This is a genomic window from Cupriavidus sp. SS-3 (assembly GCF_035818815.1).
Classification (GTDB): domain Bacteria; phylum Pseudomonadota; class Gammaproteobacteria; order Burkholderiales; family Burkholderiaceae; genus Cupriavidus; species Cupriavidus taiwanensis_C.
Genome location: NZ_JAYLVT010000005.1, coordinates 168899 through 224662 on the forward strand (window position 1 = coordinate 168899; position 55764 = coordinate 224662).

54 protein-coding genes and 1 tRNA gene (2 of these 55 only partly in view) are annotated in these 55764 nt (G+C 68.1%); 28 read left to right on the plus strand and 27 right to left on the minus strand.

Translation table 11 applies throughout. The features are described 5' to 3' along the window. Nucleotides 1-991, plus strand: partial view of an ABC transporter permease gene (locus tag U9J39_RS10370; protein WP_115708093.1) — the 3' portion only. It extends 167 nt beyond the left edge of the window; 991 of the gene's 1158 nt are visible here — the last part of the coding sequence; its start codon lies off the left edge, out of view; it ends in the stop codon at nt 989-991. Nucleotides 992-1002: 11 nt separating this feature from the next. Further along, nucleotides 1003-2487 (plus strand): efflux transporter outer membrane subunit, encoded by a 1485-nt coding sequence (locus tag U9J39_RS10375; protein ID WP_326347009.1) that lies wholly within the window; start codon nt 1003-1005, stop codon nt 2485-2487. 20 nt (nt 2488-2507) lie between these two features. Here U9J39_RS10375 and U9J39_RS10380 read toward each other — a convergent pair whose 3' ends face one another. Genes U9J39_RS10380 through U9J39_RS10405 form a run of 6 tightly spaced genes read right to left on the minus strand, consistent with a single transcriptional unit; the run spans nt 2508 to nt 9019 of the window. Then, on the minus strand, nt 2508-5777 hold the full coding sequence (locus U9J39_RS10380) for a pilus assembly protein (protein WP_116312125.1): 3270 nt from the start codon (nt 5775-5777) through the stop codon (nt 2508-2510). A gap of 42 nt (nt 5778-5819) precedes the next feature. After that, nucleotides 5820-6374: a pilus assembly PilX family protein gene (locus U9J39_RS10385; protein ID WP_115679334.1), complete on the minus strand. Its 555-nt coding sequence runs from the start codon at nt 6372-6374 to the stop codon at nt 5820-5822. Between the two features lie 32 nt (nt 6375-6406). After that, nucleotides 6407-7477, minus strand: coding sequence for a PilW family protein (locus U9J39_RS10390; protein ID WP_326347010.1), 1071 nt, complete (start codon nt 7475-7477; stop codon nt 6407-6409). Then, nucleotides 7474-8109 carry a type IV pilus modification protein PilV gene (gene pilV / locus U9J39_RS10395; protein ID WP_172581720.1) on the minus strand — a complete coding sequence of 212 codons (636 nt, stop codon included), beginning with the start codon at nt 8107-8109 and terminating at the stop codon, nt 7474-7476. Before pilV ends, U9J39_RS10390 begins: the two co-directional genes overlap by 4 nt. After that, nucleotides 8106-8600 carry a GspH/FimT family pseudopilin gene (locus U9J39_RS10400; protein ID WP_115708088.1) on the minus strand — a complete coding sequence of 165 codons (495 nt, stop codon included), beginning with the start codon at nt 8598-8600 and terminating at the stop codon, nt 8106-8108. Before U9J39_RS10400 ends, pilV begins: the two co-directional genes overlap by 4 nt. A 2-nt stretch (nt 8601-8602) precedes the next feature. Then, complete coding sequence (locus U9J39_RS10405; RefSeq protein WP_240073696.1) at nt 8603-9019, minus strand: type IV pilin protein; 417 nt, start codon at nt 9017-9019, stop codon at nt 8603-8605. Nucleotides 9020-9460: 441 nt separating this feature from the next. Here U9J39_RS10405 and U9J39_RS10410 point away from each other — a divergent pair, with 441 nt between their 5' ends. Next, a complete protein-coding gene (locus tag U9J39_RS10410; protein WP_115708086.1) occupies nt 9461-10354 on the plus strand; it encodes a MurR/RpiR family transcriptional regulator in 894 nt (297 codons plus the stop codon). 33 nt (nt 10355-10387) lie between these two features. On the opposite strand, the gene U9J39_RS10415 is transcribed toward U9J39_RS10410, so the two are convergent. The 3 genes from U9J39_RS10415 to U9J39_RS10425 form a co-directional block, all read right to left on the minus strand. Beyond that, nucleotides 10388-10747: a hypothetical protein gene (locus tag U9J39_RS10415; RefSeq protein ID WP_326347011.1), complete on the minus strand. Its 360-nt coding sequence runs from the start codon at nt 10745-10747 to the stop codon at nt 10388-10390. Nucleotides 10748-10959: 212 nt separating this feature from the next. Next, a complete protein-coding gene (locus U9J39_RS10420; protein WP_116312122.1) occupies nt 10960-11469 on the minus strand; it encodes an ion channel in 510 nt (169 codons plus the stop codon). Nucleotides 11470-11685: 216 nt separating this feature from the next. Then, nucleotides 11686-12690 (minus strand): collagen-like protein, encoded by a 1005-nt coding sequence (locus U9J39_RS10425; protein ID WP_326347012.1) that lies wholly within the window; start codon nt 12688-12690, stop codon nt 11686-11688. A 463-nt stretch (nt 12691-13153) separates the two neighbouring features. On the opposite strand from U9J39_RS10425, the gene U9J39_RS10430 reads away from it, so the two are divergent. Further along, nucleotides 13154-13384, plus strand: coding sequence for a hypothetical protein (locus tag U9J39_RS10430; protein ID WP_231942155.1), 231 nt, complete (start codon nt 13154-13156; stop codon nt 13382-13384). Nucleotides 13385-13449: 65 nt separating this feature from the next. On the opposite strand, the gene U9J39_RS10435 is transcribed toward U9J39_RS10430, so the two are convergent. After that, nucleotides 13450-13788, minus strand: coding sequence for an RcnB family protein (locus U9J39_RS10435; protein WP_115708081.1), 339 nt, complete (start codon nt 13786-13788; stop codon nt 13450-13452). Nucleotides 13789-14183: 395 nt separating this feature from the next. Here U9J39_RS10435 and U9J39_RS10440 point away from each other — a divergent pair, with 395 nt between their 5' ends. Beyond that, entirely contained in the window at nt 14184-15356 is a 1173-nt protein-coding gene (locus U9J39_RS10440; protein WP_115708079.1) for a GGDEF domain-containing protein, read from the plus strand. A gap of 35 nt (nt 15357-15391) precedes the next feature. Here U9J39_RS10440 and U9J39_RS10445 read toward each other — a convergent pair whose 3' ends face one another. The 5 genes from U9J39_RS10445 to U9J39_RS10465 all read right to left on the minus strand — a co-directional run bounded on the left by U9J39_RS10445 (nt 15392) and on the right by U9J39_RS10465 (nt 20676). Beyond that, a complete protein-coding gene (locus U9J39_RS10445) occupies nt 15392-16327 on the minus strand; it encodes a BMP family ABC transporter substrate-binding protein (RefSeq protein ID WP_326347013.1) in 936 nt (311 codons plus the stop codon). Further along, entirely contained in the window at nt 16324-17295 is a 972-nt protein-coding gene (locus tag U9J39_RS10450) for a Bug family tripartite tricarboxylate transporter substrate binding protein (RefSeq protein WP_326347014.1), read from the minus strand. Before U9J39_RS10450 ends, U9J39_RS10445 begins: the two co-directional genes overlap by 4 nt. 36 nt (nt 17296-17331) lie before the next feature. Then, a complete protein-coding gene (locus tag U9J39_RS10455; protein WP_198035960.1) occupies nt 17332-18378 on the minus strand; it encodes a porin in 1047 nt (348 codons plus the stop codon). A 276-nt stretch (nt 18379-18654) separates the two neighbouring features. After that, nucleotides 18655-19197: a single-stranded DNA-binding protein gene (locus U9J39_RS10460; RefSeq protein ID WP_115708073.1), complete on the minus strand. Its 543-nt coding sequence runs from the start codon at nt 19195-19197 to the stop codon at nt 18655-18657. A gap of 216 nt (nt 19198-19413) precedes the next feature. Next, a complete protein-coding gene (locus tag U9J39_RS10465) occupies nt 19414-20676 on the minus strand; it encodes an MFS transporter (protein WP_115708071.1) in 1263 nt (420 codons plus the stop codon). A gap of 226 nt (nt 20677-20902) precedes the next feature. Here U9J39_RS10465 and uvrA point away from each other — a divergent pair, with 226 nt between their 5' ends. Next, complete coding sequence (uvrA, locus tag U9J39_RS10470; RefSeq protein WP_116312118.1) at nt 20903-23767, plus strand: excinuclease ABC subunit UvrA; 2865 nt, start codon at nt 20903-20905, stop codon at nt 23765-23767. A gap of 27 nt (nt 23768-23794) precedes the next feature. Here the strand turns inward: uvrA and U9J39_RS10475 are convergent, their stop codons facing one another. Then, on the minus strand, nt 23795-24388 hold the full coding sequence (locus tag U9J39_RS10475) for a histidine phosphatase family protein (RefSeq protein WP_115708067.1): 594 nt from the start codon (nt 24386-24388) through the stop codon (nt 23795-23797). A gap of 115 nt (nt 24389-24503) precedes the next feature. Here U9J39_RS10475 and U9J39_RS10480 point away from each other — a divergent pair, with 115 nt between their 5' ends. Continuing rightward, complete coding sequence (locus U9J39_RS10480; RefSeq protein ID WP_115708065.1) at nt 24504-24989, plus strand: adenosine-specific kinase; 486 nt, start codon at nt 24504-24506, stop codon at nt 24987-24989. A 9-nt stretch (nt 24990-24998) separates the two neighbouring features. On the opposite strand, the gene U9J39_RS10485 is transcribed toward U9J39_RS10480, so the two are convergent. From U9J39_RS10485 to U9J39_RS10495, 3 genes are all read right to left on the minus strand, one after another. Next, complete coding sequence (locus U9J39_RS10485; protein WP_115708063.1) at nt 24999-26678, minus strand: Na/Pi cotransporter family protein; 1680 nt, start codon at nt 26676-26678, stop codon at nt 24999-25001. Nucleotides 26679-26883: 205 nt separating this feature from the next. Then, a complete protein-coding gene (locus U9J39_RS10490; RefSeq protein WP_115679315.1) occupies nt 26884-27495 on the minus strand; it encodes a LysE family translocator in 612 nt (203 codons plus the stop codon). 40 nt (nt 27496-27535) lie between these two features. After that, nucleotides 27536-28108 carry an adenine phosphoribosyltransferase gene (locus U9J39_RS10495; protein ID WP_111518227.1) on the minus strand — a complete coding sequence of 191 codons (573 nt, stop codon included), beginning with the start codon at nt 28106-28108 and terminating at the stop codon, nt 27536-27538. 205 nt (nt 28109-28313) lie between these two features. Between U9J39_RS10495 and U9J39_RS10500 the strand changes: the two genes are divergently transcribed. Further along, complete coding sequence (locus tag U9J39_RS10500) at nt 28314-28892, plus strand: DJ-1/PfpI family protein (protein WP_115708061.1); 579 nt, start codon at nt 28314-28316, stop codon at nt 28890-28892. Between the two features lie 103 nt (nt 28893-28995). Further along, complete coding sequence (locus U9J39_RS10505; protein ID WP_062802030.1) at nt 28996-29370, plus strand: ribbon-helix-helix domain-containing protein; 375 nt, start codon at nt 28996-28998, stop codon at nt 29368-29370. Between the two features lie 27 nt (nt 29371-29397). On the opposite strand, the gene U9J39_RS10510 is transcribed toward U9J39_RS10505, so the two are convergent. Continuing rightward, nucleotides 29398-31377: a cation:proton antiporter domain-containing protein gene (locus tag U9J39_RS10510; protein ID WP_326347015.1), complete on the minus strand. Its 1980-nt coding sequence runs from the start codon at nt 31375-31377 to the stop codon at nt 29398-29400. 142 nt (nt 31378-31519) lie between these two features. On the opposite strand from U9J39_RS10510, the gene U9J39_RS10515 reads away from it, so the two are divergent. From U9J39_RS10515 to U9J39_RS10565, 11 genes are all read left to right on the plus strand, one after another. Further along, nucleotides 31520-32503, plus strand: a complete 984-nt coding sequence (locus tag U9J39_RS10515; protein WP_115681373.1) for a KpsF/GutQ family sugar-phosphate isomerase — start codon at nt 31520-31522, stop codon at nt 32501-32503. Nucleotides 32504-32549: 46 nt separating this feature from the next. Continuing rightward, on the plus strand, nt 32550-33179 hold the full coding sequence (gene lptC, locus U9J39_RS10520; RefSeq protein ID WP_115679311.1) for an LPS export ABC transporter periplasmic protein LptC: 630 nt from the start codon (nt 32550-32552) through the stop codon (nt 33177-33179). Between the two features lie 120 nt (nt 33180-33299). Then, complete coding sequence (gene lptA, locus U9J39_RS10525) at nt 33300-33944, plus strand: lipopolysaccharide transport periplasmic protein LptA (RefSeq protein ID WP_115708055.1); 645 nt, start codon at nt 33300-33302, stop codon at nt 33942-33944. A gap of 8 nt (nt 33945-33952) precedes the next feature. Beyond that, nucleotides 33953-34753 (plus strand): LPS export ABC transporter ATP-binding protein, encoded by an 801-nt coding sequence (gene lptB / locus U9J39_RS10530; protein WP_115708053.1) that lies wholly within the window; start codon nt 33953-33955, stop codon nt 34751-34753. A gap of 122 nt (nt 34754-34875) precedes the next feature. Then, entirely contained in the window at nt 34876-36354 is a 1479-nt protein-coding gene (locus U9J39_RS10535) for an RNA polymerase factor sigma-54 (protein WP_326347016.1), read from the plus strand. A gap of 48 nt (nt 36355-36402) precedes the next feature. Beyond that, complete coding sequence (gene hpf / locus U9J39_RS10540) at nt 36403-36753, plus strand: ribosome hibernation-promoting factor, HPF/YfiA family (RefSeq protein ID WP_010814386.1); 351 nt, start codon at nt 36403-36405, stop codon at nt 36751-36753. A gap of 346 nt (nt 36754-37099) precedes the next feature. Continuing rightward, on the plus strand, nt 37100-37555 hold the full coding sequence (locus U9J39_RS10545) for a PTS sugar transporter subunit IIA (protein WP_018008706.1): 456 nt from the start codon (nt 37100-37102) through the stop codon (nt 37553-37555). A gap of 82 nt (nt 37556-37637) precedes the next feature. Beyond that, entirely contained in the window at nt 37638-38609 is a 972-nt protein-coding gene (hprK, locus tag U9J39_RS10550; RefSeq protein ID WP_012351664.1) for an HPr(Ser) kinase/phosphatase, read from the plus strand. Between the two features lie 171 nt (nt 38610-38780). Next, nucleotides 38781-39173, plus strand: a complete 393-nt coding sequence (locus tag U9J39_RS10555; protein WP_111518213.1) for a PsiF family protein — start codon at nt 38781-38783, stop codon at nt 39171-39173. A gap of 115 nt (nt 39174-39288) precedes the next feature. Further along, nucleotides 39289-40167: an RNase adapter RapZ gene (rapZ, locus tag U9J39_RS10560; RefSeq protein ID WP_115679306.1), complete on the plus strand. Its 879-nt coding sequence runs from the start codon at nt 39289-39291 to the stop codon at nt 40165-40167. 92 nt (nt 40168-40259) lie between these two features. Further along, a complete protein-coding gene (locus U9J39_RS10565; protein WP_116294213.1) occupies nt 40260-40919 on the plus strand; it encodes an LON peptidase substrate-binding domain-containing protein in 660 nt (219 codons plus the stop codon). Nucleotides 40920-40949: 30 nt separating this feature from the next. On the opposite strand, the gene mutY is transcribed toward U9J39_RS10565, so the two are convergent. The 3 genes from mutY to mutM form a co-directional block, all read right to left on the minus strand. Further along, nucleotides 40950-42125 carry an A/G-specific adenine glycosylase gene (gene mutY / locus U9J39_RS10570; protein ID WP_326347017.1) on the minus strand — a complete coding sequence of 392 codons (1176 nt, stop codon included), beginning with the start codon at nt 42123-42125 and terminating at the stop codon, nt 40950-40952. 107 nt (nt 42126-42232) lie between these two features. After that, a complete protein-coding gene (locus tag U9J39_RS10575; RefSeq protein ID WP_326347018.1) occupies nt 42233-44185 on the minus strand; it encodes a dynamin family protein in 1953 nt (650 codons plus the stop codon). A 259-nt stretch (nt 44186-44444) separates the two neighbouring features. Then, nucleotides 44445-45335, minus strand: a complete 891-nt coding sequence (mutM, locus tag U9J39_RS10580) for a bifunctional DNA-formamidopyrimidine glycosylase/DNA-(apurinic or apyrimidinic site) lyase (RefSeq protein ID WP_116312111.1) — start codon at nt 45333-45335, stop codon at nt 44445-44447. Nucleotides 45336-45488: 153 nt separating this feature from the next. On the opposite strand from mutM, the gene U9J39_RS10585 reads away from it, so the two are divergent. From U9J39_RS10585 to U9J39_RS10620, 8 genes are all read left to right on the plus strand, one after another. Next, nucleotides 45489-47432: a tetratricopeptide repeat protein gene (locus tag U9J39_RS10585; protein ID WP_116312110.1), complete on the plus strand. Its 1944-nt coding sequence runs from the start codon at nt 45489-45491 to the stop codon at nt 47430-47432. Nucleotides 47433-47521: 89 nt separating this feature from the next. Beyond that, a complete protein-coding gene (lolB, locus tag U9J39_RS10590; protein WP_326347019.1) occupies nt 47522-48133 on the plus strand; it encodes a lipoprotein insertase outer membrane protein LolB in 612 nt (203 codons plus the stop codon). A gap of 19 nt (nt 48134-48152) precedes the next feature. Then, nucleotides 48153-49031 (plus strand): 4-(cytidine 5'-diphospho)-2-C-methyl-D-erythritol kinase, encoded by an 879-nt coding sequence (ispE, locus tag U9J39_RS10595; protein WP_115708039.1) that lies wholly within the window; start codon nt 48153-48155, stop codon nt 49029-49031. Nucleotides 49032-49090: 59 nt separating this feature from the next. Further along, nucleotides 49091-49167: transfer RNA gene (locus tag U9J39_RS10600), tRNA-Gln, on the plus strand. A 96-nt stretch (nt 49168-49263) separates the two neighbouring features. Further along, complete coding sequence (locus tag U9J39_RS10605) at nt 49264-50217, plus strand: ribose-phosphate pyrophosphokinase (RefSeq protein WP_115663107.1); 954 nt, start codon at nt 49264-49266, stop codon at nt 50215-50217. A gap of 133 nt (nt 50218-50350) precedes the next feature. Continuing rightward, the gene (locus U9J39_RS10610) at nt 50351-50968 is read left to right on the plus strand and encodes a 50S ribosomal protein L25/general stress protein Ctc (RefSeq protein ID WP_012351653.1); all 618 of its coding nucleotides are present in this window, start codon (nt 50351-50353) and stop codon (nt 50966-50968) included. 148 nt (nt 50969-51116) lie between these two features. Continuing rightward, complete coding sequence (gene pth / locus U9J39_RS10615) at nt 51117-51713, plus strand: aminoacyl-tRNA hydrolase (protein WP_115711530.1); 597 nt, start codon at nt 51117-51119, stop codon at nt 51711-51713. 205 nt (nt 51714-51918) lie between these two features. After that, complete coding sequence (locus U9J39_RS10620) at nt 51919-53778, plus strand: PhoX family protein (protein ID WP_115708037.1); 1860 nt, start codon at nt 51919-51921, stop codon at nt 53776-53778. 130 nt (nt 53779-53908) lie between these two features. Here the strand turns inward: U9J39_RS10620 and U9J39_RS10625 are convergent, their stop codons facing one another. The 4 genes from U9J39_RS10625 to U9J39_RS10640 form a co-directional block, all read right to left on the minus strand. Beyond that, nucleotides 53909-54169 carry a YfhL family 4Fe-4S dicluster ferredoxin gene (locus U9J39_RS10625; RefSeq protein ID WP_012351650.1) on the minus strand — a complete coding sequence of 87 codons (261 nt, stop codon included), beginning with the start codon at nt 54167-54169 and terminating at the stop codon, nt 53909-53911. A gap of 67 nt (nt 54170-54236) precedes the next feature. Beyond that, a complete protein-coding gene (gene coaD, locus U9J39_RS10630; protein ID WP_012351649.1) occupies nt 54237-54722 on the minus strand; it encodes a pantetheine-phosphate adenylyltransferase in 486 nt (161 codons plus the stop codon). Nucleotides 54723-54967: 245 nt separating this feature from the next. Continuing rightward, the gene (rsmD, locus tag U9J39_RS10635) at nt 54968-55615 is read right to left on the minus strand and encodes a 16S rRNA (guanine(966)-N(2))-methyltransferase RsmD (protein WP_172581717.1); all 648 of its coding nucleotides are present in this window, start codon (nt 55613-55615) and stop codon (nt 54968-54970) included. A 73-nt stretch (nt 55616-55688) separates the two neighbouring features. Continuing rightward, nucleotides 55689-55764, minus strand: partial view of a M16 family metallopeptidase gene (locus tag U9J39_RS10640; RefSeq protein ID WP_115708033.1) — the 3' portion only. 1307 nt of this gene lie beyond the right edge of the window; only the last 76 of its 1383 coding nucleotides appear in the window; the start codon falls outside the window, past its right edge; it ends in the stop codon at nt 55689-55691.

The following is a 55764-nucleotide window of genomic DNA, read 5'->3' on the forward strand; positions in this document are numbered from 1 at the left end:
TCCGCGCCAGCTGCCGACCGCGGTGATCGCCGCCGACCAGAGCGAGTTCACGCGCTCGTTCATCGCCAGCATGGAACAGTCGACCTACTTCAAGCTGGTCGGCACGCTGCCCGACGAGCGCGCCGGGCGCGAAGCGCTGATGAAAGGCGAGGTGCAGTTCGTGCTGACCATCCCGCCCGACTTCACGCACCGGCTGCTGCGCGGCGAACGGCCCGCGCTGCTGGTCGAGGCCGACGCCACGGACCCGTCCGCCACTGGCCAGGCTATCGCCGCGCTGCCGCAGCTGCCCTACAGCGTGGCCACGCATGACCTGAAGGGCTCGCTGGCGCCGCTGGCTGGCGGCAGGCCGCCTTTCGAGGTGCAGGTGCAGCGGCTCTACAACCCGGAAGGCATCACCCAGTACAACATTGTCCCTGGCCTGATGGGCGTGATCCTGACGATGACGATGGTGATGATGACCGGCCTGGCAATGACGCGCGAACGCGAGCGCGGCACCATGGAGAACCTGCTGGCCACGCCGGTGCGGCCGCTCGAGGTGATGACCGGCAAGATCGTGCCGTACATCTTCATCGGGCTGATCCAGTCGACCATCGTGCTGCTGGCCGCGCGCTGGATCTTCAGCGTGCCCTTTGTCGGCTCGGTGCTGGCGGTGTACCTGGCGGCGCTGCTGTTCATCGCGGCCAACCTGACCGTCGGCATCACGCTGTCGTCGCTGGCGCAGAACCAGCTGCAGGCGATGCAGCTGACCTTCTTCTACTTCCTGCCCAACATCCTGCTGTCCGGCTTCATGTTCCCGTTTGCCGGCATGCCGGGCTGGGCGCAGGCGATCGGCAACATCCTGCCGATGACCTATTTCCACCGCATGGTGCGCGGCATCCTGCTCAAGGGCAACGGCTGGTTCGAGCTGTGGCCCAATCTGTGGCCGATGGCGCTGTTTATCGTGGTGGTGATGGCGATCGCGGTGCGCTTCTACCGGCGCACGCTCGATTGAAGGAGCTGGCCATGCAACGCCTCACATCCCTGTTCGCCGCCGCGCTGCTGTGCGGCTGCGCGGTCGGGCCCGATTTCCGCGTGCCCGCGCCGCCGCACGACGCCGGCTACGTGCCGGGTCCGCAGCCGGTTGCGACCGTCGCGGCGGACGGTGCCGACGCACCCGGCCAGGCCCACGCGCAGACGCTGGCGGCCGGCGCCGACGTCCCGGCGCAGTGGTGGACGCTGTTCCGCAGCCCGGCGCTGGATGCCACCATCCGCGGCGCGCTGGTGGCCAGCCCGACGCTGGCGCAGGCCCGCGCGCGGCTGCTGGAAGCGCAGGAGAACCTGGCCGCGCGCACCGGCGCGACGCGCTGGCCGGCCATCGACGCGAAGCTGGACACCTCGCGCCAGCAGGTCGATTTCCAGTCGCTGGGCATCACCGGCATCCCCAGCCCCGGCCCGTTCACGCTGTACGGCGCGACGGTGCAGGTTTCGTACGCGCTGGATCTGTTCGGCGGCCAGCGGCGCGAGCTGGAAGGCCTGCAGGCCGTGGTGGACTACCAGCGCTACGAGCTCGAGGCCGCGCGCCTGGCGCTGGCCGCCAACGTCGCCACCGCCGCCATCCGCGAAGCCGGCCTGCGCGCGCAGCTGGCCGACACCGCCGCGATGGTGGCGGCGCAGCAGCGCCAGCTCGGCATCACCGAGGCGCGCCTGCGCGCGGGCGGCGTCGCGCGCGTCGAGGTGCAGCGCCGGCGCGCGGAGCTGGCGCAAACCCAGGCGCTGGTGCCGGCGCTGCAGCGCCAGCTCGATGCCACCCGGCACCAGCTCGCGGTCTACACCGGCCAGACCCCGGCCGCGGCCGCGCTGCCGGAATTCCATCTCGATGCCATGCACCTGCCCGACACGCTGCCGGTAAGCCTCCCCGCGACGCTGGCGCGCCGCCGGCCCGATATCCGCGCGGCCGAGGCGCTGCTGCACCAGGCCTCGGCCAATATCGGCGTGGCCACCGCCAACCTCTATCCGCAGGTCACGCTGAGCGCCAGCGGCGGCACGCAGGCCACCGCGGCGCGCGACCTGTTCAGCAGCCTCAACGTCTGGAGCCTGGCCGCGGGCCTGGTGCAGCCGGTATTCCGCGGCGGCGAGCTGCAGGCGCGCAAGCGCGCGGCGGAAGCGGCGTATGAGCAGTCGCTGGCCGCATACCGGCAAGCGGTGCTGCAGGGCCTGCAGAATGTCGCCGACGCGCTGCGCGCGCTCGAGGCCGACGCCGCCGCGCTGCGCGAACGCGCCGACAGCGCGCGTCAGGCGCGCGATACGCTGGCGGTGGTGTCGGAGCAGTACCGGCTCGGCGGCGTCAGCCAGCTGGTGCTGCTGGATGCCGAGCGGCAGTCGCGCCAGGCCGCGCTGGACCTGGCGCAGGCGCGCGCCGACCGGCTGGCGGATTCGGCGGCGCTGCTGCAGGCGCTGGGGGGTGGGTGGTGGCAGGAAGACGCCGCGCTGGCGGCGGCGCCGCGCTAGCGGCGCTCGAATCAACGGACTCAGGTCTTGTCGCTCTGCGTGTACCAGTAGGTGCGCTTGCGCTTGCCGGCACTGGCGGGCTTCACTTCCTGGCCGCCCAGCGAAGACTTGTCGTCGCCGCCGGTGCCGCCCGCCTTGCCGCCACCGATCAGCACCGGCACCAGCCGGGTCGAGCCATCGGTCTGCGTGACCGATACCATGCCGAATACCGGAGACGGCGGCAGCCCGCCATTGTCGAAGGTGACATAGCGCGGCCCGTTGTTCATGCCCAGCCCGGTCAGGAACGACACCGCGTAGCCGCGCGCCACGCCCAGGTCGGGGTAACAGGCCCCCGGCTCGACCTTGGAAGGCGTGTTGGTGCCGAAGTAGGTGTAGCCCGCCACCGTCAGCGGCGCATTGACCGCCTTCTCGCCGGGGGCGAGCGACAGGTAGAAGCCGCTCGCCACCGCGCTATCGCGGTAGGCCACGCTGGTCGCATCGACCAGATCGGCCTCCCTGATCGCCGCCCACGTCGACGGCGGCTTGCCGTCGACGTTCGGGTCCTTGATCATGTAGAAGCGGTTGCGCACGTTCTGCGCCGCGCCGGGGGTCTGGCTCAGCGAATGGAGTGGCTTTTCGCGGTCGCCCGAGGCGATCATCACGGCGTCGTACTTGCCGGTGGCAACCACATCGGGCGGATAGAGGAACTTGCGCGCGTCGTTGGTGTTCACCGCGCCACCCAGCTGGGCCAGCTTGCCAATGCTCCATGTCGACGGCACGTCGGTTTCCAGCGCGCCGAAGTCGATGCGCCAGACATTGCCGCCCACGTCGCCGACGTAGGCCTTGTCGGCATAGCCGTCGCCGTTGCGGTCGACCACCGCAACGTCCGAAGGGATCGCGCGGCTGTCGATGGTGACGCAGGTACCGGTGGTGATGCCGGCGCAGCTGCCCAGCGCAGCCCAGACCACATCGCCGGTCGCGGCATTGAGCACGATCACGCCGCGGCCCTGCTTGTTGGTCGCGGTGGCATCGCCTTCGAACGCCGGGTCTGCGTCTTCGCCGTCGGGGTCGTAGCCGGCGCCCATGATCAGCACCGGCGTGGCGTAGCCGCGCACGCGCATCACGCGCGGCTGCGACCAGGTCTGGCCCAGTTCCGGGATATCGGCACTGGTCTTGCTCCACAGGTACTTCGGCTGCGCCGGATCGCTGACGTCGAGCGCATACACCAGGCGGCCGCCGCGCCGCGCGGTCAGGTAGATGGTCACCTGCGGCGCGGCCGGGTTGCTCAGGTTCTGGTAGACCGTGGTGGTGCCGTCGAAGAAATAGTCGCGCGGCTTGAACTGGACCTCGGCGGTGTCCTGCGGGCTGCCCGTCAGCCGCACCTCTGGCGCGTTGTTGTAGAGGCGCGCCAGCTTGCCGTAGAACTCGGGCGCGACAAAGCCCCACAGCTCGCCGCCGGCGCGCACCTGGCCGGCGGTGGTGGAAATCGCGCCGGTGCGGTTGCCGTTGACGGCATGGAACACGCCGTCATTGGCGCCGTAGAACACCACCACGCCGGTGCTGCCGCCGTAGTCGACCACCACCGGGCGCGAATGCAGCACGTCGCCGTGGATCGAGCCGCGCACCGTGACGTTGCCGCCGGGGCCGGGCTCGGACTCCTTCTTCGGATCGGTGCCGGTCAGCGCGGCAAAAACGTCCTTGCCGCGCACCCATTCGATCATATTTGCCACGTCCGCCGCGGTGGTCTTCAGCAGCGACGGACCGTCGCCCTCGGTCAGCGCCCTGTTGGCGGTATTGAAGTTGGTCAGCGCCGTGTCCTTGCTGCACTTGGCATTGGCGCAGGTCAGCAGCCGGCGCCCGCTCTGGCTGGTGAGGTAGTCGGCGCGCAGCATTTCGCCGGCGCCGCCCTTCTCGACAATCTCGCCGTCGGGCGCATCCTTGGCGTTGCGCAGTTGCGCCGAGGCATTCTTCCAGAAGCCGTCGGCGGGCCAGTCCGTGACGATACTGGAACTGCCAACCTGCTTTGGCGGATCCTCGGTCCAGTAACTGCGCGCATTGGGCGAGATAAAGCCGGTGCTGGCATTGCTGATCGCGTTCTTTGACGTCTGCTCGGTGCCGCCCGGCGTGCCGGCGTCGAGCAACACCAGGTTGCCATTGGTGTCGTAACCCAGCTTGTATTGCTTGAGGTTGCCGACCCAGCGCGGACGTGCCTTGCCATCGGGGCGGAACATGCCGATGTAGACCTGGTTCAGGTACGAGCCCTGCCCGTTCACGCTGACCGGCAGGCTGACCGAGGCGAACACGTTGTTGACCGCCTGCATCTCGTTGAAGATGTCCTTCAGCGCCTTGGCCAGCGCATCGTCGTCGCCGGCCCGCACCGTGAAGTTGCCACCGCCGCCCTTGCTGGCCATGCTGTTGACGAACTCCAGGTAGTCCAGGCTCTGCTTGCTGCCGTCCGTGACGCCAATGGTGTAGGTGATGATGTTCTGGCGCGTCGCCGTGGCCGAACCCGCGTTGTTGGCGGCGTTCAGGTCCATGCCGTTGAGAAAGCGTGCCCATTCATCGCCCCAGTTGTCGATGTTGTTGGCTCTGGACAGCGGGATCGGTGTCAGCTGCGCGGCGGTGGCGCCCGCCTCCCGGAGCTTGTTGTAGGCATCCTGCCCGGTGTCCTGGGGCTTGCCGTTATTGAGCGCGTTGGCGATGTAGATGATGAAGTTCTTCTGGCACGGATTGCTGATCGGCGACTGGTAGGTGGTGCCGGACAGGCCCGTCTTGCCGGAAAAGAACGCCCACGCTTCCTGCATGGCGCCGCCGACCTGCGAGTTGTTGGAACTGTCCTTGGTGCGGTCGATGCTCTTGATGAACGCCAGCATCTGCTCGCCGCCCGTCTGGTCGAGCAGCACCAGACCGGACGGCGCGGTCGGCGGCGTGACGTTCGGGAAGCGGAACTGGGCGCCGGAGTTATTGCTGCCGCCGAACATCATCACGCCAAGGTTGATCTTGCCGACGGTATTAGGGTCACGGATCAGGTCCGACACTGCCTTGTACAGCGCGCACTGCTCGGCGCCGACGTTGTTGTTCAGGTTGTTCGGACCTACCACGCCCGGGGTTTCGCAATCGACCTGCGCATTGGCGTTCCACGCCGAGGCGTTGTCCAGGATCAGCAGCACGTTCGGGCGCGCGCCGGCGTTGCTCTGCAGGCCGGTGAACAGGTCGATGTCTTCGGCCAGCGCCGCAGGCGCGGCGGCCAGCCCGAGCAGGGCCGTGGCACAGGCTGCATAGGCGCGAAGCCGGCGGGCGGGCATGGACATGCTGGTTTTTCCTTTTAAAGATTTGCGGCGCGCCCGTGGCAATCAGGGGCAGGTGGAGCCATACAGCGTGCGCACGGCCACGCCCTGGTGCACCGTCGCGACCGTGCCGGTGTTGGCGTCATTGACGGTGGCGGCGACATCCCACTGCGTATCGTTGCAAAGCGAGCTGACCACGTTGGCGCCGCCCGGGCCCACCACGAGATTGCCGTTGCCGGTACTGCTGCCGAGCGTGCATTCGGCATCCTCGGGATGCTTCTCCGGATCGATCACCTTGGCTACCGGCTTGCTGGTCACGCAGGTCGGCACGGCCACCTGCGCCACGTAATCCGCGGTGCCGTCGCCGGTCACGTCGACTGGCACGTCCACCGCCACCGGCGCCTTGGTGAAGTCGTCGCTGATCACCTGCTCGATCGCCTGCTGCGCCACGTCGCGTGCCTCGGCGCTGTGCTGCTGGTTGGATGCCACTTTGACGTTGATCAGGCCGGAATTGACCATGGCCACCGCGATCATCAGGAACATCACCATGAACACCAGCGTCACCACCAGCGTGACCCCGGATTGACTGCGGCGCAGCGCGCCGCCGGTTGACTTGGTCATGGTTCTCATCGCAGTGTGGTGCCGGTATGGCGTCATTGCTCTCGCAGGCCGGCCACGTTGACCAGCCGCGCCACCTGGGCGTAGACGTGGCGCTTGTAGCCGTCGTTGAACGGACCCGAGGCCACCGCGCGGCCGATTTCGTAGGTGCGTTTGTCGATATGGCCGCCGGAAGGCTTCAGCGTGCGCGCCAGCAAGTGCACGCGCACGGTGGTGACATTGGCCAGATTGTTGATCACCACGCCCCAGTCATAACCCGGCACCGCGGTGCACACGGCGCTGTTGTTGGCGCGCGGATCGGTCACATAGCAGTCAGCCGAGCCGTTACTGTCCTGGTCCACCCCGTACTGCACATGCATGTCCTGCACGCCCTGCGCCACCGAGCGCGACTGGAACGCGCCGTTGACCAGCTCGGCCATCTTCAGCGTGGGAATGCCGTCGCCGCCGTTGCTGCAACGGTCGCAGCCGGCCAGGTAGAAGATGCGCACCATGGCCCGGCGCAATTCGGCCGGCTGTGCCGCATCGCAGGCCTTGGTGCGCAGCGCGAAGGCCGCCGCGCCGCTGGCGTCGAAGACGAAGTTCTGCGCGTCCTGCGAACACGCCGAGACCTGCAGGTAAGCCGACCCCGGCGCCGGCGCCGCTACCGGCGTGGTCGACACGCGGCGCACCACCAGCACCTCCGAGGTCGCTGCCAGATCCGGCAGGCACGGAGCCACCACGCCGGGCGCATAGCCGGTCAGTGCCAAAGGCACGGTTTCGGCGGTGAACGAGAAGCCCAAAGCAGCCGGGTCGGTCGCGCACAGCGCCGGCTCCGCGGCCTTGTTGCCGCGCGCAATGTTGCCCACACCGAAGAACCCCGCCAGCTCCACCTCGCGCCGGATCTGCTCCAGCGCATAGCGCCCGTTCTCCACCTGTTCAGCCGATTTGGCGAACTCGGTGCGCGACAGGCTGTTGGCGTAATACAGGCTGGCCAGCGCGGTCAGCAGCACCAGGCCGATGGTGATGCCGATCATCAGCTCGACCAGCGAGATGCCGCGCTGGCGGCGCAGGCGCGCGGCGCGGGCCCGGGCGCGGGATGAAGGCACGGAAAAATGCGGCGCGGTCATGACACGGTCCCGAGGGTGCCGATGCGGATCTGCGTGCTGACCGCGCGGCGATAGGCATCGTTGCCGTACTGGTCCTTGCCGCAGCCAAGCGCCGGCGCGGCCGTGGTGGCCAGGCCCTGCCACGCCACGGTGATGCGGTAGACCTGGTCGACCGCGTCGACGGTCTCGATGCAACCGCGCGCGCCGATCATTGCGCCCACCGCTTGCGCGGGATCGACAGCGCTGGCGCCCGGGCGCATCTCGGCGCTGCCGAGCAAGGCCGCGTTCCAGGCCTGCAGGTCGGCGTTGGCGGTGGCGTTCTGCGCGGCACTGCCCTGTGTGCATGCGGCGGGCGGCGCGGCCGCGCTGCCCAGCTGCATGCCGGCGGCGCCGTTGGCATAGCACGCTGCCACCTGGCGGTTGGCGTTAAGGCGCGCGGCCATGTCCTGCAGCAGCGCCAGCGCCTGCACGCGCTGGTAGGACTCCATCTCGGTCTGGCCCGAGCGCGCCACCAGTCCGGCGGTGCCCAGCAGCGCGACCAGCAGGATCACCACCGCCACCAGCACTTCGATCAGCAGGAAGCCGGCCTGCGCGCGGCGCGCCGGCAGGCGCCGCCGCGACATGGCGATGCACGACATGGCGATGCGCGTCATGTGCAGGCTCCGTTGGTGGAGGCGATGCGGCCGGTCTCGCTGACCTGCACGCACACGCGCGTGGTGGCCGAGGTATCGCCGCCGGGCGCGAACTCGAACGTCATCGCCGCGCCGGTCAGCCGGCCGTCGTTGCCAAGCACCAGGCCGCCGGCCGCACTGGGCGTGATGGTCAGCCCGCCATAGGGCCCGAACGAACGTACCGTCTCGGCGCCCGCGCTCACCGTCCACCCTGCCGTCCAGGCGGCGCCGGCCGGTGCCAGCGAGACCGTGGCATTGCGCTTGACCGCTTCGCTGCGCGCCAGCACCAGCGCCGACGCCAGGTCGAGCGAGGCGCTGCGCACGCGCTGGCTGGCGATCAGCGCGGCAAAGGAAGGAGCGGCCGCGACCGCCAGGATCGCCAGCACCGACAACGCGCACAGCAGTTCGATCAGCGTAAAGCCGCGGCGTGCGCGCCGCCGGCGATCATTGGCGCGGGAAAGATTGGGCCGCATGGTCAGTTCCAGCAGTCGGTGCCTGCGCCCGACGCGGACTTGGCGCCGGCGCTGGTCAGCGTCAGCGTGCCGCAATCGGTGTCGCCGAGCTGGCTGCCCCTGGGCGTGGCCACGATGCGGTAGCCCGGCGGCAGCGCCGCGTTCGGTGTCACCGTGACGTCGTAGCGCGTGGCCAGCCCGGCGGGCACCGACATGCCGAGCGCCCCGAGGTTGGCGGCATAGGCGCGGTTGTCGACCAGGAAGCGCTCCTGTGCGCTGGAGACCTCCAGCATGAAGGACTCGATCGCGGCGCGGTTGGAGCGCACCACGTAACGGCTGTAGTTGGGAATGGCGACGGCGGCAAGAATGGCGATGACCGCCACGGTGATCATCACTTCGATCAGCGTGAAGCCATGCGGCGGCCTGCCCCGGCATGGCATGCCGGCAGCCCCCTGAGTCCCGCCAGCTCGGATGCCTGCGTAGGATCCGACCCCCGGGATGCCCCTGAATATGACCCGAAACGGCGGGTTGACCCTCCCACCGAGTCGCACTGCCGGGCTTCTATGTCCCATGCTCGCGCTCCGCTACTCATTATGTTCCGGACGACCGAATTCCGGAGGTTATGGCGCGGAGTGTAAGTCACGATCCGTTAAGCGGGTAAGGAAAATACGATGTGGACGACCCGGCGTTGTAGCGAAGTGACAGTGACGTGGCCGCGTGTCATCAGGGGTAAAGATTCCGGCCGGCGCGGACGTTAATCCGCCGGCCACCGCGCCGACGCGGTGCGCAGGCGGCCGCACCTGTGCAACAATCGTTACATCCTTGAAGCCGGAGCACCCATGTCGTCCGATCCCCCCGCCTCTTCCCGGCCCGGGACACCAATGCCCACATCGCCACCAGCGCCGCCCCACGACCTGGAGGCATTGCTGGACTTGCTGCGCCGCGGCTTTCCCAACCTCAGCACGCAATTCCAGGGCGGTGCCCGCTACCTGCTCGACCATCCGCAGGACGTGCCGGTGCTGTCGATGCGCAAGATCGCGGCCAGCGCCGGAGTGCAGCCCGCCACCCTGGTGCGGCTGTCGCAGCATCTGGGCTTCGAGGGCTGGCAGGCCATGCGCGAGCTGTTTGTCGATGCACTGCGCGGCGGCACCCAGCCGTATGCGCGGCGCGCGCGCAAGGTGGTGCGCGAAAGCAGTGCCAGCCGCATGCTGGGCGAGATGCTCGAGGCACAGCACCACAACCTGGACCGGATCGCCACCAGCAACGAGAAGACGCTGCCGCAAGCCGCCGAGCTGCTGTCGCACGCGGCCTGCGTGCATGTGGCTGGCTTCCGCTCATGCTTCCCGATCGCGTTCACCTTCCACTATGTCTACCGGCTGTTCCGCAGCACCGTGCACCTGATCCGCGCCGATGCCGGCACGCTGGAGATGGAGCTGCGCGGGCTGGCGCCCAAGGACGCGGTGGTGGTGGTCAGCTTCGCCCCCTATTCGCAGGAGAGCATCCGCGTGGCCGAGGCCGCGCGCGAGTGCGGCTGCAAGGTGATCGCGCTGACCGACAGCACGGTCGCGCCGATCGCGCTGGCCGCGGACTGCACGCTGCTGTTCTCGGTCGAAAGCCCGTCGTTCTTTCCGTCGATCACGGCCGGCGTGGCCGTGGTCGAGGCGCTGGTCGAACAACTGCTGGCGCGCAAGGGCAAGGGCGCCATCCGCGCGCTGGAGCAGGCCGAGGGCGAGCTGCATCGCACCGGGGCGTATGTGACGCCCGGGCATGGCTGAGCCCGCGGCCCGTTCGAAAGCGCGGCCGGGCGCTTACTGCGTGCACTTCTCCCGGTACGCCTGCTGCAGCGATTTCTTCGGCCGGTCCCGTTCCAGCTCCGGCACCATGCGGCCCTGGGCGGTTTCGATGGCCGGCTCGGTGGCGCGGTACTCGCGCTTGGGCGCCTGCGCAATCTGCTCGGCCAGCGCGCGGCACTCGTCCGACTGGATGCTGGCCGGTGTCGCCGACGGGTCGGGACGGTAGGGGGTGGTGCCTTGCTGCACCGCTTCATTGATGGCGGCGGCGGCACCGCCCTGGTCCTGCCTCTGCGCATGCGCGCCGCATGCCACCGCCAGGGACCCAAGGGCGACAAGGGCGGCAATGCGGTTCAGGATTCGCTGGCGTGCTGGCATGATGCGATGTCTCCTCTGGCTCGACGGTATCTGGCAAATACCGCGAGCTTAATCGTTCCCGCGCTGCCTGGCACTACCGGCATTTGCGGCACTTGCGACATTGCCAGCCTGCGGGCCCTCGCCGGCTTCGGCGCGCTGCGCCGCCTCACGCCAGTCCTGGCGCTGGCGCCGCATCTGTCCCAGCGCCATGGGCGGAACGATGCCGCCAGGTACTAGCCGCGGCGATGCTGGCCGCCCTCGTCGCCCTCCTCGCGCTCCAGTTCCCAGTCGCGGCGCATCATGACGTAGGTGAACGAGGTGGACCAGCCGATCAGGATCAGCCCGACCAGCGGCTCGATACTGGCGATCAGGCGGCTGGCGCCCACCGGCACGATATCGCCCAGGCTCTGGGTGGTGAAGGTTTCCAGCGCGAAGTAGGCGTAGAGCAGCGCGTCCGGCTGCGCGCGTGCGGCCTCGACCCCGGGCACCGCCACGCCGGCCAGCCCGCCCAGCCCCAGCACGCGGTCGGCAAACCAGAAGCCAGCGGCGAACACCAGCGCCTCGAGGCAATGGACCAGGATGATGCAGACGATCAGCACGCCGATATTCATGCGCCCGCTCCAGCGCCGCGGATGCATCGCCGACAACAGGCGCAGCGCCTCGTAATGGATGCCGACCACCGTCACGGTCAGCACGGCGGCGCACAGCAGGGCCAGCGAATAATGTTCGGCGGAGGTTTCCATGCGCGGGGGCGCTCCCGTATGACGTCAGTGCAATCGGGATGGTACGGATCGGGACGGGCAAAAAAATGACGCCTTCCAAAAATAACACCGGAAGGCGTGGGGGAAAACCAGGACGCGCTACGTGGCCCGCGCGCGTGGCGCGCCGGCGGCCCTGGCAGAGGGTCAGGAGACGGCCTGGCGGCCGCTGTTTTGCAGGGCGCGACGCGGCGCCGTGGTTCAGTTACCGGACTTGCACGACAGGTTCACGTACAGCCCGCCGCCCCAGTTGAAGCTGTTGTTGCCGCTGACCTGGACCTGGACCACGTCGTTGGCGGCCACCGGTGTGGTCGCCGGTGTCGAGCAGGTGCGCTCGCTGTTGTCGAGCACGCATTGCGACGCGTCGGTGATGGGCAGCACGTCGACGTGGTCCAGCGCCGTGCCACTGGCGACACGGTGCGCCGTGACGGTGTACGCCGCCTTGGCGGGTACCTGGCCCGCCAGGATCGCGGTCAGGGTAAAGCCGCCCTCGCAGGCCACCGGCATCACCGCGCCGAAGTACGGGTCGCTGCTCTGCAGCGTCAGCCCGGTACCGGTCATGACATAGGTGCCGACGCCGCCCGGCGGCGCCGTGACGGCGAAGTTGGCGGTGTAGACGGTAGCGCCCGTGCCGGGCTCGCCGGGGTCGCCCTTGTCTCCCTTCTCGCCTTGCTCGCCTTGCTCGCCTTTCTCTCCGGCCGGACCGGGCGCACCGTCGGCACCTGCAGGGCCCGCGGGTCCGACCGGGCCGGTCAGGCCGACCACCGAGATCCCCGCCGGCCACCCGTCCGCGGTCTTCGGCCCGAACAGCGTGCTGGTGGTGGTATTCAGGTAGAAGCTGCCCACCGCGCCGTCCGCCGCGGTCGGATCGGCCGCGCCATGCAGCAGCGTGGCGCCTGGCGCCCCGGCCACGCCTTGCGGGCCGATCAGCGACACGCCGGCGGGCCACTCGCCGCCGGCCTTCGGGCCGTACAGCGTCGAGCTCGAGACATTGAGGTAGAAATCGCCATCGCTGCCCATGTCCGCGGTGGGCGCATTGGTGCCGGACAGCATGGTCTTGCCGTCGGCGCCGGCGGGACCTGGCACGCTGGCGGCCGGGCCGGCCCCGGCGCTGGTGGAATCGCCACCGCCGCCGCCGCAACCGGCGAGCAGGATGGCAAGGCAGGCGAGCGGAAGCGCCGCGCGTTTCAGGTCGATCTGTTGCATGGTGGAAGCCCCCCGTATTCATGGATTGAAGCCCCGGTGCGATGCCGGGTAGCTCCAATCTAGAAAGGGAGGCGACTGCGATAAATCGTGCATTGGCATGGGCTGTTTCAACCCTGAAGCGCCAGCCGATACACAAAAAATGCCGTGGCCTTTGCCATGCCCGGCACTTGAGTCAGCCGGCAAGAAGGCCCGTAAAAATGCGGGACGAGACCCTCGGAATGGCCCTGCCGGGCCCCGGCGCCGGCTTCGCCCAAATGGTTGAATATCGGATGAATTGCGCATGGCCTGGCCGGTAACAGGCCGTCGCGGCAGCGTTCAAATGAGAAACAAAAGCGCGCGATTTACCCCTTCGAGAGGGTATGTTCCGCGGCGCCGGCCAGACTGCCGCCAATGGCAGTGCCATGCACTATGCTGAATACTCCAACCGTTCTGCGTGGAGGCTAGCGTGCGCAAGTTCCTTCCCATGGTCACGGCAATCGTGCTGTGCGGCGCCACCGGCATGGCATTCGCCCATAACTGTCCCAACGAGATGAAGGCCATCGACGCCAAGCTGTCGACCAACCCGAAGCTCTCGACCGAGGACGCCGCCAAGGTCTCCAAGCTGCGCGCCGACGGCGAGGCCTATCACAAGGCCGGCAAGCACGATGAATCGATGAAGTCGCTGCTCGAGGCGAAAAAGATCCTGGGCATCTGACAGCCGATGTGGCCACAAAAAAAACCGCCACGCGTCAGGCGTGGCGGTTTTTCAATTTTCTGGCCTCAGGAGCCTGACCCGACCTGCTGGATCACGCCGTTGGGCGCCACCAGGTAATACTCGGCGCCGATCCCGACCCAGCGCGTACCCTTGCGCGGCGCGGGCAGGTTGTACTGCTTGTAGTCGTCGATCACATACTGGCGGTCCCGGAACTCGGTGGGCAACCGGTCGCCCTTCTTCCACTGCTGCACCTGCATATAGGGCGAGCTTTGCGCCGCCGGCGCGGACGCGGCCATGGGTTCGGTCATCGGCCTGGACCTGGCACCGCCCTGCGCCATCGCGAACGGCGCCGCCAGCACGCTTGCCGCCAGCAACAACACTGGCATCGCTTTCTTGGTCTTCATCGTGATCTCCTTGCGTACGGGAAAACCGAACTGCCGGAGGATCCGACAGCATCTACAGATTAGTCACAAATGCCGCCAAGCGGGCATCCAGCGGCCGTGACGCCACGGGCAGGCACGGGCGCGCGTGTTCACAATTGTTTGCCGGTCAGGCCCCCATTCGGGGGGGCGCCTCAGGCGCCACCCGTGTCTAGAATGCTCGCACAGAAACAATTTGTTACCAGCAGTTGCCGCCCAGTTCATTGCCGCGGGCCGCACTGCGGGCCCCGCCGACGGCGCCACACCGCGCCCGCGCGGGCGCATGCCGCTATCCATGTTCCCTGGCTTGCGCGCTTTGACGCGCTGCGCACGCGGGCTTCATTCCCTGCCAGAGAACTCACCAAGACAGGGGACGCTCCGTGTTGCACGATGCCGGTCTATTCCTGGCACTGGTCAATCCCGCCATTGCCTTGCTGCTCGCCCTCTGCTTCCTGTTTGCATGGCACCACGAGCGCACGCGGCCCCACCTGCTGCAGGTGGGCGCCTGCTATCTGCTGGCCGCCGCGGCCATCGGCCTGCAGATCCTGTGGCCGCCGCGCGCGGGCGGCGGGACCGCCACCGTCGCCAGCGCGCTCTACCTGGGCAGCGCCGTGCTGCTGCTGCGCGGCATGCTGGCCCGCATCGGCGCACGCCCCGATCGCTGCGCGGCGGTGGCGCTGCCGCTCGCGCTGTTCGGCATGGTGGCGTGGTTCGACCTGGTGTACCCGAACCTGGTCGCGCGCATCTACATCCTCAATGTCGGCGTCGCGGTGATCCTGCTGCCCGGGGTCGCGCCGCTGGCACGGCTGCGCACCGGCCGCACCGTGGACCGGGTGCTGTTCTGGATGTACCTGGTGTTCGCGCTCCAGTTCCTGCCGCGCACGCTGCTGGCGCTGGCGCCGGCCGCCGCGCACGATGCCGCCGTGCTGCCGCCCACCGCCTACTGGCTATGGCTGCAGGCCACGCTGGCGTTGCTGCTGCTGGCGCTCGGGCTGGCGCTGCTGGCCGCGACCGCGCAGGACGTGATCGACGACCTGCGCCATGAACGCGATACCGATCCGCTGACCCAGCTGCACACGCGCCGCAGCCTCGAGACCCTGGCCGCGCGCCAGATCCCGCCGCGCCCGGGCGAGGCGCTGAGCGTGCTGCTGTGCGACCTGGACTTCTTCAAGTTCATCAACGACAACTACGGCCACGGCGCCGGCGATGCGGTGCTGGCGCAGGTCGGCCGCATCATCGGCGCGGGCATCCGCCGCCGCGATATCGCCGCGCGCCTGGGCGGCGAGGAATTCGTCGTGCTGTTGCCCGACACCCCGCACCAAGCGGCGCTGCAGCTGGCCGAGCGGCTGCGGGAGACGCTGGAGCAGACCAGCATGGAGGCCCTGCCCGGCATGCGCAACGTGACTGCCAGCTTCGGCGTGGCCACGCTGCGGCCGGGCGAAGACCTGGAAGCGCTGCTGATGCGCGCGGACAACGTGCTGTACGCGGCCAAGAACAACGGGCGGAACTGCGTCGAGTGGGAACGGGAGGCCGGTTTGCCGGCGCTGGCGTGAAGGCTGCAGGTGGTGGCCTCCCGTCAATGCGATGACTACGCGACCGCAGGTATGCCGCCGGTCTCGAACTCGGGGCCGGCATAGTCTTCGTCCACCGCCACGCCGCCATCGAGCAGCCGCTGGCTCCAGTGGTCGAGCGCCACGCGCGCGGCCTGGCTGACATCGCGGCGCAGCGCCAGCCGCACTGCGGCCGGCGTCTCGAGTCCGAACGCGCGCGCCGTCCCCCATGCGACCCGGTCGCGCGCAAAATCCGCGATCGCGTGCTCGACGCACAAGCCGCTATCGGCCACGGCCGAGGCCAGGAACACCTCAGGATGCCGGCGCGTCCAGTCCAGCACGTTGCCGATCTGGCGGATGCCGCAGGCACGGCAGGCGGCGATGGCGCCGTCGCGGCCGCCGTCGATCATCGCAAAGACGATATCGGCACCCGCCCGGGCCTGCGCGGTGACGGCGCGGCCGGCGAGTTCGGGGTCATGCTGGTTGCCGCAGAAGGTGGTCAGCGCCGTCGCGCCTGGCATGGCGCTGCGCACGCCATGGAGGAACGCCGCGCGGCCCTTCAGGCCGGGACGCACTTTCTCGCCGGACAGGTGCGCCACCACCCCGGTGCGCGAATCGGTCGCGGCCAGCACGCCGGCAAGGAACGCGGACTGTTCCTGCAGCACGGTATAGCTGGCGGTGTTGGCGCCCAGCACGCTGCCCTGCGTGACCACGAAGCGGCGCAGCGGATGGCGCGCGGCGGCCACGGCGACCGGATAGTCGCCCTGGCCGCCGTGGGCCACGACCAGGTCCGGTTCGCTTTCGCACAATGCCAGCACGGCCGCGGCGCGCGCCTCGGGGTCCGGGTCGGCAATCCATGCCACGGCCACATCATGGCCGGCATCCCGCGCGCGCACGGCGCCGGCATGTCCGGCCTCGTTGAAGCTGCCGCGGCCCTCGGGCCCGAACAGCACCACCTGGATGCGCGCGCTCATGACAGCGTCGCCCCGGTGGCCGCAACCACCGGCCCCCATGACTGCACCTGCTGCCGCACGTAGGCGGCGAATGCGTCGGGCCGGCGCTCGGCCAGCACGAAGCCCTGGGCCTCCAGGTGGCCGCGCACGGCCGGTTGTTGCAGGATGCCCTGCAGTGACTGATGCAAGCGTTGCACGATGTCCTCGGGAAGATGGGCCGGCGCCGAGACGCCGACAAAGTTTTCGGCCACCAGGCCGGGATAGCCGGCTTGCCCCACGGTGGGCAGCCGCGGCGCCTGCGGCACCCGCCGGGCCGAGGTCACGGCCAGCAGGCGCAGGTCGCCGGATTGCAGGAACGGCAGGTTCTGCGGCAACGCGTCCACCGCGAACGGGATCTGCCCGCCAAGCAGGTCGGTGCGCATGGGCCCCGCGCCCTTGTAGGGCACGTGGGTCAGCTTCAGCCCTGCCTGCTGCGCGAACAGTTCACCGACGATATGCGCCACGGACGCAGCGCCGCCGCTGCCGAACGGCACCGGATCGCGCTGCGCGCGAATCCACGCCGCCAGTTCCGCCAGGCTGCGCGCGGGCACCGACGGATGCACCGCGAACACCATTGGCACCGCGCCGATGTAATGCACATGGGTAAAGCTGTGCACCGGGTCGTAGCTGGGCCGCCGGAGCAGGAACGGCGAGATGCTCAGCGCCGCCGAGTTCGACATCAGCAGCGTGTAGCCATCGTTCGGCGCCGCGGCGACGGCCGCGGCGCCGATGGTGGATCCCGCTCCCGGGCGGTTGTCGGTCACGAACGGCTGTCCCAGCCGCTCCTGCAGCAGCGGCGCCAGCAGGCGCGCGACGATGTCGCTGGACCCGCCGGGCGGGAACGTCACCACCAGCCGCACCGGATGCCGCGGCCATGCCGCGCTGCGCTCCGCGTGCGCCGGCATCGCGGCCAGCGCGGGGAGCGCGGGCAGTGCCAGCAGGCGTGCCATGCATTGTCTTCTGGAAACCACGATGCGCTCTCCGTCTTACAAGCGATGGCGCAGGCCGACACCGCCGCCGAACTTGTTGCCGCGCACGCCCATGAAGGCGGGCAAGGCATAGGCCCCGCTGATGCGATTGAAGTCGGCTTCGGCGTAGACGCTGGTGCGCCGGGACAGCGCGTACTCGGCCACACCGGTCAGCATCAGCCGATGGCCGCTGGCCGCGGTCTGCCGGTCATAGCCCGCCGCCAGCGAGAGCGCCAGCGCGGGCGTCGCCTGCAGCGTGGCGCCGCCGGTCAGCACATGATTGCGGGTCGGGCTGAGGCGGTAGCGATGGTCCAGGTAGCCGAGCGCCAGCTTGACGCGGCCGAGCTGGCTGCTGCCGCCGATACCCCAGATCGTGCGGGCCTCCGCGGTCGGCAGCGCATCGGTGCGCTGCAGCAGCGCCCCGACGTCGATCCGCGCCGTCGTCCAGGCCAGCGCCAGGCCCCGGCTGCTGCCCGCCGTCGCATCACCGGGCAGTTCGCCGAAGGTGTAGTGCGCGGCCGCCGACAACGCGCCCAGCCTGCCCGCGTACTTGACCATGTTGTCCTGCCGCGGACCGGTGTAGCCATTCAGGATGGCCACCGCATCCAGGTTGGGATGGCCATAGGGCTGAAAGCGGAATGTTGCATCGTAGGCCGTGGTGAACTGGCGGCCGAAGGTCAGCTTGCCCCACGTCTGGTGCTCGACGCCCAGGTACGACTGCCGGCCGAACAGGCGGCCCGCGCCCTGCGTGCCGACTTGTCCGTAGTTGGAGGTCGCCGTCCCCTGCAGCGAGGTGCCGGTGGCGAGATCAAAGCCGCTTTCCAGCGTGAACAGCGCCGCCCATCCCCCGCCCAGCGCCTCGGTGCCGCGCATGCCCCAGCGCGAGCCGCTGAAGTATCCCTCGCCCAGTTCGGCCAGGTGCTCGTCCCCGCGGTTGTTGTCCGAGTAGCGCACCATGGTGTCGATCAGTCCATAGACCGAAACCGACGGCGCCGGCTGTGCGCGCACCGTACCGCTGGCCCCGCCAGCCATGCCCGCCACCAAGCCGGCCATTGCCACGGGCATGGCGTAGCCGCGTCCTGCATTCCACACCCTCACGGGCACCTCCATTTTGCATACAAAATAAGAACGCAAAATATAGGGCTTGACCGGTGGCGCGCATACGAATGTGTGCGCATGAGGTCATGCGGTTTGTGCGGGTTCAGCGCAGCGGGAAGGACCTGAATAAGCTGGCCGAGCGCGGCACGCCTGCATGCATTCGGCCCCAAAAAGCAGAACCCCCGCAGCGCGGGGGTTCGATGGCAATGCTGGCGCGCTTGTGTCGCGCTTGTGTCGGGATACTCAGAACGGAATATCGTCGTCCATATCCTCGAAGCCGTTCGAGGCCGGTTGCTGCGGACGGCGCGCCGCGCCGCCCTGCTGGCCACCGCCGCCCTGGGCACCACGGCCGCCGCCATAGCCGCCGCCCGACGATTCGCGGCTATAACCGCCACCGCCGCCGCCGCCACCGCCGTAGCCGCCTTCATCGCCGCCACCGCCGCCACCGCCCTGGCGCGAACCCAGCATCTGCATCTGGTCGGCAACGATCTCGGTGGAGTACTTGTCCTGGCCGGACTGGTCCTGCCACTTGCGGGTGCGGATGCGGCCTTCGATATAGACCGACGAGCCCTTGCGCAGGTACTGGGCGGCAATCTCGGCCAGCTTGCCGAACATCGCCACGCGGTGCCATTCGGTGGCTTCCTTCATCTCGCCGGACTGCTTGTCCTTGTAGCGGTCGGTGGTCGCCAGGCGCAGGTTGGTGACGGCGTCGCCGCTGGGCATGTAGCGCGTTTCGGGGTCTGCGCCGAGGTTGCCGACGAGAATGACTTTGTTGACCGATGCCATGTAAATGTTCTCCAAAAGCCACGCGCGGTGTTGAAAAGCGTGGCAATACGATGACGGTGCAAGCGGGTTGTAGTTTGACGCGATCGTGCCGCGACGTAAACGAACACGCGACGTAAACGAACATCGCGCCCCCGCCAGAATGCCGGGTGGCGCGATGATGCTAGGCCTCTTTCCGGCCCAAATGCTTTACGAAATGATGCGAAACCAGGCGCCGGATCAGGCCGCGGCGGCCGGTGCGGCTTCCTGCCCGCGCGCCGGCGGCGCCTTCATGCTCCAGGCGATTATAAGCCACAGCAACAGCACCGCCGCGCAGCCCACGAACACGGCACTGCGGCCCTCGTGCTTGAGCAGCCAGCCGCCGGCGGCACCGCCCAGGAACAGGCCCAGGGCCTGCGTGGTGTTGTAGACGCCGAGCGCCGCGCCGCGCGCGGCCGCGGCGTAGCGCGACACCAGCGACGGCTGCATTGCCTCCAGCACATTGAAGGCGACGAAGAACAGCAGCAAGACCCCGACGATCGCCCACAGCCCGTGCACCGCGGCAAACAGCAGCTGCACCGCGGTCATCAGCGCGACCGCGCCCAGCAGCACCGGGCGCACGCGGCCGTAGCGCTCGGCCGCCATCATCGGCCCCAGCATCAGCACGAATGACACCAGCACGACGGGCAGGTAGACCTTCCAGTGCTGGTCCAGCGGCATGCCGGCATCGGCCAGCATCGCCGGCACCACCATGAACATCGCCACCTGCGACGCGTGCAGCGCCAGCACGCCGACATTGAGCCGAGCCAGGTCGCCGTTGAGCAGCACCTTTCGGAAAGGCAGCCGCACCGGGTGCGGCGGCGGCGGGGTCGGCACCAGGAACACGGTCACGCCGATGGCGACCAGCCCCAGCACCGACATCAGCCCGAAGATGCCGGACATGCCGATGCTGTGCAGCAGCGGCGAGGCAATCACCAGCGACAGCGCGAAGGTCAGCCCGATGCTGCCGCCCACCATCGCCATGGCCTTGGTGCGATGGCGCTCGCGGGTCAGGTCGGCGATGCAGGCGGTGATGGCGGCGGAGATCGCGCCCATGCCCTGCAGCGCGCGCCCGGCGATGATGCCGGAGAGCGTGTCGGAAAACGCGGCGACCAGGCCGCCGGCGATAAACAGCAGCAGGCCGCCCACCATCACCGGCTTGCGCCCGACGCGGTCGGACAGCCAGCCCAGCGGGATGTGCAGGAAGGCCTGCATCAGGCCGTAGATGCCCATCGCCAGGCCCACGCGCTGGGCGTCCTGCCCGTCGGGCAGCGTCCGGGCGTATTCGGCAAAGACCGGCAGGATCAGGAACAGGCCCAGCATGCGCAGCGCGAAGATGCTGGCCAGCGATACCGCGGCGCGCAGTTCGGCGCGCGTCATGCGTTCGCGCGCGGGAGCCTGGGATGCGTCGGCGGCACCCGTTTCCGGGGAAGTTTCCGTGGAAGAAGAAGGGATCGACGGCATTGCGATCGTGGGATCGTGTGGGATTCGGGGTCGGGCTGGTTGCCGTTGGGCGGCAATGGTCGGGTCCGCTGGTGGCCGGACAACCCCGGAAACCGAAGTTGGGTATATTAACAGGTTTGCTCCTTCGCGCTTCCCGGGTCACCTGGCCATGCCGGCTGGCCCCGAGAGGTGCGCCCGGGCGCGCATTCCGGCCGGGGCGGCCCGCCTGGCGACGACTTTTCGGCATATGGAAGAAATCAAGATCCGTGGGGCGCGTACCCACAACCTGAAGAACATCAATCTCGACCTGCCGCGCAACCGGCTGATCGTGATTACGGGGCTGTCCGGCTCGGGCAAGTCCTCGCTCGCCTTCGACACGCTCTATGCCGAGGGCCAGCGCCGCTACGTGGAATCGCTCTCCGCCTACGCGCGCCAGTTCCTGCAGCTGATGGAGAAGCCCGATGTCGACCTGATCGAAGGGCTGTCGCCGGCGATCTCGATCGAGCAGAAGGCCACCAGCCACAACCCGCGCTCGACCGTCGGCACCGTCACCGAGATCCATGACTACCTGCGCCTGCTGTACGCGCGCGCCGGCACCCCTTACTGCCCCGACCACAACCTGCCGCTGCAGGCGCAAAGCGTGTCGCAGATGGTCGATGCGGCGCTGGCGCTGCCGGAAGACACCAAGCTGATGATCCTGGCGCCGGTGGTGGTGGACCGCAAGGGCGAGCACTCGGACCTGTTCGACAGCATGCAGGCGCAGGGCTTCGTGCGCTTTCGCATCCGCTCGGGCGGCGGCACCGCGCACGAGGCGCAGGCCAGGGTTTATGAAGTCGACCAGCTGCCCAAGCTGAAGAAGACCGAGAAGCACAGCATCGACGTGGTGGTCGACCGCGTGAAGGTCCGCGCCGACATCAAGCAGCGCCTGGCCGAATCGTTCGAGACCGCGCTGCGGCTGGCCGACGGCCGCGCGCTGGCGCTGGAGATGGACAGCGGCAAGGAGCACACCTTCAGCTCGCGCTTTGCCTGCCCGATCTGCTCGTATTCGCTGCAGGAGCTGGAGCCGCGGCTGTTCTCGTTCAACAACCCGATGGGCGCGTGCCCGAGCTGCGACGGTCTGGGGCAGATCACGTTCTTCGACCCGAAGCGGGTGGTGGCCTTTCCCAACCTGTCGCTGGCGTCGGGTGCGATCAAGGGCTGGGACCGCCGCAACCAGTTCTACTTCCAGATGCTGCAGAGCCTGGCGGCGTACTACGACTTCGATACCGACACCGCGTTCGAGGACCTGCCCGAAACGGTGCAGCAGGTGGTGCTGCACGGCTCGGGCGAGCAGGAGATCCCGTTCACCTATATCAACGAGCGCGGCCGCGCCACGGTGCGCGAGCATGTGTTCGAAGGGATCATTCCCAACCTGGAACGCCGCTACCGCGAGACCGATTCCGTCGCCGTGCGCGAGGAACTGGCCAAGTACCAGAACAACCAGCCCTGCCCGGCCTGCCACGGCACCCGGCTGCGCACCGAGGCGCGCCACGTCAAGCTGGGCGAGAACGAGCAGGCGCGCGCGATCTTCGAGATCAACGGCTGGCCGCTGCGCGATGCGCTGACCTATTTCCTGACGCTGGACATGCACGGCGCCAAGCGCGAGATCGCCGACAAGATCGTCAAGGAGATCACCGCGCGGCTGAACTTCCTTAATAACGTGGGGCTGGACTACCTGTCGCTGGAGCGCAGCGCCGATACGCTGTCTGGCGGCGAGGCGCAGCGCATCCGGCTGGCGTCGCAGATCGGCTCGGGCCTGACCGGCGTGATGTACGTGCTGGACGAGCCCTCGATCGGCCTGCACCAGCGCGACAACGACCGCCTGATCGGCACGCTCAAGCACCTGCGCGACATCGGCAACTCGGTGCTGGTGGTCGAGCATGACGAGGACATGATCCGCGCCTGCGACTACGTGGTCGATATCGGTCCCGGCGCCGGCGTGCACGGCGGCATGATCGTGGCCGAGGGCACGCCGCGGCAGATCGAGGCGTCGCCGGCCTCGCTGACCGGGCAATACCTGTCCGGCCAGCGGCGCATCGAAGTGCCGAAGCAGCGCACCGCGCCCGACGACGAGCGGCTGCTGCGCATCGTCAACGCCAGCGGCAACAACCTGCGCAACGTCACCGCCGAAGTGCCGGTTGGCCTGCTGACCTGCATCACCGGCGTGTCCGGCTCGGGCAAGTCGACGCTGATCAACGACACCCTGTACCACGCGGTGGCGCGCCACTTGTACGGCTCGACGCCGGAGCCGGCGCAGCACGACCGCATCGAGGGGCTGGAGCATTTCGACAAGGTCATCAACGTCGACCAGAGCCCGATCGGCCGCACGCCGCGTTCCAACCCGGCTACCTACACCGGCCTGTTCACGCCCATCCGCGAGCTGTTCGCCGGCGTGCCCTCGGCCAAGGAGCGCGGCTACGATCCGGGCCGCTTCTCGTTCAACGTCAAGGGCGGGCGCTGCGAGTCCTGCCAGGGCGACGGCGTGCTCAAGGTCGAGATGCACTTCCTGCCCGACGTGTACGTGCCCTGCGACGTCTGCCACGGCAAGCGCTACAACCGCGAAACGCTGGAGGTGCTGTACAAGGGCAAGAACATCTCCGAGGTGCTCGACCTGACCGTCGAGCAGGCGCACGAATTCTTCAGCGCGGTGCCGGTGGTGCGGCGCAAGCTGCAGACGCTGCTGGACGTGGGCCTGGGCTACATCCGGCTGGGACAGTCGGCGACCACGCTGTCCGGCGGCGAGGCGCAGCGCGTGAAACTGTCGCTGGAGCTGTCCAAGCGCGACACCGGGCGCACGCTCTATATCCTGGACGAGCCCACCACCGGTCTGCACTTCCATGACATCGAGCTGCTGCTCAAGGTCATCCACAAGCTGCGCGACCAGGGCAATACCGTCGTCATCATCGAGCACAACCTCGACGTCATCAAGACCGCCGACTGGCTGATCGACATGGGGCCCGAAGGCGGCGCCGGCGGCGGCCAGGTGATCGCGCGCGGCACGCCGGAGGTGGTGGCGAAGAGCAAGGCGAGCTTTACGGGGAAGTATCTGGCGCCGCTGCTCAAGCGCGCGTGACACGCGGACTGTCCGCCGGACCGCGGCTCAATCCAGCCCGCCAGCCGGCAACACCCGCGTGCGCCGCGCCGCGCCGCCCTGCGGCAACTCGATCACCACGCCGCCACCGCTGTCGGCACCGTGCCCGCTCAGCGCGGTGATCACCACCTGGTGCGTGACCATCAGGTAAGGCCCGCCGCGCGGGTCGAGACCGTCGATCAGCCGCGACAGCTGCGCGACCTGCGCGTCGCGGCGCTGCGCATCGGCGCCGAAGAATGAATTGAGCAGCGGCTGCACCTGCACCGGTCCCAGCCCGATCAGCCGCGCCGTGTCCTGGCAACGGCACCAGGCGCTGCTCCACACCTGCGTCGGCCGGAACCCGGCTGCCTTCCAGCTCGCGCCCAGCCGCGCCGCCTGCTCGCGGCCGCGCGCGTCGAGGTTGCGCTGGGTGGCGCAATCCGCCAGCCGGAAGCCGGGCGGATCGCCGACGCCCGGCGCGCTGGCATGGCGCAATACCACCACGACATTCGGGTGCCGCAGTTCGGTCAGCGCGACCTCGCGCTGTGATGCCGGAGCGACCTGTGCGGCGGCAAGCGTCGGGACGATGGCAAGCACCGCAAGCCATCTGCAAATTGCGGGCATGGGCGGCTCCGGTGGTGGGCCAACCCCTTCGGTATAGCAGGCGCCGGCTTGCTTTCGCTACCTCGCGCCCTACCATGGAGCGGACGGCGACACGCATCGCCACAGGAGCCACGCCATGGAACTGACGGTCGTACCGGTCACCAAGCCGGAAGCCACCAACTTTATCTTCGGCCAGTCGCATTTCATCAAGACCGTGGAAGACCTGCACGAAGCGCTGGTCGGCGCGGTGCCCGGCATCCGCTTCGGGCTGGCCTTCTGCGAGGCCTCGGGCAAGCGGCTGGTGCGCTGGTCGGGCACTGACGAGCACCTGATCGACATGGCCTGCGAGAACGCGCGCGCCATCGGCGCGGGGCACAGCTTCCTGATTTTCCTGGGCGACGGCTTCTTCCCGGTGAACGTGCTGGGCGCGGTGCGCGCGGTGCCGGAGGTATGCCGGATCTACTGCGCGAGCGCGAACCCGACGCAGGTGATCGTCGCGCAGACCGATGCCGGGCGCGGCGTGGTGGGGGTGATCGACGGCGCCTCGCCGCTGGGGATCGAGACCGAGGCGGATGTGGCCGAGCGCAAGGCGCTGCTGCGCAAGTTCGGCTACAAGCTGTAGCCGTGCCGCTCAGTGCTGCGCCGCCTGCACGCTCGTGACCGGCGCCACATCGTCTTCCTTCATCCGGCTGCGGTTGAGCACGCCAGCCTGCTCCAGCACCGGATAGGCGGTCGCGCAGAACAGCGAATTCAGCCGCTTCAGCTCGCTGATCACGTCCAGGTGCAGCGAGCTGGTCTCGATGCTTTCCGCGGTCTGCACCGCCACGCGCTGCAGATGGGTGCGTGCGTACTTGCGCTCAAGTTCGCGGAAGTTGGCCTTCTCCGCCATCAGCGCCTGCGCGCTCTTGAGGTCGCCGTTGAGAAAGACCGACAAACCCAGCCGCAGGTTGGCGACCAGGCGCGCGTGCATCTCGGCGATCTCCTGCATGCCGGCCTCGGAGAACATCAGGTTGTGGGCGATCTTCTTGTCCTTGGTATCGAGCAGGATGCGCTCGATGATATCGCCGGCATGCTCCAGGTTGATCGTCAGCGAGATGATCTCGGTCCAGCGCTGGCCGTCGCGCTCGTCCAGCGCTTCCAGGCTGATGCGGGTCAGGTAGAGCTTGATCGCGGTGTAGAGGTCGTCGACCTCGTTGTCGATGCGGCAGGTGGCCGTGGCCAGCTTGGCGTCGTTGGTGCGCATGACGCGCAGCATGTTGTCGAGCATCTGCTCGACGCGGTCACCGATGCGCAGCACTTCGCGCGCGGCATTGGACAGCGCCAGCGTGGGCGTCGATAGTGCGGCGGTATCGAGATGGCGCGGCGTGACCTGGCTGTCGCCGGTATTGCGCCCGGGCAGCACCTTTTCGCACAGGCGCGCCAGCGGCGCGGTGGCGCCGAGCAGCAGGACCGCCAGCGCAACGTTGAACAGCAGGTGGAAATTGACGATCAGCCGTTGCGGCTCATGGTCGACCAGCGCCAGCAGTTCCTCGGCCTGGCCCAGCAGCGGCAGCGCGATCAGGCAGCCCAGCAGGCGCGACAGCAGGTTGCCCAGCGTCACGCGCTTGCCCGGCTGGTTGTTGCCCGAGGTAGTCAGCAGCGCCGACACGCCCGAGCCCAGGTTGGCACCCAGCACCAGCGCCAGCGCCACGTGGATCGACACCACCCCGGCGGAGGCCAGCGCGCCGCAGAACAGCACCACGGCCAGGCTGGAATAGCACAGGATGGTCAGGAACGCGCCGACCAGCATGTCGAGGCCCGCATCGCCGGTCAGCGAGGCGAACAGCACCTTGACGCCGGCGGCCTGCACCACCGGCCGGGTCGCGATCGAGATCAGCTCCAGCGCCAGCGTGATCAGGCCCAGGCCGATCAGCACGCGGCCGACGTGGCCGGGCTTGCTGCCCTTCCAGGTCAGGTGGCAGATCACGCCGACGAAGATCAGCAGCGGCGACAGCCACGACAGGTCCAGCGAGAACACCTGCACCATCAGCGCGGTGCCGACGTTGGCGCCCAGCATGATCGCCAGCGCCGGCGCCACGGCGATCAGGCCCTGGCCGACGAAGGAACTGACGATGACCGCGGTGGCGTTGCTGCTCTGGACCAGCCCGGTGACACCCAGGCCGGCAAGGAAGGCGGTGAAGCGGTTGGAGACGCTGGTCGACAGCACATGGCGCAAGTTGGCGCCGTAGACGCGCAGGATGCCGACCTTGACGATGTTGGTGCCCCAGACGAGCAGGGCCACGCCCGATAACAGATGAAGGAGAACGCCCATGTTGCGCCTTTGCGTGACCGGTGCCGAATACTGAATGGAGGCTCCGCCCGGTCATCGTGTCGTTGTCAAGGGCTCATTATGCGCCCGGCCCCCGGCACCGGCAACGGCATGGGGCCGCGCTGCGGGGCGCGGGCAACATGGCAACGCCGCCATCGGCCGACGCGACGATGCGGCGGCGCAGCGTGCGGCCCGCCAGCGACGCGGCTCAGGGCAGCGCGACCTTGATCCCCAGCCCGACGAAGATGGCCCCGGCAGCGCGGTCCAGCCAGCGCCCGGTCGCCGGCCGCCGGCGCAGCCAGGCGCCCAGCCAGCCCGCGCACAGCCCGAACAGCGAGAACACCACCGCGGTCTGCAGCATGAAGACCACGCCCAGCAGCAGGAACTGCAGCCCGGGGTGCGCGGCATCGGCGCGCACGAACTGCGGCAGGAACACCAGGAAGAACAGCGTCACCTTGGGGTTCAGCATGTTGCCCAGCACGCTCTGGCGGAATACGCGCGCCAGCGGCACCGCATCGACAGTGCCGCCCTGCGCGAGGCCGCCCTGCGCGCGCAGCGCCTGGATGCCGATCCAGATCAGGTAGGCCGCTCCGGCGTACTTGATCAGCTGGAAGGCCAGCGGCGAGGAACGCAGCACCGCGGCCAGCCCCACCGCCGCGATCACGGTATGGAACAGGCAGCCGACCGAAAAGCCCAGCGCCGCCACCAGTCCCGCGCGCCGCCCCTGCGCCATGCCGCGTGCCAGCACCTGCAGGTTGTCCGGCCCGGGGGCCACGGTCACGGCGATGGAGGTCAGCAAAAACAGCAGCAGGTCAGGCATGGACACTCCTTGCGTGGGTCTTTAGTTGCGCGCGCATCGCTCAGTGGCCCTCGAACTTGCACACGGTGAACAGCGGCAGCCCGGCACCGTGCAGCAGTTTCGATCCGCCCAGCTCGGGCAGGTCGACGATGGCGGCGCCCTCGACCACGGTCGCGCCCAGGCGCTCGAGCAGCTTGCGCCCGGCCATCATGGTGCCGCCGGTGGCGATCAGGTCGTCGACCAGCAGCACGCGGTCGCCGGCCTTGCAGGCGTCGGCGTGGATCTCGACCGTGGCGCTGCCGTACTCAAGCTCGTATTCCTCGGCCACGGTCTGGAACGGCAGCTTGCCCTTCTTGCGGATCGGCACGAAGCCGAGGTTCAGCTCGTACGCGACGATCGCGCCCAGGATAAAGCCGCGCGCATCGATGCCCGCGACCAGGTCCAGTTGCGCATCCATATAGCGGTGCACGAACACGTCGATCAGCACGCGCAGGGTCTTGGGATCCTGCAGCAGCGGCGTGATGTCGCGGAACATCACGCCGGGCTGGGGCCAGTCCGGAACGGTACGGATGCGCTCGCGCAGGTAGCCGGTGACGTCGCCGAGGTCGGGGGACTGGATGATGGAATCTGCCATAGGGATCAGGGGATGGGCGCGCGGCGCGCCAGTCAGAAAGCGGCGGCGGCAACCTGCGGACGCGCGGTAACCCGCCGTGGTAACCCATTACCACCCGCGCCACCGGGGCGCCCAGCACAATGGCCCTGCCGGCCGGACCGGCTGCCCGAGCCGGCTTGCCGCGTCCGGCACCCGCCGGACACCCGTAACCATACAGGAGACCACGATGGCAAAAAAGATTCTGATGCTGGTGGGCGACTACGCCGAAGACTACGAAACCATGGTGCCGTTCCAGGCGCTGCAGATGGTGGGCCACAGCGTCGATGCCGTGTGTCCCGACAAGCGCGCGGGCGACGCGTGCGCCACCGCGATCCACGATTTCGAGGGCGACCAGACCTACAGCGAGAAGCGCGGCCACAACTTCACCCTCAACGCCAGCTTTGCCGAGATCGACCCGGCCAGCTACGACGCGCTGGTCATCCCGGGCGGGCGCGCCCCCGAATACCTGCGCCTGAACGCGCGCGTGCTGGAGATCGTGCGGCACTTCGCCCAGGCCGGCAAGCCGATTGCCGCGGTGTGCCACGGCGCCCAGCTGCTGGCGGCCGCGGGCGTGCTGGAAGGCAAGACCTGCTCGGCCTACCCGGCCTGCGCGCCAGAGGTGAAGCTGGCCGGCGGCACCTATGCCGAGATCCCGGTCGACCAGGCCCACACCGACGGCAACCTCGTCACCGCCCCGGCCTGGCCGGCGCATCCGGCCTGGCTGGCGCAGTTTCTTGCGGTGCTGGGCACGCGGATCGTACATTAGTGCTTTCCGCACGCGGCGCCGCCACGCGCGATGCATGGCTTGCCGACCCGGCAGGCCATGCACGGCCTGCCGGCCGCGCCGCCCGCCCGCCAGGGAGCCCTCGATGTGTGAAATCTTTATCCGCGCCAATCCGGCGTCTTACCAGAGCCAGTCGCGCTCGCTGCGCCTGCACGGCGCGGCCACCAGCATCCGGCTGGAAAGCCTGTTCTGGGAAGTGCTGGAAGAACTGGCGCAGCGCGACGGCATGACCGTCAACCAGCTGATCACGCGCCTGCACGACGAACTCACCGAACACCGTGGCAGCGAGGCCGTGGCGGGCAACTTCTCATCCTTCCTGCGGGTGTGCTGCCTGCGCTACCTGATGCTGCAGGGCGAAGGCCGCATCCCGGCCGATCGCGACGTGCCGATCCGCTCGCTGGATCCGCGCGCCGTGCTGGACAACCTGCCGGAGTCCTGGGTCGAGCCGCGCCCGCACTAAGGCTTGCTGCGGCGCCAGATCCGGCGCTCAGCCGTTCAGGATGCGCGTCTCGGCGGCCTCCAGCGCCTCGGGCGGGCCGCGCAGCACGACGATATCGCCGGGCTCCAGCACGGTCTCGGGCTGCGGGTCGAAGGCGCGGATGCCGCGCCGGCGCACCGCGGTCACCTCGACCCCGATGCGCTCCAGCCCCAGCACGCCCAGGCGCCTGCCCACCGCGGTGGATTGCGGGCCGAGCGACACCGAATGCAGCCGCACGGAGTCGCGCTCGACCATGTCCTCTTCGTCGTCGCGCCCGTGGAAATAGCCGCGCAGCAGGCTGTAGCGCGCGTCGCGCGCCTGCTGCACGCCGCGCACCACGCGCCGCATCGGCACGCCCAGCAGCACCAGCGCGTGCGAGGCCAGCATCAGGCTGCCTTCGATGATTTCGGGCACCACCTCGGTGGCGCCGGCCTTTTGCAGCGTGTCGAGCTCGGAATCGTCGACCGTGCGCACGATCACCGGCAGCGCCGGCGCCAGCTCCTGCACATGGTGCAGCACCTTCAGCGCCGACGGCGTGTTGGCATAGGTCACGATCAGCGCCGCGGCGCGGTGCAGGCCCGCCGCGATCAGCGCCTCGCGCCGGCCGGCGTCGCCGTAGACCACGGTATCGCCCGCGGCGGCGGCCTCGCGCACCCGGTCGGGGTCCAGGTCGAGCGCCACGTAGTTGATGCCCTCGCGCTCCAGCATGTGCGCCAGGTTCTGGCCGCTGCGGCCGAAGCCGCAGATGATGGCGTGCTTCTCGGTCTGCAGGCTCTGCGCGGCGATGCGGGTCATGTTGAGCGACTGCATCAGCCATTCGTTGGCGGCAAAGCGCAGCACGATGGCGTCGCTGTACTGGATCAGGAAGGGCGCGGCCAGCATCGACAGCAGCATCGACGCCAGGATCACCTGGATCAGCACCGGGTCGACCAGGTTCAGGCCGTCGATCTGGTTCAGCAGCACGAAGCCGAACTCACCCGCCTGCGCCAGCCCCAGCCCGGTGCGGATGGCCACGCCCTGGCGCGAGCCGAAGACCCGCGCCAGCACCGCGATCAGCACCAGCTTGAACAGCACCGGCACCACCAGCAGCGCCAGCACCAGCCATACGTGGTCCAGCACCACGCGGATATTGAGCAGCATGCCGATGGTGACGAAGAACAGGCCCAGCAGCACGTCGCGGAACGGCTTGATGTCTTCTTCCACCTGGTGGCGGTAGGGCGTCTCGGAGATCAGCATGCCCGCCATGAAGGCGCCCAGCGCCATCGATAGGCCCAGCCGCTCGGTCAGCGCCGCCGTGCCCAGCGTCACCAGCAGCAGGTTCAGCATGAACAGTTCCTGCGAGCGGCGCGCCGCCACCACGTGGAACCAGCGGCTCATCAGGCGCTGGCCCAGGAAGAAGATCGTGCCCAGCGCCACCACGATCTTGAGCGTGGCCAGTCCGAGCGCCATCACCAGGTCGCCCGGGTCGCGCGACAGCGCCGGAATCACGATCAGCAGCGGCACCACCGCCAGGTCCTGGAACAACAGGATGCTGATGATGTTGCGCCCGTGCTCGCTTTCCAGCTCCATGCGCTCGGACAGCATCTTGGACACGATCGCGGTGGACGACATCGCCAGGGCCCCGCCCAGCGCCACCGAGGCCTGCCACGACAGCGGGAACAGCCAGTTGAAGGCCCAGCTGGCCGGCACCACCGCCAGCATCGACAGCACCACCTGCGAGCCGCCCAGGCCGAATACCAGCCGCTTCATCGCGCGCAGCTTGGCCAGGCTGAATTCCAGCCCGATCGAGAACATCAGGAAGACCACGCCGAATTCGGCCAGGTACTTGGTCTGCGCGGTATCGCTGGCCAGCCCCAGCGCATGCGGCCCGATCAGGATGCCGACGGCCAGGTATCCCAGCATCGGCGGCAGCTGCAGCATGCGGAACGCGACCACGCCGAACACGGCGGCGGCCAGCAGCACCAAGGTCAGTTCCAGCGGAGAATGCATCAGGCGGTCAGGGTGACCGGCGAGGCGCGCGGCCGACCCGGCACGGGCACCCTGCCGGCGGAAATACGGCGAGCACGGGCGAGCACGACGCGCGCCAGGGTCGGCTCAGGTGCGGTCGCATTCGTTGGTATACTTCGTCGCCATGATAGCCAATTTCGATGCGGATCGAGCACTCAGGCTCGCCCGCGACACGCTCCAGACTGAAGCCGATGCGGTTTCCGCACTTTCCGGCCGCCTGAACGGCGACTTTGCCCGTGCCGTGCAGCTGATCCTGCTATGCACCGGGCGCGTGGTCGTTTCCGGGATCGGCAAGTCCGGCCATATCGGCCGCAAGGTCGCGGCCACGCTGGCCTCGACCGGCACCCCCGCGTTCTTCGTGCATCCGGCCGAAGCCAGCCACGGCGACCTCGGCATGGTCACGCGCGACGACGTGCTGATCGCCTTCTCCAATTCCGGCGAGACAGGCGAGCTGCTGTCGATCATCCCGATCGTCAAGCGCATCGGCGCGCGCCTGATCTCGGTCACCGGCAACCCGGACTCCAACCTCGCCAAGCTGGCCGACGTCCATCTGGACGCTGCGGTCGAGAAGGAAGCCTGCCCGCTGAACCTGGCGCCGACCGCCAGCACCACCGCCGCGCTGGCGCTGGGCGACGCGCTCGCGGTGGCGGTGCTGGATGCGCGCGGCTTCGGCGAGGAAGACTTCGCCCGCTCGCACCCCGGCGGGGCGCTCGGGCGCAAGCTGCTGACCCACGTGCGCGACGTGATGCGCACCGGCAACGCCGTGCCCGAGGTGCGCGAAAGCACGCCGCTGGCCCAGGCGCTGATGGAAATCACGCGCAAGGGCATGGCCATGACCGCGGTGGTCGATCCCGACGGACGCGCCATCGGCGTGTTCACCGACGGCGACCTGCGCCGCCTGCTGGAAACCCCGCGCGACTGGAAGACCGTGCCGATCGGCGAGGTCATGCACCGCAACCCGCACGTGGTCAACCAGGACCAGCTGGCGGTGGAAGCCGTGCAGGTGATGGAAGCCAACCGCATCAACCAGCTGCTGGTGGTGGACGACGACGGGCGCCTGACCGGCGCGCTGCATATCCACGACCTGACCCGCGCCAAGGTCATCTGAGCCGGCGCGCCACCGACGGCACCAGCAGCACAACGCCAAGGACACCATGCAGGCACTCCTCGCCTCCCTCAGCGGCATCGTCATGCGGCTGCTGCCGCTGCTGCTGATGGCCATCGTGGCGGGCAGCACGTTCTGGCTGGTCCAGATCAACTCCCCCAAGGAAGACCAGGCCGCGCAGACCACCAAGAAGCACGAGCCGGACTACTTCATGGACCGCTTCTCGGCCACCGAGCTGGCGCCCGACGGTAGTACCAAGATCCGCTTCACCGGCGAGCGCATGGTCCATTTCGAGGACGACCAGACCTACGAGGTCACGCGCCCCGCGATGCGCGCCTACGAGCCGGACCGCCCGCCGGTGACCGCGCGCGCCGACATCGGCCGCATGAACGCCGAAGGCACGGTGATCGACCTGTACGGCAATGGCCACGTGCTGCGCCAGCAGGGCAAGGACCCGTCCAAGGATCCGCAGCTGACCGCGGCGTCGAGTTATTTCCAGCTGCTGGTCAATGACGACATCGTCAAGACCGACAAGCCGGTCAAGCTGACGCGCGGGCCCTCGGTCATGACCGCCAACGGACTGATCTTCAATAACGTCACCCGCGAAGTACAATTGCTCGGCAATGTACGCGGCACCATCATCACCGGGCCGTCCCCGGGCCGTGCGCCAGGATCCTGAGTCCCGGTCCGGCGCAGCCGTGCATGCGGTGCCGGCCGGCACCGCCCTGCAGCGCACGCGCCAAAGTCCGCGCAAACCGCACCACCACGCATCCAGACGCCCTCAAGCAACCCTGCCAACATGACCGCTTCCCTGACGACATCGTCCCGTCGACGCACCGCCCCGGCCCTGCTCGCGCTGGCCCTGGCCTTCGGCCTGCTGGCCCAGCCTGCCCTAGCCGAGCGCGCGGACCGCGACAAGCCGATGGTGCTGGAGGCGGACAACGCCAGCTATGACGACGTCAAGCAGATCTATACGCTGACCGGCAACGTGGTGCTGACCAAGGGCACCATGATCCTGAAGTCCGACGCCGCCGAGCTGCGCACCGACCCCGAGGGCTACCAGTTCGCCGTGGCCACCTCGAAGCCGGGCAGGCAGGCCTATATCCGCCAGAAGCGCGAGGGTGTCGACGAATACATCGACGGCTGGGGCGACCGCATCGAGTACGACGGCAAGCAGGAATTCTCAAAGCTGATCGGCAATGCCCGCATGGCGCGGCTGCAGGGCGCCAAGCTGCTCGACGAGATCCGCGGCGCGGTGCTGACCTACGACAGCCGCAAGGAACTCTATACCGCGGCGGGCGGCGGCAGCGGCGATGCCGCGGCGGCCAACCCGTCTGGCCGCGTGCGCGCGGTGCTGTCGCCGCGCCAGGACCAGAAGTCCGGCACCGCAGGCGGCTCGCCGCTGGACCTGAAGTCGGCGCCCGCGCCCGCCAACAAACCCTGACCGTACCCATGACCGATACCGCCACCATTGCCGACAAGCCTGTCGTCGAAGCCAACTCCGTCCTGCCCGGCGGCAGCACGCTGGTCGTGCGCCACCTGAAGAAGCGCTATGGCTCGCGCACGGTGGTCAAGGACGTCTCGCTCGATGTGAAGAGCGGCGAGGTGGTCGGGCTGCTCGGCCCCAACGGCGCGGGCAAGACCACGTCGTTCTACATGATCGTCGGCCTGGTGGCACTGGACGAAGGCGATATCGTGCTCGACGGCGACCACATCAGCGGCCTGCCGATCCACGAGCGCGCGCGCATGGGGCTGTCGTACCTGCCGCAGGAAGCCTCGGTGTTCCGCAAGCTCAACGTCGAGGAGAACATCCGCGCGGTGCTGGAGCTGCAGCTGGACAAGGGCAAGCCGCTGGCCAAGGCCGAGATCGAGCGCCGCCTCGATGCCCTGCTCGACGACCTGCAGATCGCGCACCTGCGCAACAACCCGGCGCTGTCGCTGTCCGGCGGCGAGCGCCGCCGCGTGGAAATCGCGCGCGCGCTGGCGTCGTCGCCGCGCTTCATCCTGCTCGACGAACCCTTCGCCGGCGTGGACCCGATCGCCGTGGGCGAGATCCAGCGCATCGTCAGCTTCCTCAAGGCGCGCAATATCGGCGTGCTGATCACCGACCACAACGTGCGCGAGACGCTCGGCATCTGCGACCACGCCTACATCATCAGCGAAGGCACGGTGCTGGCCGCGGGCCAGCCCGAAGACATCATCGCCAACGACGCCGTGCGGCGCGTCTACCTGGGCGAGAACTTCCGCATGTGACAAGACGGCTGCCCGGCACGGGCAGCCATGGCTGCGCGGCGGGAGAGTCAGCGGCGATCACGGCGCATAAGCGATAGCAATTTCCGTTCCAACATCGGAAAGATGCGCATAAAATAGGTCGCATGAAACCGTCGCTACAGCTCCGCCTCTCCCAGCACCTGGCACTGACCCCGCAGCTGCAACAGTCGATCCGGCTGCTGCAGCTTTCCACGCTGGAACTGCAGCAGGAAGTCGAACAGGCGCTGACGGAAAACCCGCTGCTCGAGCGGGAGAACGACTGGATCGAAAGCCCGCTGCGCGTGGCGGCCGATGGCTCGGTCAACGTACAGAGCGCGCCCGCGCCCGCCCCCGCCGAGCCCCAGGGCAATGGCGACGCCCGCGCCGAAGGCGCCGCCGATGACAGCTACGGCGACAACAGCAGCGGCGACGACTACGGCAACAGCGACTGGAGCCTGGACGACTTCGCCCGCCGGCCGCAAGGCGACGAGGACGAAAAGACGCCGATGCAGCTGCGCGATGCCGAGCCCACGCTGCGCGAATACCTGATGGAGCAACTCACACCGCTGAAGATCTCGGCGCGCGACAAGGGGCTCGCCATCTTCCTGATCGAATCGCTCGACGACGACGGCTACCTGAGCGCCTCGCTCGAAGAGATCTGCGCGGAGCTGCCCGAAGAGCTGGAGTTCGACCCCGACGAAGTCCACGCCATCCTGACGCTGCTGCAGAGCTTCGATCCGGCCGGCGTCGGCGCACGCAATGCCGCCGAATGCCTGGCGCTGCAATTGCGCCGCCTGACCCACCCGCAGCGCGAACTGGCGCTGACCATCGTCACCCATCATCTGGAACTGCTTGCGGTACGCGACTACACGCGGCTGAAGAAGGCGCTGCAGGTCGACGAAGTCGCGCTGAAGGCCGCGCACGACCTGATCCGCTCGCTGGCCCCCTACCCCGGCCACGCGTACAGCCGGCCGGAGGCGGATTTCGTCGTGCCGGACGTATTCGTGCGCAAAAGCGGCAGCGGCTGGGTCGCGCAGCTCAATCCGGATGTGATGCCGAGGCTGCGCATCAACGACATGTACGCCCAGATCCTGCGCGGCGCCAAGGGCGAGACCGGCACCGCGGGGCTGCAGCAAAAGCTGCAGGAGGCGCGCTGGCTGATCAAGAACATCCAGCAAAGGTTCGACACGATCCTGCGTGTCTCGCAAGCCATTGTCGAGCGTCAAAAGAACTTTTTCACCCACGGTGAAATCGCCATGCGCCCCTTGGTTTTGCGGGAGATTGCCGATACACTGGGTTTACACGAGTCAACCATCTCCCGGGTGACGACCAATAAATACATGGCCACGCCGATGGGTACTTTCGAACTGAAGTACTTCTTCGGCAGCCACGTGTCCACCGAAACCGGTGGCGCGGCTTCATCAACGGCCATCCGCGCCTTGATCAAGCAACTGATAGGAGCCGAAGACCCGAGGAATCCCCTTTCCGACAGTCGCATCGCCGAACTGCTGGGTGAGCAAGGCTTCGTTGTCGCACGCCGCACCGTTGCCAAATATCGCGAAGCCCTGAAGATCCCCGCAGTGAATCTCCGCAAGTCTTTGTAGCCGAGCCCACCGCCTGCCTGGTGAGGCTCTTTCAGAAGGAGAAGCGCTATGAACTTCAAGATCAGTGGACACCACCTGGACATCACGCCCCCTCTGCGTGAGTACGTGGAAACGAAGCTGGAGCGAATCGTCAGGCATTTCGATCAAGTCATTGGCGTTAGCGTGCTGCTCTCTGTCGACAATCACAAGGAAAAGGACCGGCGTCAGTACGCGGAAATCAATCTGCATCTAAAGGGCAAGGACATCTTTGTCGAGGCGCATCACGAAGACCTGTATGCGGCGATCGACGCACTCGTCGACAAGCTGGACCGTCAGGTGATTCGCTACAAGGATCGCGTGCAAGGCCACGACCGCGAAGCGGTCAAGTACCAGATGGCCGCAGCGCAAATGCAGCAATAAACCCGTGCCCGGCAGCCCCGCAGAGGGCTGCTGAACCAGGATTCCACAGGCAAGCCGCGCCGAAGCGCGGCTTTTTTGCGCCCTGGCACAGTGCCGGCTGTGGCAGCGGAGCAAACCTTGCCACGCAGGGAAGCCCGAAATGTTCGCAAGCGCAGCGCCAAGGTGTATGCTGCGCCATACAAAGAGAGAGAACTCGTGGCCGCGCCTGCTCGCGCTGCACCGCACAATGCAAGGGTAGCCGCTGCTCTATAATGGGCCGGACGTCTCCTCCGCCGGCGGCGGTCAGGGAGCCAGCCGCTGCCCGGCGGAACGATCCGCCCGCTAACTGAAATCCTGCGCATCGCCCATGAATCGTTTGGCCAAATTGCTGCCACCCGGCAACATCACCCTCGACGTCAGCGTCACCAGCAAGAAGCGTGTGTTCGAGCAGGCCGGGCTCCTCTTCGAGAACAACCATGGCGTGGCGCGCGCCATCGTCACCGACAACCTGTTCGCGCGCGAGTCGCTGGGTTCGACCGGACTGGGCGCCGGCGTGGCGATTCCGCACGGGCGCATCAAGGGCCTGAAGCAGCCCCTTGCCGCCTTCATGCGCCTGGCCGAGCCGATTCCGTTCGAATCGCCGGACGGCAAGCCGGTGTCGCTGCTGATCTTCCTGCTGGTGCCGGAACAGGCCACACAGCAGCACCTGGAAATTTTGTCCGAGATCGCGCAACTGCTGTCGGATCGCGACATGCGCGAGGGCCTGGCGACCCTGCCCACGCCCGATGCCGTGCACGAACTGCTGATCGCATGGCATCCCTGATCCACTGACTCCCCCGGAGCGGGCCGGCACCAGACCGGGCAAGCGCCACGCGCTTCGAACACCGCCTTACCAGCCATACCGCATGGAACTCACCGGCGTCACCTCCCAGTCCATCTTCGACGACAACGCAGCCGACCTCAAACTCTCGTGGGTCGCCGGCCTGGAGGGCGCGGACCGCGCCTTTGACGTGGAATTCGCCCGCGAAGCGACCTCCGCCGCAGACCTGGTGGGCCACCTCAACCTGATCCACCCGAACCGGATCCAGGTCCTCGGCAAGCCCGAAATCACGTACTACCAGCGGCTCGACGACGAGACGCGCAAGCGCCAGATGGGCGAACTGATCCTGCTGGAGCCGCCGTTCCTGGTGATCGCCGACGGCATGGAGCCGCCGCCGGACCTGGAACTGCGCTGCACGCGCTCGTCGACGCCGCTGTTCACCACGCCGGTGTCGTCCGCCGCGGTGATCGACCACCTGCGCCTGTACCTGTCGCGCATCTCGGCGCCGCGCGTGACCATGCACGGGGTGTTCCTCGACATCCTCGGCATGGGCGTGCTGATCATGGGCGAGTCGGGCCTCGGCAAGAGCGAACTGGGCCTGGAACTGATCTCGCGCGGCCACGGGCTGGTGGCCGACGACGCCGTCGATTTCGTCCGGCTGGGGCCGGATTTCATCGAAGGCCGCTGCCCCCCGCTGCTGCAGAACCTGCTGGAAGTGCGCGGCCTGGGGCTGCTCGACATCAAGACCATCTTCGGCGAGACCGCGGTGCGGCGGAAGATGAAGATCAAGCTGGTGGTGCAGCTGGTGCGGCGCAACGACGGCGAATTCGAGCGGCTGCCGCTGGATTCGCAGTACCTGGACGTGCTCGGGCTTCCCATCCACATGGTCAAGATCCAGGTGGCGGCCGGCCGCAACCTTGCCGTGCTGGTCGAGGCCGCCGTGCGCAACACCATCCTGCGCCTGCGCGGCATCGACACGCTGCGCGACTTCATGGACCGCCAGCGCGCCGCGATGCAGGCCGATGCGGTCTCGCGCGGCCAGGGCCGGCTGCTGTAAGCCACCGTCCGCCGCGGTTTTCAATTGCTTACAACGGCGTGGCAAGCGCTCGTCAACGTTTCTCAGGCATGCTCCGTTTTGTGCTGTAATGGGCATCACGCCCGTTGCGGAAGCTGCAACGCCGACCCCGGCGCGCGGCGATAAGGTTGTCCACCCCCGAGGAGAGCAAGCATGAAGACCCTGATTGCAGTGTGCGCGTTAGTGACCCCGCTGTTCGCAGCCAGCGCCTTTGCGCAGACCGCCACGCCGGCCACCCCTGCTACGCCGGCCAAGCCGTCGGCCGCGGCCCCGGCAACGCCTGCCGTGCCGGCCACGCCTGCCACCCCGGCCAATCCGGACAAGCCCGCGGCCAACACCCAGCAGGACAAGATGAAGGCTTGCAATGCGCAGGCCTCCGGCAAGAAGGGCGACGAACGCAAGGCGTTCATGAAGGAATGCCTGTCGAAGTCCGGCGCGCCCAAGACCCAGCAGGACAAGATGGCTGCCTGCAGCAAGTCTGGCAAGGGCAAGAAGGGCGATGAATACAAGGCCTACATGAAGGAATGCCTGTCGAAGGCAGCCTGAGCGCCACCACCGGCGAAATGGCGACCTAAATGGCGAACCGGGCGGTTCGCCATTTTTTCTGCTGTCAAACTGCTGTCATGACGCAGCCGGCACCTGATGCTATGCTTCAGTTGCTATGCGCATCATCCTCATCACCGGCATATCCGGTTCCGGCAAGTCCGTCGCACTGAACGTCCTCGAAGATGCAGGCTACTACTGCGTGGACAACCTGCCGGCGCAGTTCATCCCTGAACTGACCCGCTACCTCGACAGCCAGGGCTACACGCACCTGGGCGTGGCTACCGACATCCGCAGCCGCGAGTCGCTCGACCAGCTGCCCGACACCGTGCGCGCGCTGGCCGCCGAGCACCAGGTCGAGGTCATTTTCCTGACCGCCAGCACCGACGCCCTGGTGCAGCGCTACTCCGAGACGCGGCGCCGCCATCCGCTGTCGGCACGCACCGACGGCGTGGCCGGTGGCGGCGGCGCGTTCAACGACACGGCGCTGATGGAAGCGATCGAGATGGAGCGCGCGCTGCTGAGCCCGCTTGCCGAGGCCGCGCACCGCATCGACACCAGCAATGTGCGCACCAATACGCTGCGCAGCTGGATCAAGGAGCTGATCCGCGACGACAGCCAGCGCCTGACGCTGCTGTTCGAGTCGTTCGGCTTCAAGCACGGCGTGCCCAGCGATGCCGATATGGTGTTCGACGTGCGCTCGCTGCCGAACCCGTACTACGACCTGGCGCTGCGGCCGCTGACGGGCCGCGACACGCCGGTAATCGACTTCCTGCAGGCGCAGCCGATGGTGCTGGCGATGGCCGAGGATATCCGCGCCTACGTGGAAAAGTGGCTGCCAAGCTTCATCGCCGACAACCGCAGCTACCTGACCGTGGCGATCGGCTGCACCGGCGGACAGCATCGCTCGGTCTATATTGCCGAAAGGCTCGCCAACTATTTCCGGGCACATGGTAATGTGCTGGTCAGACACCGAGAGCTCGCACCGGCGGGCTGACGCACGCGGCATGGCACCCCGGGCTGCACGGGGCATCTGAGCGCGGCGTCGGCCTGGCGGCCCAATGCTGCGCGACCCCAAGCCTGCACCGCATGTCCTCGACCGACCTCTACCGTCCCGCAGGGTCCGAAGACCCGGCACGGACGCTCGAAAACCTGCCGCTGTTTCCCCTGCACACCGTGCTGTTTCCCGGTGGACGGCTACCGTTGCGCGTGTTCGAGGCGCGCTATGTCGACATGGTGCGCAACTGCCTGCGCGACAGCGCGCCGTTCGGCGTCTGCCTGATCGCCAGCGGCGAGGAAGTGGCCCGGCCCAACCAGCCCACCGTGCCCGAACTGGTCGGCTGCCTCGCGGAAATCGTCGACTGCAACATGGAGCAGCTGGGCGTGCTGCTGATCCGCACGCGCGGCCGCGAGCGCTTCCATATCATCAGCCACGAAACCCGCGACGACGGCCTGCTGGTGGCGCGCGCCGACGTGCTCCCGCCCGACATCATCGACTGCAAGCTGGAACTGCTGGGCGAATGCCTGGACGCGCTGCGCCGCATCGTCACGCGGCTGCACGCCGAGCAGCCCGACCGCATGCCCTTCGACGAGCCCTACCTGTGGGACGACCCGAGCTGGGTCGCCAACCGGCTGTGCGAGCTGCTGCCGGTGCCGCTGAAGGCCAAGCAGATGCTGATGGCCTTGCCCGACGCGGGCATGCGCATCGAGATCGTGCACCGCTACATGCGGCAGAACCACATGCTGTAGGCGGTCTCTCCTCCCGCGCCCACTCCCGCTTCAGAACAAGCCCACCCGCGCCTGGTCCTCAAGCAGCCGGCGCACCGGCGCGGGCGTGCCCAGCGCATCGAGATCGTCGAGCGACAGCCAGCGCTGCCCGGCCGGCGTCGCGCTGTCCTGCCGCAGCACGTTCGCCTCCACATTCAGGTCGACCCGGATGGCGCGGATCAGCAGGCGGAAGTGCGTGAACACATGGGTCAGCTCGCCGGCCAGCACGGCGCGCGCGGGGGTGCCGAAAGCGCGCGCGTAGTCGAGCGCGCGGGCCTCGGCGTCTTCCGCGTCGAAGGGCACGGTGTCGACCGGCATCTCCGGCAGGCTCCACAGGCCGCCCCAGATGCCGCTGTCCGGACGCAGGCGCAGCAGCACTTCACGCTCGCGCCGCACCAGCAGCATCACCGTGCTGCGCTCGGGGATCGCCACGCGCGGCTTGGGCGCGGGCAGCACGCCGGTCAGGCCGTCGCGGCGCGCGACGCAATCTGCGGACAGCGGGCACGCTGCGGCATCGGCCAGGCAGGCGGGCTTGCCGCGCGAGCACACCGTCGCGCCCAGGTCCATCAGCCCCTGCGTATAGGCCACCATGTCGTCGGCCTGGCGTGGGCCGGGCGCAGGCAAGGCCAACTCGGCCAGTTGCCACATGCGCGTTTCCACCACGCGCTCGCCCGGATGGCCATGGATGCCGAAGCAGCGCGCGAACACGCGCTTGACGTTGCCGTCCAGGATCGGCGAACGCACGCCCGCGCTGAACGCGGCAATGGCCGCCGCGGTGGAACGGCCGATGCCCGGCAACGTGACCAGCACCGCGGGGTCGGTGGGGAAGCACCCGCCATGCTCGCCGACCACTTGCATGGCGCAGCGGTGCAGGTTGCGCGCGCGCGAGTAATAGCCCAGCCCGGCCCACAGCGCCATGACCTGGTCGGCAGGCGCGGCCGCCAGGTCCTGCACCGTGGGCAACTGCGCGACGAAACGCTGGAAGTACTCGATCACCGCGCTGACCTGGGTCTGCTGCAGCATGATCTCGGACAGCCAGATCCGGTACGGGTCGCGGGTGTTCTGCCACGGCAGGTCGTGCCGGCCGTGCCGGCGCTGCCAGTCGACCACGCGCGCGCCGAAGTCAAGGGGCACACGGAGGTCATCAGGCAGGGCTGGTGCGGTACGGGGGGCTGGTTTGCGGGGCATCGGTGTGGCAACTGCGTGGCGAGCGGACATGGGCATCGGCGCGCCAAAGAAAAAGGCGCCGCAAGGCGCGGCGCCACATGATATACCGGTCGGCAAGAGCTGCCCGGCTACGCTACCGCAAGGCTGGCACTGTCCGCATCCGCCGCCGGCCGCATCAGCCGCTGGGCAAACGCCTCGATGCGCCCGCTGCGTTCATCCAGCCCGTTCAGCACTTCCTCCAGCTGCGCGATGCGGCTTTCCAGCGTGTCGGTGGCTTCATGGATGCGCTCGATCGAATCGACACGCCGGCGCAGCTGCTTCTGGTGTTCGCGCACCTGGGCTTCCAGCGGCGTCATCACCGACTTGAGCCAGACCTCGATGTCGCGGTTGAGGCCGCGGAAATTCTCCAGCACGCGGCTGGCCATGGTGTTGAAAGCGCTTTGCACCAGCTGCGGGCGCGAGCGCGTCAGCATGCTGATCGTGCCGAAATGCGCCTGCACCAGCCGCAGCGTCTCCTGCAGCTCGGTCAGGTAGCGTTCGGCGGTGAACTGCATCGGCGCGGGCAGCGTGAAGCCGTGCTCGGCATTGAAGCGCCGGTACATGCTTTCGATCAACTGGTGCAGCTGGCCGATCTTGTTGTCGGCATCGCTCACCAGCCCGCTCAGCTGCGCGAACAATGCGTCCATGTCCTCGCGCAGGCCGCGCGAAAAGAAGCGCTCCTTCATATGCTCGCGCGCGCTGCGCATGGTGCGGCGCACGTCGCGCAATTGCAGGCTCTTGATGATGTCGGCGCTGTGGCGGCCGAAGACCAGGCGCAGCGCCTGGAACTTGCTGATGCTCTGCTCGAACTCGTCCTTCTCGCCCTGCACCCGCATCAGCATGTGCTTGACCATCGCATGGTTCTTGCCGCGCAGTCCGCGCAGCTCGAACAACTGCTCGACGATATCGCGGCGGCGGCTCTGCAGCAGCTGCTGCGCGGCGCGCGCCATGTCCTGCACCAGCCGGTAGACCTGGTCAGAGACGATCTCGCGCCGGCGCGGAATCAGCTGGTCCGACAGCACGTGCTCGAACTCCGGCAGGCCGCTGCGCGCGAGCAGGGTGTCGTCGCGCGTGACCTTGGCCACCAGCCCCTTCTGCGCCGACACCGGATACACGCGCGACTGCTCGATGCCCAGCACCTGCGCGGTGGTCGACACCTGCCGCGCGATTTCCTGCGCGATTTCGCCGGGCTGGCGCAGCGGATCCCACAGGCCGTCGATCTTGTTGAGCACCGCCAGGCAGCCGCGCCGGTGTCCGGCGCCGACATGGCTGCGCCACAGCTCGAGGTCGCTCTTGGTCACGCCCGCGTCGGCGGCCAGCACGAACACCACCACGTGCGCATCCGGGATCAGCCGCAGCGTCAGTTCGGGTTCGGTGCCGATCGCGTTCAGGCCCGGCGTGTCGAGGATCACCAGGCCCTGGCGCAGCAGCGGATGCGGAAAATTGATGACGGCGTGGCGCCAGCGCGAGATCTCGACCATGCCCTCGGCATCGACCGCATAGGCGGCATCGGGGTCGTTCTCGTGGTACAGCCCCAGCGCCTCGGCCTGCTCGGGCGGCACGCGCATGGTCTGCACCACATGCTGGAACGCCTCCAGCATGCCCTCGGGCGACGACGGGTCCAGCGGCACCGAATGCCAGTGCGATGCCGAAGTGCCGGCCTCGATGAAGTCGGCGGTGGAGGCATCCTGCAGGCGCGTCTCGATCGGCAGCAGGCGGATGCTGGGCGGCTCGGCTTCGTCGTAGCGCAGCTCGGTCGGGCACATGGTGGTGCGCCCCGCCGACGACGGCAGGATGCGGCGCCCGTAGTCGGCAAAGAAGATGGCGTTGATCAGCTCGCTCTTGCCGCGCGAGAACTCGGCGATGAAGGCGACCTTGAGGCGGTCGCTGCGCAGCACGCTCTGGATGCGCTGCACGCGGTCGTCGGCCTGTGCATCGTACAGGTCGTGCTGCTGCAGCCAGGACTGGAATTCGGCCAGTGACTGGAGGACCCCGGTTCTCCAGGCGCCGTATTGTTCGAATTGGTGGGCGAGCGTTGTCATGGAGCTGTTGGGCTGACTTGGTTTTGCCTCGGGGCCCGCCACCCTGCGCGGCATGCCCGTGTTCACGCAATGCCGGTCCGCCCCCTGCCGTACACGCGCGGCCGGCCATTTTGTAACTTTTTATGACTGCGCACACGATACAGGTTTCCACGGCGCTTTTGTGGAATTCGCGTCCCTTGGATGGCAGTCGCCCCGCCAGTGTTGCGCCGACCCATCGACCCGCGGCAGCGGGCGGTCCCTGAAGCACTCCTGGTGCTGGTCAGTGCTGGCAGTTGGTGCAATAGAAGGTGGAACGCTGGCCCTGGACGATCTGGCGCACCGGTTTGGCGCACACCTTGCATGGCAGGCCGGCGCGGTCGTAGACAAAGCAATCGAGCTGGAAGTAGCCGCTGGCACCGTCGCTGCCGACAAAGTCGCGCAGCGTGCTGCCGCCGCGCTCGATCGCCTGCGCCAGGGTGTCCCGCACCGCCTGCGCCAGCCGGTCGCAACGCGCGCGGCTCAGGCGCCCGGCCGGGGTGGTCGGGTGGATGCCGGCACGGAACAGGCTTTCGGACGCGTAGATGTTGCCCACCCCGACCACGATCGCACCGGACAGCAGCACGGTCTTGATCGCGGCACTGCGGCCGCGCGTATGGCGGTGCAGCCAGGCGCCATCGAAGGCGGGATCGAACGGCTCGATACCGAGGGTGCTCAGCAACGGATGCGACGGCAGTTCCGCCTCCGGCAGCGTGGTCCAGAGGATGGCGCCGAAGCGGCGCGGATCGCGGAAGCGCAGCACGATGGTACCCGGCTGCTGTCCTGGCGTTGCCGCAGACGCTGCGCCGGGCCCCGCGTCGAGCACCAGGTCGAAGTGGTCGTGCACGCCCGGCGGCGGTGCCTCGGGCAGCACCCTCAGCGTGCCCGTCATGCCCAGGTGCACCAACAGCCAGCCAACCGGCTGCGCCGCGTCGGCGCTGACGCATTCGAGCAGCAGATACTTGCCGCGGCGCTCGATGCGGCGCACCAGGCGCCGGGCCAGGCAGGTTTCGAGTTCAGGGTCGACCGGCCAGCGCAGGCCGCGGTGGCGCACCGTGACCGCGGCGATGCGCCGCCCCACCACATGCGGCAGCAAGCCGCGCCGGGTCACCTCGACCTCGGGCAATTCAGGCATCGAACCTCTCCGTTGGTTACCGCTCAAAACTCCTGCAGCGCCTGGCGGCGCCGGCCTGCGGCGCCAAGCAGCGCATTGTAGCGGCAGGCTACAATGCCCTTATCAATGCGCAATCTCCCATCCTTCGCCAGCGTGCGCCGGAGCACTCAATACATGTCGGACCTGATGCCGGACCTGATGCCGGACTCCACGTTGCAAGCCACCGCGGGCGGCGGCCTGACCACATCGACGGGCGCCGGCTCGCGCACGGCGCGCCGTGCCGGCAACCTGGCCCGCTGGTGGCAGGCGCCGCGGCGCCATGTGCGCGCACTGGCCGCCGGCGCGCTGCTGGCAGCGGCGGCGGGCGCCAGCCACGCCGCGCCGCCGGTCGGCGCCGGTTCGCTGCCCATGCTGCAGTTGGCCGCGGCGGACACCCCGGCGGCCAAGCCCGCGCGGCCGGCACTGCCGTCGCTGGAGCTGACCGACGATATCGTCTATATGGTGCTGGCCGCCGAGATTTCCATCCAGCGCGGCCTGGTCGGCCCGGCCTATCGCACCTACCTGGAACTGGCGCGCCAGACCCGCGACCCGCGCTTCGCCCAGCGTGCCACCGAGATCGCCTTCAACGCGCGCATCCCGCAGCAGGCGCTTGACGCCGCGCGCCTGTGGAAAGAGATTTCTCCGTCCTCGCCGGCGGCGGGCCAGGTGCTGTCGACCCTGCTGGTACTCAACGGCCGCTGGGACGATGCCCGCCCGCTGCTGCAGCAGCAACTGGCTGCGGTCCCGGCCAGCCAGCGCGGCGATGCCATCCTGCAGCTGCAGCAGCAGTTGTCGCGCACCAGCGATCCGGCCGGCGCGGCCACGCTGCTGCAGGACCTGACCCGCAACGAAACCAAGCTGCCCGAGACCCAGCTGGCGCTGGCGCGCGCGCGCGAAGTCGCCGGCGACGAGCCGGGCGCGCTGGCCGCGCTCGACCAGGCCTTGCGGCTGCGGCCCGGCTATGAAGCGGCCGCGCTGATGTCGGCCGAACTGCGCGCCGAGAAGCAGCCCGACGAAGCCGTGGCGGTGCTCAAGCGCTTCCTGGAAAAGTCGCCCGAATCGGTCAACGGCCATATCACGCTGGCGCGGCTGTACCTGCTGAAGAACGACATGCCGGCGGCCCGCCAGGAATTCGAGACGCTGCGCAAGGTGGCTCCCGCCGACCCGCGCGTGCCGCTGGCGCTGGGCCTGACCAGCCTGCAGGCGAAGAACTACGGCGAGGCCGAGCAGTACCTGCAGGAATACCTGCAGCTGGTCGAAAAGCAGCCCAGCGCCAATCCCGACATTGCCTACCAGTACCTGGCGCAGATCGCCGAGGAGCGCAAGGACTACGCCGGCGCGATCCGCTGGCTCGACCGCATCGAGGACATCCGCCTGGCACCGGCGGCCACCGCCAAGCGCGCCCAGTTGCTGGCGCGCATGGGCAAGCTCGACGACGCCCAGGCGCTGTTCGGCGAGATGCTCACCGACGCCGAGGACATCCCCGACCCCGGCCAGCGCTCGCAGCGCGTGACCGCCATCCGCCAGGCCGAAGTAGCCACGCTGATGGAGAGCAAGGCCTACGACCGCGCCCGCAAGGTGCTGAACGACCGCATCGCGGCGGAGCCCGACAACGCCGACTGGATCTATGAGCTGGCCATGCTCGACGAGCGCCAGAAGCGCTACGCCAGCATGGAAACCGGGCTGCGCCGCGTGATTGCGCTGCAGCCGCAGCAGAAGCAGGGCTACAACGCCCTCGGCTATTCGCTGGCGGACCGCAACGAGCGCCTGCCCGAGGCACTCAAGCTGCTGGAGCGTGCCTCAGAGCTGGGTCCGGACGATCCGTACATCATGGACAGCCTGGCCTGGGTCAAATTCCGCATGGGCGACCTGCAGCCCGCGGCCGCACTGCTGCGCAACGCCTATGCCAAGGCCCCCGAGGCTGAAATCGGCGCGCACCTCGGCGAGGTGCTGTGGCAGCTCGGCGAACACGATGAGGCGCGCAAGACCTGGACCGAGGCCGTGCGCATCGATCCCGAGAACGAGACCCTGATCGATACGCTGCGCCGCTACAAATTCAACCTGCAGCCGTCCAAGTAAGCCCGCGCGCCGCGGCCGGCAGCCCGGCCGGCGGCGCCGGTTTCCCGTCAGCCGGCGGCCGCCGTGCCGCCGTCCTCACGACCATGCCCATGAACCGATCCCGACGCCTGGCGCTGCTTTGCCTTGGCGCGCCCCTGCTGCTGCAGGCATGCGCCAGCGTGGCGCCGTCGCGCAACTTCGATGTCGACCAGGACGCCGCCAGCCGGCAGTACACCGGCCGCTTTTCCGCCAGCTACGTGCGCTACGGGCGCGACGAGGGCGTGCAGGGCAGCTTCCGCTGGGAGGAGCAGGGCCGCAACGTGCGGCTCGACCTGGTCTCGCCGCTGGGCCAGACCCTGGCCGTGGTCACCGCCACGCCGTCGGGCGCCACGCTCGACCTGCCCAACCAGCCGCCGCGCAACGCGCCCGAAGTCGATACCCTGATGGAGGAAGCGCTGGGCTTCGCGCTGCCGGTGGCCGGCATGCGCGACTGGCTGCACGGGCGTCCCACCCAGGGCACGCCGGCGCGCGCCACGCGCGACGAGCAGGGCCGGCTGGCGACGCTGGCGCAGAACGGCTGGACCGTGCGCTACGTCGCCTGGCAGGAGACGCCCGACACAGGCGCTGCCGCAACGCAGGTGCCACGCCGTATCGACCTGGCGCGCGACGCCGGCAGCAATCCGCTGTCGGTACGTCTGGTCATCGATCAGCAGACGCCATAACTGCCCCCATCACCGCACCATGCCAAGCAGCCATCCCCTGCCTCCACCCGAACTGCGCAACTGCCCCGCGCCGGCCAAGCTCAACCTGTTCCTGCACGTGACCGGCCGCCGCGCCGACGGCTACCACACGCTGCAGACCGTGTTCCAGCTGGTCGACTGGTGCGACACGCTGCATTTCCGCCGTCGCGACGACGGCGTGGTCACGCGCGTCACCGAGGTGCCCGGCGTACCGGCCGAGACCGACCTGGTGGTGCGGGCCGCGCGCGCGCTGAAGGCCGCCAGCGGCACCAGCTTCGGCGCCGACGTCGCCATCGACAAGGTGCTGCCGATGGGCGGCGGCATCGGCGGCGGTTCTTCCGACGCCGCCACCACGCTGCTGGCGCTGAACCACCTGTGGGGCCTGGGGTTGACGCGCGCCGAGCTGATGCGGATCGGGCTGACGCTGGGCGCCGACGTGCCGGTATTCGTGCTCGGGCAGAACGCCTTTGCGCAGGGCATCGGCGAGGAGCTCACGCCGGTCGAACTGCCCGACAGCTGGTTCGTGATCATCCACCCGAAGCAGCACGTGCCGACCGCTGAAATTTTTTCGGACGAGTGCTTGACAAGGGATACACCGATCTCCATAATTGCGGTCTTCGCTGCTCGCACAAACAAATTCGATTTCGGTCGCAACGACCTGGAACCGATAGCAACAGCGAAGTTCGGCGAAGTCGCCCGAGCCCTGGCATGGCTGAAGCAACACAATCAGCATGCCCGGATGACCGGTTCCGGAGCCTGCGTGTTTGCGCGTTTTCCCGACGCAAAAACAGCGCAGCAGGTTTTGGAAAGGGTGCCTCCCGAATGGGATGGCAGGTGTGTGAGAAGTCTGGCACAGCACCCGCTCGCGACGTTCGCATAGCAAGTTATCGTTCGGCGCGGTACGGCAGTTTGGTACCACGAAGAACGGCCCGGTTGTGTAGGGGAGTCGCCAAGTTGGTCAAGGCACCGGATTTTGATTCCGGCATTCGAAGGTTCGAATCCTTCTTCCCCTGCCATTACTTCCTATAGTGTCCTAACGGAACACGATATCCCCAAGTCACCGGCTTCGCCGGTGACACCAAGCTCCCCCAGCAGCAAGACAGGTGCCCCGAATGAGCAGCGAAGGCTTGATGGTATTTACCGGCAACGCCAACCCCAAACTCGCGGAGGCTGTCGTACAGCACCTCGGCATTCCGCTGGGCAAGGCTCAGGTTGGCCGTTTCTCCGACGGAGAAGTCCAGGTCGAAATCCAGGAAAACGTTCGCGGCAAGCACGTCATCGTGCTGCAGTCCACCTGCGCGCCTACCAACGACAACCTGATGGAACTGATGGTGATGGTCGATGCGCTCAAGCGCGCCTCGGCCCGCAGCATCACCGCCGCCATGCCCTACTTCGGCTATGCCCGCCAGGATCGCCGCCCGCGTTCGGCGCGCGTGGCGATTTCGGCCAAGGTGGTTGCCAACATGCTGGAAGTCGCCGGGGTCGAGCGCGTGCTGACGATGGACCTGCACGCCGACCAGATTCAGGGCTTCTTCGATATCCCGGTCGACAACATCTACGCTTCGCCGGTACTGCTGGGCGACCTGCGCGAGAAGAACTACGGCGACCTGCTGGTGGTCTCGCCGGACGTCGGCGGCGTGGTCCGTGCCCGCGCGCTGGCCAAGGAACTGAACTGCGACCTGGCCATCATCGACAAGCGCCGTCCCAAGGCCAACGTGGCCGAGGTGATGAACATCATCGGTGAAGTCGAAGGCCGCAACTGCGTCATCATGGACGACATGATCGACACCGGCGGCACACTGTGCAAGGCCGCCCAGGTGCTGAAGGAGCGCGGCGCGCTGAAGGTCTTCGCCTACTGCACGCACCCCGTGCTGTCGGGCGGCGCGGCGGCACGCATCGCGGATTCGGCGCTGGACGAAGTGGTGGTGTGCGACACCATCCCGCTGTCCGAAGAAGCCGCCAAGTGCGCCAAGATCCGCCAGCTCTCGACCGCCCCGCTGCTGGCCGAGACCTTCACCCGCATCGTCAAGGGCGACTCGATCATGTCGCTGTTTGCGGGTTCCTGATAGAATCTAAGGCTTTACTGCGTTGATCATCGTTGTCTGGTGATCAACGTGACTTGATCGGCGCATAATTTTGCCTTTGCGCCGCAACGAGGCTGTCTGGTCGCGGACAGCCTTCTTACTTTTTGGAGTCATCATGAAAGTTGTCGCTTTCGAGCGTAGCGTACAGGGAACGGGTGCGAGCCGCCGCCTGCGCAATTCGGGCAAGACCCCCGGCATCATCTACGGCGGCGCTGCCGAGCCGAAGATGATCGAACTGGATCACAACGCCCTGTGGCACGCCCTGAAGAAGGAAGCGTTCCACTCGTCGATCCTGGACCTGGAAGTCGCGGGCAAGTCGGAAAAGGCGCTGCTGCGCGCATTCCAGATGCACCCGTTCAAGCCGCTGGTGCTGCACGTCGATTTCCAGCGCGTGTCGGCCAACGACAAGATCCACGTCAAGGTGCCGCTGCACTTCATGAACCAGGAAACCGCTCCTGGCGTGAAGCTGGGCCACGGCCTGGTCAACCACATCGTCAATGACCTGGAAGTGTCGTGCCTGCCGGCCGACCTGCCCGAGTTCATCGAAGTGGACGTCGGCGCGATGGAGCTGGGCCAGACCCTGCACCTGTCCGACCTGAAGCTGCCGAAGGGCGTGACCGTGATCACCCACGGTGACGACAACCCGGCCATCGCCAGCATCTCGCAACCGGCTGGTGCCGTGTCGGAAGCTGCCGAAGGCGGCGAAGCCGCTGGCGAAACCCCGGCTGCCTAAGCTGCCGCAGCGGTGGCGGCCCGCGGGCCGCGCCACGAAGAAACCGCCGCTCCTGCGGCGGTTTTTTTTCGCCCGGCAGCTGACTGCCGGTTTTTCGGTATCCTTGGCGCCTGTGGCGCAGTCGCGCGCCAACGACACAGTCAAACGCATGATCAAGCTTATCGTCGGCCTCGGCAATCCCGGTGCGGAGTACGAGGCCACCCGACACAACGCCGGCTTCTGGCTGGTGGACCAGCTGGCCCGCATGGGCGGCGCCACGCTGCGCGTGGAAGGCCGCTTCCATGGGCTGGCCGCGCGCGCACGGCTCTGGGACCAGGAGATCTGGCTGCTCAAGCCGTCGACCTTCATGAACCGCTCCGGCCTGGCGGTGGTGTCGCTGGCGCGCTTCTACAAGATCCTGCCCGGCGAGATCGTGGTCGTGCATGACGAGATGGACCTGCCCGCCGGCGCCGCCAAGCTCAAGCGCGGCGGCGGCGCCGGCGGCCACAACGGCCTGAAGGACATCTCGGCCCACCTGGGCACGCAGGACTACTGGCGCCTGCGCCTGGGCGTGGGCCATCCGCGCAATGGCCCCGGCGGTGCCGGCGCGGGCCGCGAGGACGTGGTCAACTTCGTGCTCAAGCCCCCGCGGCGCGAGGAGCAGGAAGCCATCGATGCCGCCATCGACCGCTGCATCGAGCCGCTCGGCCTGATGGCCCGCGGCGATGCCGAGCGCGCCATGGCGCAGCTGCATACCGCGCGCTGAGCGCCGCACGCAGCCAGCATATTTCTGCGACAGCAGCATGAAAACGGGCCGCATCCGCGGCCCGCCGTCGTTTGGCCGCACCGGTCTGCAGTTGCAGACATAGTGTCATCAAAGTGCCATGGGCACCACCTAAATTGCGGGGTTTCCAATCGCGTCGGTATCGCATGGTTGCCGATGCGCATGACATCCCACAGGAGGAAAGCCCATGTCGTACCTGACCGACGAAGCGCGCGCCGCAAGCCGCGCCGCCAAGCCCGACGTTGACGTGCCCGGCCAGATGCTCGAGGACATCGTCGCCGCCAACCCGGCCCGCCGCCGGGTGCTGCGCGGCGGCCTGGGCCTGTCGCTGGTGTCGGCATTCGGCAGCGGCCTGCTGGCCGCCTGCGGCGGCGATGACGATCCTGCGCCGGCTCCGGCGCCCGCACCGGCCCCTGCCCCGGCACCCGCTCCGGCCCCGGCGCCGGCCACGCCGAGCTACGAGGTCACCTTCGAGCCGATCGCCAAGTCCACCGCCGACACCGTGGTGGTGCCGAGCGGCTACAGCGTCGACGTTTTGTTCTCCGCCGGCGACCCGGTCGAAGCCGGTGCCACCGGCTATGCCGGCGCCTTCCAATCGTCGGCCGAGACCGAGCGCCAGGCTGGCGGCAACCACGACGGCATGCACTTCTTCACGCTGCCGGGAGTGGATCCGCAGAAGGGCGGCCTGCTGGCAATCAACCACGAACTGCCGGACTACAACATCCTGTTCCCGACCGCCTACGATGCCGCTACCGCAAGCCCGGAGCAGAAGCGCATCGCGCTGTCGGCGGTCGGCATTTCGGTGATCGAAGTGGAGCTGGCCGCCAGCGGCAAGTGGCAGGTCAAGCGCGACTCGATCTACAACAAGCGCTACACCGGCAACACGCTGTACCGCGTCGGCGGCCCGGCCGCACCGGTGATCGGCGCCACCGTGGTCGGCATGCTCAACAACTGCTCGAGCGGCCACACCCCGTGGGGCACCTATCTGACCTGCGAAGAAAGCACAGACAACTACATCGACCCGATCCAGGCCGACAACGGCTACGGCTGGGTGGTGGAGATCGACCCGTACGGCACGCTGGGCGCGCCGGCCAAGCGCACCGCGATGGGCCGCTTCGACCACGAGAACGTCGCCTACATCACCGATGCCAGCAACAACGTGGCCTTCTACATGGGCGACGACGGCACCCCGGGCTGCATCTACAAGTTCGTGCCGAGCAAGGCCTTCGACCCGAACAACCGCGCCGCCAACGCCAACCTGCTGGACACCGGCACGCTGTACGTGGCGAAGTTCAACGCCGACGGCAGCGGCCAGTGGATCGAACTGTCGCAGGGCAAGAACGGCCTCACCGTCGGTGCCTCGGACCCGGGCAACTGGACCCAGTCGGCGGTGTCGCCGGCACCGACCACGGTCGACTTCGCCACCCAGGCAGACGTGCTGATCAACACCAAGTCGGCCGCGCGCGTGGCCGGCGGCACGCTGATGGACCGCCCCGAGTGGATCACCGCCGCGCCGGACAACACGCTGTACTGCACGCTGACCAACAACAGCGGCCGCCAGCAGACCGACGCCGCCAACCCGCGCAAGAACAACCTGCACGGCCATATCGTCAAGTGGAATGAAGCCGGCAATTCGCCGCTGGCCACGACCTTCACCTGGAGCATCCTGCTGCAGGCCGGCGACCCGTCGCTGGCCACGGACAACCTGAAGGGCAACATCAACGGCGATACGTTCTCCAGCCCGGACGGCCTGCGCGTCGATCCCAAGGGCCGCCTGTGGGTGCAGACCGATTCGAGCACCAGCGCCACCTACACCGGCACCTTCGGCAACAACAGCATGTACTACATCTCGCCGACGGGCCAGTCGAAGCGCTTCCTGGCGGGCCCGACCGGTTGCGAGATCACCGGCATCGCCTACACGCCGGACCTGACCACCTGCTTCATCAACATCCAGCACCCGACCGGCAAGTGGCCGGATGCGGCCAAGCCGCCGCGCTCGTCCACCATCGTGGTGCGTCGTGCCGACGGCAAGCCGATCGGTGCCTGACCGCGCAGTGCCGTAGGCAGTAACCGTAGTAATTGGGGAAAGGTTAAGCCCCCGTCACCTTGCGGTGCCGGGGGCTTTTTTTGCGCGGCGCAAGCCGGGATGGCGAGGCCGGGCCAGGATTGATGCGGTATCAGGCCGCGTGCCGGGCCGCCGTCAGCAGACGGTACCGCTGCATCAGGACCTCATGGGTCTCCACGCGGTTCGGATCCTTGGGAATGCACGCGACCGGGCAGACCTGCTGGCATTGCGGCTCGTCGAAGTGGCCGACGCACTCGGTGCACTTGTTGGGGTCGATTTCATAGATCTCGGGCCCCATCGAAATGGCTTCGTTCGGGCACTCGGGTTCACAAACGTCGCAGTTGATGCAGTCGTCGGTGATCATCAGCGCCATGGTGTTTCCTTCCTGCGGACACGCCCGCGCCCGACTGGCCGCGGTCTGACGTGTCTGAAGCCGTATTTTATTCCGGTTTGGCGATTTTCTCTTGCAGCCAGCGTTCCACCGACGGGAACACGAACTTGCTGACATCGCCGCCCAGCACCGCGATCTCGCGCACGAAGGTGCCGGAGATGAACTGGTACTGGTCCGACGGGGTCAGGAACATGGTCTCCACGTCGGGCAGCAGGTAGCGGTTCATGCCCGCCATCTGGAACTCGTACTCGAAGTCGGACACCGCGCGCAGGCCGCGCACGATCACGCGCGCATTGTTCTTGCGCACGAAATCCTTGAGCAGTCCGGAAAAGCCCTCGACCCGCACGTTCGGATAATGCCCGAGCACTTCGCGGGCAATGCTGATGCGCTCTTCGAGCGAAAAGAACGGGCGCTTGTTGGGGCTGTGCGCCACGCCGACCACCAGTTCGTCGAAGATATTCGACGCACGGCGGACCAGATCCTCGTGTCCCCGGGTCATTGGATCGAAGGTGCCGGGATAGACCGCGCTGACCATACTTCCTCCTTGATCTGCCCGCTGCCGGCCGTGGAAGGGCCGCCTCTTGCGCCGGCCGGGCCGGCGTGGGTGCTGCGTCGCGAGCGTTGTGACAGCGGCGTAGTGTAACCCTAAATGCCCCGCTTGGAAGTCGCCGCAGGCACCGTTTTGCGGCAGTGCACCCAAGAATCGGTTTCGCAATCGGGAAGGGGCCCTTCCCCTTTCCGAAACCGCGGCGCCAGGCAGCGGCCCGCGGGCCTGGCGCATCAGGCGGCGCCGTGGCCCGGCACGCGGTGCTGCAGCAGGTGGAAATGCACCGCTCCGGCGCGCGCGTGCCGCACGATCTCGAGCGATGCCGGCACCGGTGCATCGGCGCCGGTCAGCGGGTGGTCGGTCTCGACATAGACCGCCCCGCCCGGCCGCGACAGCCGCGCCGCGTGCGCCAGCGACGGGCCGATCCAGTCCTCGGCGAAGGGCGGGTCCAGGAACACCACGTCGAAGCTGGCATCCGGCAGCTGCGCGGCAATGGCGAAGGCGTCGCCTTGCAGCACGCGCACCTGCCCGGCATCCAGCCGCGTCACGTTGTCTCGCAATTGCCTGGCCACGCGCGCATTGGACTCGACCAGCGTCACCACGGCCGCGCCACGCGAGGCGGCCTCGAAACCGAGCGCGCCGGAGCCGGCGAACAGATCCAGGCATTCCATGCCGGACAGGTCCTGGCCCAGCCAGTTGAAGAGCGTTTCGCGCACGCGGTCGGGCGTGGGCCGCAGGCCCTGGGCGTCAGGCACGGGCAGCAGCGTACGCTTCCAGCGTCCGCCGATGATGCGGACCTGTGCGGGTGCCTGGCGCGGCACGGGAGAGACGGGAGATCGCCCGCGAGGCGCGGGCGAGGGCAATCGGGAACGCGAATTCATGCCGTGATTGTAGAGCCTGCGGCAGGCTCCGCCGCAGGCGATGCCGCCGTCACCGCCGACATCATCGCTGACATCACTGCCGCGAAGCCGTGGGCGCGCTGCCCACCGGGCCGCCGACGATCACCGTCGCCATGTTGTCCGGGTGCACG

What these genes read in the sequence shown, in the direction of transcription:
- U9J39_RS10375 (WP_326347009.1), top strand. Translation starts at nt 1,003, where the DNA reads ATGCAACGCCTCACATCCCTGTTCGCCGCCGCGCTGCTGTGCGGCTGC.
- U9J39_RS10380 (WP_116312125.1), bottom strand. Translation starts at nt 5,777, where the DNA reads ATGTCCATGCCCGCCCGCCGGCTTCGCGCCTATGCAGCCTGTGCCACG.
- U9J39_RS10385 (WP_115679334.1), bottom strand. Translation starts at nt 6,374, where the DNA reads ATGACCAAGTCAACCGGCGGCGCGCTGCGCCGCAGTCAATCCGGGGTC.
- U9J39_RS10390 (WP_326347010.1), bottom strand. Translation starts at nt 7,477, where the DNA reads ATGACCGCGCCGCATTTTTCCGTGCCTTCATCCCGCGCCCGGGCCCGC.
- pilV (WP_172581720.1), bottom strand. Translation starts at nt 8,109, where the DNA reads ATGACGCGCATCGCCATGTCGTGCATCGCCATGTCGCGGCGGCGCCTG.
- U9J39_RS10400 (WP_115708088.1), bottom strand. Translation starts at nt 8,600, where the DNA reads ATGCGGCCCAATCTTTCCCGCGCCAATGATCGCCGGCGGCGCGCACGC.
- U9J39_RS10405 (WP_240073696.1), bottom strand. Translation starts at nt 9,019, where the DNA reads ATGCCATGCCGGGGCAGGCCGCCGCATGGCTTCACGCTGATCGAAGTG.
- U9J39_RS10410 (WP_115708086.1), top strand. Translation starts at nt 9,461, where the DNA reads ATGCCCACATCGCCACCAGCGCCGCCCCACGACCTGGAGGCATTGCTG.
- U9J39_RS10415 (WP_326347011.1), bottom strand. Translation starts at nt 10,747, where the DNA reads ATGCCAGCACGCCAGCGAATCCTGAACCGCATTGCCGCCCTTGTCGCC.
- U9J39_RS10420 (WP_116312122.1), bottom strand. Translation starts at nt 11,469, where the DNA reads ATGGAAACCTCCGCCGAACATTATTCGCTGGCCCTGCTGTGCGCCGCC.
- U9J39_RS10425 (WP_326347012.1), bottom strand. Translation starts at nt 12,690, where the DNA reads ATGCAACAGATCGACCTGAAACGCGCGGCGCTTCCGCTCGCCTGCCTT.
- U9J39_RS10430 (WP_231942155.1), top strand. Translation starts at nt 13,154, where the DNA reads ATGGTCACGGCAATCGTGCTGTGCGGCGCCACCGGCATGGCATTCGCC.
- U9J39_RS10435 (WP_115708081.1), bottom strand. Translation starts at nt 13,788, where the DNA reads ATGAAGACCAAGAAAGCGATGCCAGTGTTGTTGCTGGCGGCAAGCGTG.
- U9J39_RS10445 (WP_326347013.1), bottom strand. Translation starts at nt 16,327, where the DNA reads ATGAGCGCGCGCATCCAGGTGGTGCTGTTCGGGCCCGAGGGCCGCGGC.
- U9J39_RS10450 (WP_326347014.1), bottom strand. Translation starts at nt 17,295, where the DNA reads ATGGCACGCCTGCTGGCACTGCCCGCGCTCCCCGCGCTGGCCGCGATG.
- U9J39_RS10455 (WP_198035960.1), bottom strand. Translation starts at nt 18,378, where the DNA reads ATGCCCGTGGCAATGGCCGGCTTGGTGGCGGGCATGGCTGGCGGGGCC.
- U9J39_RS10460 (WP_115708073.1), bottom strand. Translation starts at nt 19,197, where the DNA reads ATGGCATCGGTCAACAAAGTCATTCTCGTCGGCAACCTCGGCGCAGAC.
- U9J39_RS10465 (WP_115708071.1), bottom strand. Translation starts at nt 20,676, where the DNA reads ATGCCGTCGATCCCTTCTTCTTCCACGGAAACTTCCCCGGAAACGGGT.
- uvrA (WP_116312118.1), top strand. Translation starts at nt 20,903, where the DNA reads ATGGAAGAAATCAAGATCCGTGGGGCGCGTACCCACAACCTGAAGAAC.
- U9J39_RS10475 (WP_115708067.1), bottom strand. Translation starts at nt 24,388, where the DNA reads ATGCCCGCAATTTGCAGATGGCTTGCGGTGCTTGCCATCGTCCCGACG.
- U9J39_RS10480 (WP_115708065.1), top strand. Translation starts at nt 24,504, where the DNA reads ATGGAACTGACGGTCGTACCGGTCACCAAGCCGGAAGCCACCAACTTT.
- U9J39_RS10485 (WP_115708063.1), bottom strand. Translation starts at nt 26,678, where the DNA reads ATGGGCGTTCTCCTTCATCTGTTATCGGGCGTGGCCCTGCTCGTCTGG.
- U9J39_RS10490 (WP_115679315.1), bottom strand. Translation starts at nt 27,495, where the DNA reads ATGCCTGACCTGCTGCTGTTTTTGCTGACCTCCATCGCCGTGACCGTG.
- U9J39_RS10495 (WP_111518227.1), bottom strand. Translation starts at nt 28,108, where the DNA reads ATGGCAGATTCCATCATCCAGTCCCCCGACCTCGGCGACGTCACCGGC.
- U9J39_RS10500 (WP_115708061.1), top strand. Translation starts at nt 28,314, where the DNA reads ATGGCAAAAAAGATTCTGATGCTGGTGGGCGACTACGCCGAAGACTAC.
- U9J39_RS10505 (WP_062802030.1), top strand. Translation starts at nt 28,996, where the DNA reads ATGTGTGAAATCTTTATCCGCGCCAATCCGGCGTCTTACCAGAGCCAG.
- U9J39_RS10510 (WP_326347015.1), bottom strand. Translation starts at nt 31,377, where the DNA reads ATGCATTCTCCGCTGGAACTGACCTTGGTGCTGCTGGCCGCCGCCGTG.
- U9J39_RS10515 (WP_115681373.1), top strand. Translation starts at nt 31,520, where the DNA reads ATGATAGCCAATTTCGATGCGGATCGAGCACTCAGGCTCGCCCGCGAC.
- lptC (WP_115679311.1), top strand. Translation starts at nt 32,550, where the DNA reads ATGCAGGCACTCCTCGCCTCCCTCAGCGGCATCGTCATGCGGCTGCTG.
- lptA (WP_115708055.1), top strand. Translation starts at nt 33,300, where the DNA reads ATGACCGCTTCCCTGACGACATCGTCCCGTCGACGCACCGCCCCGGCC.
- lptB (WP_115708053.1), top strand. Translation starts at nt 33,953, where the DNA reads ATGACCGATACCGCCACCATTGCCGACAAGCCTGTCGTCGAAGCCAAC.
- U9J39_RS10535 (WP_326347016.1), top strand. Translation starts at nt 34,876, where the DNA reads ATGAAACCGTCGCTACAGCTCCGCCTCTCCCAGCACCTGGCACTGACC.
- hpf (WP_010814386.1), top strand. Translation starts at nt 36,403, where the DNA reads ATGAACTTCAAGATCAGTGGACACCACCTGGACATCACGCCCCCTCTG.
- U9J39_RS10545 (WP_018008706.1), top strand. Translation starts at nt 37,100, where the DNA reads ATGAATCGTTTGGCCAAATTGCTGCCACCCGGCAACATCACCCTCGAC.
- hprK (WP_012351664.1), top strand. Translation starts at nt 37,638, where the DNA reads ATGGAACTCACCGGCGTCACCTCCCAGTCCATCTTCGACGACAACGCA.
- U9J39_RS10555 (WP_111518213.1), top strand. Translation starts at nt 38,781, where the DNA reads ATGAAGACCCTGATTGCAGTGTGCGCGTTAGTGACCCCGCTGTTCGCA.
- rapZ (WP_115679306.1), top strand. Translation starts at nt 39,289, where the DNA reads ATGCGCATCATCCTCATCACCGGCATATCCGGTTCCGGCAAGTCCGTC.
- U9J39_RS10565 (WP_116294213.1), top strand. Translation starts at nt 40,260, where the DNA reads ATGTCCTCGACCGACCTCTACCGTCCCGCAGGGTCCGAAGACCCGGCA.
- mutY (WP_326347017.1), bottom strand. Translation starts at nt 42,125, where the DNA reads ATGCCCCGCAAACCAGCCCCCCGTACCGCACCAGCCCTGCCTGATGAC.
- U9J39_RS10575 (WP_326347018.1), bottom strand. Translation starts at nt 44,185, where the DNA reads ATGACAACGCTCGCCCACCAATTCGAACAATACGGCGCCTGGAGAACC.
- mutM (WP_116312111.1), bottom strand. Translation starts at nt 45,335, where the DNA reads ATGCCTGAATTGCCCGAGGTCGAGGTGACCCGGCGCGGCTTGCTGCCG.
- U9J39_RS10585 (WP_116312110.1), top strand. Translation starts at nt 45,489, where the DNA reads ATGTCGGACCTGATGCCGGACCTGATGCCGGACTCCACGTTGCAAGCC.
- lolB (WP_326347019.1), top strand. Translation starts at nt 47,522, where the DNA reads ATGAACCGATCCCGACGCCTGGCGCTGCTTTGCCTTGGCGCGCCCCTG.
- ispE (WP_115708039.1), top strand. Translation starts at nt 48,153, where the DNA reads ATGCCAAGCAGCCATCCCCTGCCTCCACCCGAACTGCGCAACTGCCCC.
- U9J39_RS10605 (WP_115663107.1), top strand. Translation starts at nt 49,264, where the DNA reads ATGAGCAGCGAAGGCTTGATGGTATTTACCGGCAACGCCAACCCCAAA.
- U9J39_RS10610 (WP_012351653.1), top strand. Translation starts at nt 50,351, where the DNA reads ATGAAAGTTGTCGCTTTCGAGCGTAGCGTACAGGGAACGGGTGCGAGC.
- pth (WP_115711530.1), top strand. Translation starts at nt 51,117, where the DNA reads ATGATCAAGCTTATCGTCGGCCTCGGCAATCCCGGTGCGGAGTACGAG.
- U9J39_RS10620 (WP_115708037.1), top strand. Translation starts at nt 51,919, where the DNA reads ATGTCGTACCTGACCGACGAAGCGCGCGCCGCAAGCCGCGCCGCCAAG.
- U9J39_RS10625 (WP_012351650.1), bottom strand. Translation starts at nt 54,169, where the DNA reads ATGGCGCTGATGATCACCGACGACTGCATCAACTGCGACGTTTGTGAA.
- coaD (WP_012351649.1), bottom strand. Translation starts at nt 54,722, where the DNA reads ATGGTCAGCGCGGTCTATCCCGGCACCTTCGATCCAATGACCCGGGGA.
- rsmD (WP_172581717.1), bottom strand. Translation starts at nt 55,615, where the DNA reads ATGAATTCGCGTTCCCGATTGCCCTCGCCCGCGCCTCGCGGGCGATCT.